We start from the raw sequence: 56,862 nt of genomic DNA on the forward strand, positions 1-56,862 counted from the left end.
CAGGATTCCAGACATGTCAAGGCCAGGTAAGGTTCTTCGCGTTGCATCGAATTAAACCACATGCTCCACCGCTTGTGCGGGCCCCCGTCAATTCATTTGAGTTTTAACCTTGCGGCCGTACTCCCCAGGCGGTCGATTTAACGCGTTAGCTCCGGAAGCCACGTCTCAAGGACACAGCCTCCAAATCGACATCGTTTACGGCGTGGACTACCAGGGTATCTAATCCTGTTTGCTCCCCACGCTTTCGCACCTGAGCGTCAGTCTTTGTCCAGGGGGCCGCCTTCGCCACCGGTATTCCTCCAGATCTCTACGCATTTCACCGCTACACCTGGAATTCTACCCCCCTCTACAAGACTCTAGCTGGACAGTTTTAAATGCAATTCCCAGGTTGAGCCCGGGGCTTTCACATCTAACTTATCCAACCGCCTGCGTGCGCTTTACGCCCAGTAATTCCGATTAACGCTTGCACCCTCCGTATTACCGCGGCTGCTGGCACGGAGTTAGCCGGTGCTTCTTCTGCGAGTAACGTCACAGCCAGCAGATATTAGCTACTGACCTTTCCTCCTCGCTGAAAGTGCTTTACAACCCGAAGGCCTTCTTCACACACGCGGCATGGCTGCATCAGGGTTTCCCCCATTGTGCAATATTCCCCACTGCTGCCTCCCGTAGGAGTCTGGACCGTGTCTCAGTTCCAGTGTGGCTGATCATCCTCTCAGACCAGCTAGGGATCGTCGCCTTGGTGAGCCATTACCTCACCAACTAGCTAATCCCACCTGGGCATATCCAATCGCGCAAGGCCCGAAGGTCCCCTGCTTTCCCCCGTAGGGCGTATGCGGTATTAGCAGTCGTTTCCAACTGTTATCCCCCTCGACTGGGCAATTTCCCAGGCATTACTCACCCGTCCGCCGCTCGCCGGCAAAAGTAGCAAGCTACTTTCCCGCTGCCGCTCGACTTGCATGTGTTAGGCCTGCCGCCAGCGTTCAATCTGAGCCATGATCAAACTCTTCAATTTAAGTTTGGTTGCCACTCTTTGTTACCAAGGAGTAGGCGGCTCAATGAATTGCTGAATTAACTGCTGCAACTTTCGTTGCTTTGGTCACTTCATCAGACATTGAAATCAAAAATTGTTTTTGATGCTCGATGCTGTGAGTGCCCACACAGATTGCTTGATTCAAATTGTTAAAGAGCGACGCAGCTTTTGGCTGCTGCGGGAGTGGCATTCTACTCAACCGCCTTCTCGAGTCAAGCCTTATTTTCAAAGGCTTTTCGAGGTTACCGATTCAGGCTTTGCGTTGCCGCTTGCCGTGTCGATGGAGGCGCATTATAGGGAGCGAATTCGTTCTGGCAAGGGGATAATTGCAAAAAGATGGCTTCCATCGTTCAATCGCTCACAAAGCCACCAAAAAGCATCTTAATCCAGCGAAATCAGCCTGCGACAGGTGCTGCAACGGCAAAATCATGCAGGTTGTCGTAGATGGCATCGGCCAGTTCAATCCCCGCATCAGTAATCGGCTTACCCGTTCTGACCATTATCTTGTGACCGACCTTGGCATTGATGGCCGCCTTCAAGTCTGAAGGTTTGTCACCCACCATATAAGAGCGGCTCATATCGATACCGAGCTCCCGCTGGGCAAGCAACAACATACCCGGTTCGGGTTTGCGGCAGTCGCAGGGGGCACCGTGGTTCGGGTGATGGGGGCAGAAGTAGATACCATCGAGATCCACATCGCGATCGGCCAATGACCAATCCATCCACTCGGTCAGGTTCATGAAGTCATCTTCAGTGAAGTAACCACGGGCAATGCCGGATTGGTTGGTCACCACGACCAGCAAATAGCCTTTTTTCTTCAGCAATTGCATGGCCTCAATCGCCCCGGGCAGAAAATGGAAGTCATCAACCTGGCTGACATAACCCGTGTCTTTGTTGATGACACCATCGCGATCCAGAAAAATGGCGGGTTTACTCACAGCAACTACCTCTATAGATGATTTCGCAAAAGTATCTCACAAGCCATTTAAAGCCCCAAAAGTAAAAGGGGTGGCCGAAGCCACCCCTTTTATGTGTGCATATAAAGTATCGATTAAGCGATAACTTTAGCTACAACACCAGCACCTACGGTACGGCCACCTTCACGGATGGCGAAACGCAGGCCGTCGTCCATCGCGATCGGGGCAATCAGGGTAACAACCATCTTGATGTTGTCGCCCGGCATGACCATCTCTACGCCTTCCGGCAGTTCGATGGTACCGGTCACGTCGGTAGTACGGAAGTAGAACTGCGGACGGTAGCCCTTGAAGAACGGAGTGTGACGACCACCTTCTTCCTTGGACAGCACGTACACTTCGGATTCGAACTTGGTGTGCGGCTTGATGGTGCCCGGCTTGGCCAGTACCTGACCACGCTCTACGTCTTCACGCTTCACGCCACGCAGCAGTGCGCCAACGTTCTCACCTGCACGACCTTCGTCCAGCAGTTTGCGGAACATTTCAACGCCGGTACAGGTGGTCTTGGTGGTATCTTTGATACCAACGATTTCCACTTCTTCACCAACCTTGACGATACCGCGCTCTACACGACCGGTAACTACGGTACCACGGCCTGCGATGGAGAAGACGTCTTCGATAGGCATCAGGAACGGCTGGTCAATGGCACGCTCCGGCTCCGGAATGTAGGTGTCCAGGTGGCCAGCCAGTTCCAGGATCTTCTCTTCCCACTGAGCTTCGCCTTCCAGCGCTTTCAGTGCGGAACCACGTACTACCGGCAGGTCATCACCCGGGAAGTCGTACTCGGACAGCAGTTCGCGAACTTCCATCTCGACCAGTTCCAGCAGCTCTTCGTCATCTACCATGTCGCACTTGTTCATGAACACGATGATGTACGGAACGCCTACCTGACGACCCAGCAGGATGTGCTCACGAGTCTGCGGCATCGGGCCGTCAGTCGCTGCTACTACCAGGATTGCGCCGTCCATCTGGGCAGCACCGGTGATCATGTTTTTAACGTAGTCGGCGTGACCCGGGCAATCTACGTGAGCGTAGTGGCGGGTAGCAGTGTCGTATTCTACGTGGGAGGTGTTGATGGTGATACCACGCTCACGCTCTTCCGGTGCCTTGTCGATCTGGTCGAAGGCGAAAGCTTTACCACCGAAGTGCTTGGCCAGCACGTTGGTGATGGCGGCGGTCAGGGTGGTTTTACCGTGGTCAACGTGGCCGATGGTGCCGACGTTTACGTGCGGTTTATTACGCTCAAATTTTTCTTTAGACACGACGTAGTCCTTCTAGGTTAAACCCGCCTACCGTCGTAGGCGGGGAATCTTAAATTACTTGGATTTGCGCTCTTCGATCACGGCCTGGGCGACGTTGGTCGGGGCATCGTGATACTTGGCGAATTCCATGGCGTAGGAAGCACGACCCTGAGTAGCAGAACGCAGGGAGGTGGCGTAACCGAACATTTCGGCCAGCGGCACCAGCGCACGTACGATCTTGCCGGACGGGCCATCTTCCATGCCTTCGATCAGGCCGCGACGACGGTTCAGGTCACCGATCACGTCGCCCATGTAGTCTTCCGGAGTCTCGACTTCGACCTTCATGATCGGCTCGAGCAGTACCGGGTTGGCCTTCATGAAGCCAGCCTTGAACGCCAGAGAAGCAGCGATCTTGAACGCCAGTTCGGAAGAGTCGACATCGTGGTAGGAACCGAAGTGCAGACGCACACCCAGATCCATTACCGGATAGCCTGCCAGCGGGCCGGACTTCAGCTGCTCGCGGATACCCTTGTCAACACCCGGGATGAATTCGCCCGGAATCACGCCACCCTTGATGTCGTTGACGAATTCATAGGCTTTGCCTTCTTCCAGCGGGTACATGTCGATAACGACGTGACCGTACTGACCACGACCACCGGACTGCTTGGCATGCTTGCCTTCGATGTCCTTGACGGTGTTGCGGATGGTTTCACGGTAGGCAACCTGCGGCTTACCTACGTTGGCTTCTACCTTGAACTCGCGACGCATACGGTCAACGATGATGTCCAGGTGCAGCTCACCCATACCGGCGATGATGGTTTGACCAGATTCTTCGTCGGTCCATACGCGGAAGGACGGATCTTCCTGAGCCAGACGGCCCAGAGCCAAGCCCATCTTCTCTTGGTCAGCCTTGGATTTCGGCTCAACGGCGATGGAGATTACCGGCTCCGGGAATTCCATACGCTCCAGGATGATCGGTGCGCTTTCGTCACACAGGGTATCACCGGTGGTGACGTCCTTCAGGCCGATGGCAGCAGCGATGTCGCCTGCGCGAACTTCTTTGATCTCTTCACGCTTGTTGGCATGCATCTGAACGATACGGCCGAAACGCTCGCGCTTCTCTTTAACGGAGTTCAGCACGGAGTCACCGGAGTTGACCACACCGGAGTAAACACGGAAGAAGGTCAGGTTGCCCACGAACGGGTCGGTAGCAATCTTGAATGCCAGAGCAGAGAACGGCTCGTCATCGGAAGCGTGACGCTCGTCCTTGGTCTCGCCATCCAGCTTCAGACCGTCGATAGCAGCAACGTCGGTCGGAGCCGGCAGGTACTCGACCACGGCATCCAGCATGGCCTGTACGCCCTTGTTCTTGAACGCAGAGCCACAGGTAACCAGGATGATTTCGTTGTTCAGAACACGCTGACGCAGAGCTTTCTTGATCTCTTCTTCAGTCAGTTCTTCACCGCCCAGGTATTTCTCCATCAGGTCTTCAGACGCTTCAGCAGCGGCTTCAACCAGGTTCATGCGCATTTCTTGCGCCTGTTCCAGCAGCTCAGCCGGGACGTCTTCGTAGTCGAAGGATACGCCCTGGTCAGCTTCGCTCCAGTTGATGGCTTTCATCTTGACCAGGTCGATAACGCCCTTAAAGTTCTCTTCGGAACCGATGTTCAGTTGCAGAGGAACCGGGTTACCTTTCAGACGGGTCTTGATGTGCTCAACGCAGCGCAGGAAGTTGGCACCGGTACGGTCCATCTTGTTGACGAACGCGATACGGGGAACCTTGTACTTGTTAGCCTGACGCCATACGGTTTCAGACTGTGGCTGTACGCCACCTACGGCACAGTACACCATCACGGCGCCATCCAGAACACGCATGGAACGCTCTACTTCGATAGTAAAGTCAACGTGGCCCGGGGTATCGATGATGTTGATACGGTGCGGTTGGAACTGTTTACCCATACCGGACCAGAAAGCGGTGGTCGCGGCGGAGGTGATGGTGATACCACGCTCTTGTTCCTGTTCCATCCAGTCCATGGTGGCGGCGCCATCGTGAACTTCACCGATCTTGTGACTTACACCGGTGTAAAACAGAACGCGCTCGGTAGTAGTAGTCTTACCGGCGTCGATGTGAGCGGAGATACCGATATTACGATAACGCTCAATGGGGGTTGTACGAGCCATTGTCATCCTCTTACTAGGGCGCTTGTCCCCAGATAATTAAAGGTGCGCAGAGTCAGAAGACCCTGCGCAAGCGGATTACCAGCGGAAGTGAGCGAAGGCCTTGTTCGCTTCAGCCATACGGTGAACGTCTTCACGTTTCTTGACAGACGAACCCTTATTGTCAGCGGCATCCAGCAGCTCGCCAGCCAAACGCTGAGCCATTGATTTTTCACCACGTTTACGAGCGGCATCAACCAACCAGCGCATTGCCAGAGCATTGCGACGTACCGGACGAACTTCTACCGGCACCTGATAGGTTGCACCACCGACGCGACGAGATTTAACCTCGACCGCCGGACGAATGTTGTCCAGAGCGACTTCGAACAGGGCCAGGTGCTCTTTGCCAGATTTGGTGGCAATGATGTCCAGGGCGCCATATACGATGGCTTCTGCAACAGATTTCTTACCGTCAACCATTACTACGTTGACAAATTTAGCCAGCAGCTCTGATCCGAACTTGGGATCCGGCAGGATTTTACGCTGACCAACAACACGACGTCTTGGCATTTCAAATTCTCCGTAACTTCAGGGGTTACCCAAAACTAGAAAGTTATCTAACTAGAAACGAATTAACGTTTGGCCTTACTTAACGGAGAACCATTAAGCTTTCGGACGCTTCACGCCGTACTTGGAGCGAGCCTGCTTACGGTCTTTAACACCGGCACAGTCCAACGCACCACGAACGGTGTGATAACGAACACCTGGCAAGTCTTTTACACGACCGCCACGGATCAGAACAACAGAGTGCTCTTGCAGGTTGTGACCTTCACCACCGATGTAGGAGGTGACTTCGAAGCCGTTGGTCAGACGTACACGGCATACTTTACGCAGTGCAGAGTTAGGCTTCTTCGGGGTGGTGGTGTATACACGGGTGCATACGCCACGCTTCTGAGGGCACGCTTCCAGCGCCGGCACGTTGCTTTTCACAACGAGCTTGATGCGTGGCTTGCGAACCAACTGGTTAATAGTTGCCATCAAAAGGCTCCTGATAATGACTTCATAAACGTGTGAAAAATCCTCCCCGCAGATACGGGGACGCGAAATTTTATGCCCTGTTGTCTGGGGAGTCAAGATTTATACAATTTGCACACCGAAATGGCAAATGACAGTCGAATGACATTATGCTAAGCAACTGAGATAAAAAGGAAAACCAAGTCTAACCGCCCCAGGTCTGCGGTGATCCGTGCTCGGCGATCAACCTGATCAAACCCGGCATATCGAGTTCCATCCCGATCCCGGGTGACAAGCCTCTCGCTTGCAGGTCTTCCTTCATGACGTAAAGGGGGACGTCTGCCAAGCGCTCGCACCACCCGGGGGCAGCCGCCGCCATCACGGCATCCTGCATCAACACCACCAGATCCCCTTCCATGCGGTAACGCAACGCCAACTCGAGATCCTGGCTCATGAAGGGAGAGTTCAATATCAGCTGTATCACGGGCACCTCAGAAGCAGATGTGGGTGGTGAAACCCGCCCAGCTACGGCGAATTTCCGCAGGAGAGAGCGGAATAACTGGGATTAGCAGATCCGCCGCCGTCAGTCCTCGCTCAGCCAGTGACACCGCACAGACATAGACCTCCTCGATGTCATACAGCTCCAGCATCTTGAAGGTCGGGGCGTAGTGACGCTGCAATATGGCGTGTGGCGATTGCTCCCTCACCAGTTGCATCACGCCATCGCCCACCAGAAAGAGGGCCAGGGACTCCGTCAATGCAGAGGTGGCCAGCAGGGCATCCAGCCCCTCCCGACCACTCGCCGAACCATGGGGACCACGCCGTGAGATAAACGCTATTCTGGTCATCTTGTCCCCCTAGAACTGTACGAAGCGATCAGCGGTCAGTGCGGCTTCCGCCAACTGACCGAGCCCGCTCAGGCAGAATGGGGCTTCCAGATTGAAATGCTCCCGTCCCATTCCCTTGGCCTCCTGCTCATCCAGCACGCCACGGCGCATGGCCGCAGCCACACACACATCGATGCGGATGCCCTGCTGGATGGCCAACTCGCGCCACAACGCCACCAGGTCGGTCTCATCGCTGGCTGGCGCATGGAGGCCATTGGCATTGCACACCCCCTCCTGATAGAAGAAGAGGTGGGACAAGCGGTGTCCCTGCTCGACCAGACTCAGGGCAAAACGATAGGCCGTGCTGGCCGTCTGGGTGCCATAGGCGGGCCCGGTGACCAGCAGAGCAAAATTCAGACTCATGATCGCACTCCTGCACAGCGGTGCATCCATTCTACCTCACAGACGCAAAAGCCCCTCCTGGGAGGGGCTTTTCCAATGAAACAGGCTCAGACGTAGGCGATGGCTTCGACTTCGACCAGCACATCCTTGGGCAGACGAGCGACCTCCACGCAGGAACGTGCCGGAGCGGATTCGCCAAAGTAGCGGGCATACACCTGGTTGAAGGCCACGAAGTTGTTCATGTCACTCAGGAAGCAAGTGGTCTTCAGTACCTTGCTGGTATCGGCTCCTGCAGCTTTCAAGACGGCAACCAGATTCTTCATCACCTGCTCTGCCTGAGCCTCGATGCCACCGGCAACGATGTCCATGGTGGCCGGATCGAGCGGGATCTGCCCGGAGGTAAAGACCAGCTCACCCAGCTTGGTAGCCTGGACATAAGGGCCAATTGCGGCAGGCGCCTTGTCGGTTGCAATCACTTCTTTAGCCATTGTTATCTATCCCCTATCTATGGCGCTTACTCGCTCTCTTCTTCACCCTGCTTGCGCTGTCGGATGTAGAGATACACGGTATGTTTGGAAATATTCAGCTTGTCGGCGACCAGGTTGATCGAATCCTTGATATCAAATATGCCCTTCTCGAACAACTGGGTCACGATAAAACGGTTCTTGGCATTGTTGGCCACGGAGGGATCACGATTGATCTCGTCGATGGTGTTGTCCACCGTCTGGGCAACCAGCTCTTCGACGCTGTTGGCGAAGGTCTCCGGTGATTGCCGCTCCACCTGCTGTGGCGTCGGGAAGAATTCGGCCACGAACTCGTGGAAAGGTGCATTGATGTGCAGGTTGATGCAGATAAGGCCGATCACCTGCTTGTCGCGGTTACGGATGGCGATGGTGCTCGACTTCATCAAGGCACCGGTCCGACTGCGGGCAAAATAACTCTGGGTGTGATCCTGACCCGTGCTCTCGATATCCTTGAGCATCCGCAGGGCGAGATCGGTGATCGGCGCCCCCAGAGTTCGACCCGTATTGAAACCATTCGCTATTTGGATCACGGACTCATGCAGATTTTCCAGGGAGTGGAGCACCACCTCGCAGTGCTTGCCGAACAGATCGGCCAGGCCTTCGATAAGGCCCCCATATGAACGCAACAGCTCCCTGTCTTCGTCTGTAAAAGCGCGACCGCTCAGTTGCTCTTCGGGAAGCAGTACTTCCTCGATACCGACAGCCATGTTCTACCCCTGTAATACCCATTCAACTTTCCCGAGTTTTCAGTTGCGACGGGGCAATGTCAACTTTTTTTGATTTTTTGCTCTATAACCTTGCACTGGATCATCCCCCTGCCCCAGCCCAGTGCACGCTGGGCGCCGGATGGGAAATAAAAAAAGGGCCCCTAGAAGGGGCCCTTTTCGATCACTGCAGCGGAAGATTACTCTTCGTCAAAACTGCCGGCTGCGTTGAGCAGATCCGCCAGGTTTTGCTGAGCTTCATCGGCAGTCACCTGCGGCACACCGACAGCACGGGCTGCGGCGGCACGCTGGTTGATGCGGCTGTGGTGGTAGGCAAAGCCGGTACCAGCCGGGATCAGACGACCCACGATCACGTTCTCTTTCAGGCCGCGCAGTTCATCACGCTTGCCACCAACGGCTGCTTCGGTCAGCACGCGGGTGGTCTCCTGGAAGGAAGCTGCCGAGATAAAGGACTCGGTGCTCAGAGATGCCTTGGTAATACCCATCAGGATATGACGGTAGGTAGCCGGGGTCTTGCCTTCGGCAACCAGTTTACGGTTGGCAATCTTCACACGGGCCACTTCAACCTGCTCACCTTCGATCAGGTCGGTGTCGCCAGCGCTCAGGATCTCGCACTTGCGAAGCATCTGACGCACGATGACTTCGATGTGCTTGTCGTTGATCTTAACGCCTTGCAGACGGTAAACGTCCTGCACTTCGTTGGCGATGTAGTTGGCGACCGGGCTGATACCGCGCAGACGCAGGATGTCATGAGCAGACTCGGGACCGTCCGCCAGCACTTCACCCTTCTCAACTTTTTCACCTTCGAACACGTTGAGGTGACGCCATTTCGGAATCATCTCTTCGTAGATCTCGCCACCATCGGTCGGGGTGATGACCAGACGGCGTTTGCCCTTGGTCTCTTTCCCGAAGGAGATGGTACCGGAGATCTCGGCCAGGATGGCCGGCTCTTTCGGCTGACGTGCTTCGAACAGATCCGCAACGCGCGGCAGACCACCGGTGATGTCCTTGGTACCGCTGGACTCTTGCGGGATACGCGCAACCGCATCACCCACGCCCACGTTGGCACCATCTTCCAGGTTCACGATCGCCTTGCCCGGCAGGAAGTACTGGGCGGGAACGTCGGTGCCCGGGATCATCACATCCTTGCCGTTCAGATCGACCAGTTTCACGGTCGGACGCATCTCTTTACCGGCGCTCGGACGCTCGTTGACATCCAGCACGACGATGGAAGAGAGACCGGTCAGCTCGTCGGTCTGACGAGTGATGGTCACACCGTCGATCATGTGTTCGAAGTGCAGGCGACCCGCCACTTCGGTGATGATCGGGTGGGTGTGCGGGTCCCAGTTCGCGACGGTATCACCGGCGTTCACCGCTTCGCCATCCTTCACTTCCAGCACGGAACCGTAAGGCAGCTTGTGGCTTTCCTTGGTACGGCCCATCTCGTCCATGATGGTCAGCTCGGTAGAACGGGAGGTGATAACCAGCTTGTCAGAGTTGTTCAGAACGAACTTGGCGTTCTGCAACTTGATGCTACCGGTGTTCTTCACCTGGATGCTGCTCTCGGCAGCCGCTCGGGATGCGGCACCACCGATGTGGAAGGTACGCATCGTCAGCTGGGTGCCCGGTTCACCGATGGACTGAGCGGCGATAACACCGACAGCCTCACCCTTGTTAACCAGGTGACCACGGGCCAAATCACGGCCGTAGCAGTGAGCACAGTTACCGAAGTCGGTCTCACAGGTGATGGCAGAACGTACCTTCACGCGGTCGACGGAGTTGCGCTCCAGCAGGTCACACAGCTGCTCGTCGAGCAGGGTGTTGCGCGCTACCAGCACTTCATCCTCGGTACCCGGCTTGATCACGTCTTCGGCCACCACACGACCCAGCACGCGCTCACGCAGCGGCTCGACCACGTCGCCACCCTCGATCAGCGGAGTCATCCACAGACCGTCGGTAGTGCCGCAGTCGTCCTCGGTGATCACCATGTCCTGGGCCACGTCAACCAGACGACGGGTCAGGTAACCGGAGTTCGCTGTCTTCAGTGCGGTATCCGCCAGACCTTTACGAGCACCGTGAGTGGAGATGAAGTACTGCAGTACGTTCAGACCTTCACGGAAGTTCGCCACGATCGGCGTTTCGATGATGGAGCCATCCGGCTTCGCCATCAGGCCACGCATACCGGCCAGCTGACGGATCTGGGCGGCGGAGCCCCGCGCACCAGAGTCGGCCATCATGAAGATGCTGTTGAAGGAAGCTTGCTCTTCCTCATCGCCCAGGGAGTTGACGTTACGCTCCTTGGAAAGGTTGTCCATCATGGCCTTGGAGACGCGATCGTTCGCGCTGGCCCAGATATCGATAACCTTGTTGTAACGTTCGCCCGCGGTCACCAGACCGGACAGGAACTGGTCCTGGATCTCGGCGACTTCGGCTTCTGCAGCAGCGATGATGTCTTTCTTGGCATCCGGGATGACCATGTCATCGATACCAACAGAGGCACCGGACAGGGCCGCGTAGTGGAAACCGGTATACATCAGCTGGTCAGCGAAGATGACGGTATCCTTCAGGCCCTGCTTGCGATAGCAGGTGTTCAGCAGACGGGAGATGAGCTTTTTGCCCAGCGCCTTGTTGGAGACGCACTTGATCCAGTTCTGCGGGTTGGCGTCCAGGTCAGCCTGCTCTGCAGCAGTCAGTACCTTGGGCTCGTCAATCAGCGCATACTCCATGCCTTTGGGCAGGATCAGGCTCAGGATCGCACGACCAACGGTGGTGTTCTTCATCTCGGTCTTGGCAACCAGCTCACCGGCTTCGTTCTTCACGTACTCGGTGATGCGGCACTTGACGCGAGCATGCAGGTCGGCCAGACCGGCACGGTAGACCTTCTCGGCCTCTTTCGGACCGGACAGCACCATACCTTCGCCCTTGGCGTTGATACGGGCACGGGTCATGTAGTACAGACCCAAGACCACGTCCTGGGAAGGAACGATGATCGGCTCACCGGAGGCAGGCGACAGGATGTTGTTGGTGGACATCATCAGGGCGCGCGCTTCCAGCTGGGCTTCCAGGGTCAGCGGTACGTGGACCGCCATCTGGTCACCGTCGAAGTCCGCGTTATACGCAGCACAAACCAGCGGGTGCAGCTGGATGGCCTTCCCTTCGATCAGGGTCGGTTCAAACGCCTGGATACCCAGACGGTGCAGGGTCGGTGCACGGTTCAGCAGAACCGGGTGTTCGCGGATCACTTCGTCCAGGATGTCCCAAACGACGGCTTCTTCGCGCTCCACCATCTTCTTGGCGGCCTTGATCGTGGTCGCCAGACCGCGGGATTCCAGCTTGCCGTAGATGAAGGGCTTGAACAGCTCAAGTGCCATCTTCTTCGGCAGACCGCACTGATGCAGACGCAGGGTCGGACCTACGGTGATAACGGAACGACCAGAGTAGTCGACACGCTTACCCAGCAGGTTCTGACGGAAACGACCTTGCTTACCCTTGATCATGTCGGCCAGGGATTTCAGCGGGCGCTTGTTGGAACCGGTGATGGCACGACCACGACGGCCGTTGTCCAGCAGGGCATCCACGGACTCTTGCAGCATGCGCTTTTCGTTGCGCACGATGATGTCCGGCGCAGCCAGATCCAGCAGACGCTTCAAGCGGTTGTTACGGTTGATCACGCGACGGTACAGATCGTTCAGATCGGAGGTCGCGAAACGACCGCCGTCCAGCGGTACCAGCGGACGCAGGTCCGGCGGCAGCACGGGCAGCACTGTCATGATCATCCACTCCGGCTTGTTGCCGGATTGCAGGAAGGCTTCCATCAGCTTCAGACGCTTGGTGGTCTTCTTGCGCTTGGTCTCGGAGTTGGTCTGATCCAGCTCCTCACGCATGGCTTTGACTTCGCCTTTCAGATCGATGGCGCGCAGCAGAGCCAGAATGGCCTCGGCACCCATCTTGGCGTCGAATTCGTCGCCCCACTCTTCCAATGCGTCCAGATAGTTCTCTTCGGAGAGCATCTGGCTGCGCTCGAGGTTGGTCATGCCGGGTTCGATCACTACATAGGATTCGAAATACAGCACGCGCTCGATGTCACGCAGGGTCATGTCCAGCAGCAGACCGATACGGGACGGCAGGGACTTCAGGAACCAGATGTGGGCAGTCGGGCTGGCCAGCTCGATGTGGCCCATGCGCTCACGACGGACCTTGGTCTGGGTCACTTCTACACCGCACTTCTCGCAGATCACACCACGGTGTTTCAGGCGCTTGTACTTGCCGCACAGACACTCGTAGTCCTTCACCGGTCCGAAGATACGGGCGCAGAACAGACCATCACGCTCCGGCTTGAAAGTCCGGTAGTTGATGGTCTCAGGCTTTTTGACCTCACCGAATGACCAGGAGCGGATCATGTCAGGAGAGGCCAGACCGATCTTGATACTGTCAAACTCTTCGGTCTTGGTCTGAGCCTTCAAAAACTTGAGTAAGTCTTTCACGTGTTTCCCCTGTCAGGAGTCTAACCTCGGCGCCCCGGCTGCCGAAACAGCGGGGCGCCCACGTCAATTCTCGAACAATAAGAGCGAGCTCTTACTCTTCGTCCAGCTCGATGTTGATACCCAGAGAGCGGATTTCCTTCAGCAATACGTTGAAGGATTCGGGCATGCCCGGCTCCATACGGTGGTCGCCATCCACGATGTTCTTGTACATCTTGGTACGGCCGTTCACATCGTCAGACTTGACGGTCAGCATTTCCTGCAGGGTATATGCCGCACCGTAAGCCTCCAGGGCCCACACTTCCATCTCACCGAACCGCTGACCACCGAACTGCGCCTTACCACCCAGCGGCTGCTGGGTAACCAGGCTGTAGGAACCGGTAGAACGCGCGTGCATCTTGTCGTCTACCAGGTGGTTGAGCTTCAGCATGTACATGTAACCCACGGTGACCTTGCGCTCGAAGGCGTTACCGGTACGACCGTCGAACAGGGAGATCTGACCGGATTCCGGCAGATCGGCCAGCTTCAGCAAGGCTTTGATTTCGCGCTCTTTGGCACCATCAAAGACAGGTGTAGCCACCGGCAGACCCTTACGCAGGTTACCCACCAGGGTACGCACGTCGTCGTCAGACAGCTCGGCAATGTTCACTTGCTGGGAGTCCTTCTCGCCCAGGTCATAGACCTGTTGCAGGAACTCGCGCATCTCGTGCAGCTCGCGCTGTTCTTTGATCATGCGGTCGATCTTCTCGCCGATGCCCTTGGCCGCGAGGCCCAGGTGCACTTCGAGGATCTGACCGATGTTCATACGAGACGGTACACCCAGCGGGTTCAGTACGATGTCGACCGGACGGCCGTACTCGTCATGGGGCATATCCTCGACCGGACAGATCTTGGAGATAACACCCTTGTTACCGTGACGGCCCGCCATCTTGTCACCCGGCTGGATGCGACGCTTGACGGCCAGATAGACCTTGACGATCTTCAGTACGCCCGGCGCCAGGTCATCGCCCTGGATGATCTTGCGACGCTTGTTCTCGAATTTCTTGTCGAACTCGGCCTTCAGCTCAACGTGCTGTTCAGCGATCTGCTCCAGCTCGATTTGCTTGGCTTCATCTTCGATGGCCAGCTCAAACCACTTGGAACGATCGAGCTTGTTCAGACGATCTTCGCTGTAACCGGCGGCCAGCAGCAGGTTGCGGGAACGGCCGAAAATGCCGTCTTCCAGGATCTTGAACTCTTCGGTCAAGTCCTTCTTCGCTTCCTTCAGCTGCATCTCTTCGATTTCTTTGGCGCGCTTGTCTTTTTCCACGCCATCGCGGGTAAAGACCTGCACGTCAACCACGGTACCGTACACACCGTTCGGCACTCGCAGGGAAGAGTCCTTCACGTCAGACGCCTTCTCACCGAAGATGGCGCGCAGCAGCTTCTCTTCCGGAGTCAGCTGGGTTTCACCTTTCGGAGTCACCTTGCCGACCAGAATGTCGCCGCCCTTCACTTCGGCACCCACGTAGACGATACCGGACTCGTCCAGCTTGGACAGAGCGGCTTCACCCACGTTCGGGATGTCAGCAGTGATCTCTTCCGGACCCAGCTTGGTGTCACGGGAGATACAGGCCAGTTCCTGGATGTGAATGGTGGTCAGGCGATCTTCCTGAACAACACGCTCGTTCACCAGGATCGAGTCTTCGAAGTTGTAACCGTTCCACGGCATGAACGCGACGCGCAGGTTCTGACCCAGCGCCAGTTCACCGAGATCGGTGGACGGGCCGTCAGCCAGCACGTCGCCAGCCATCACCGGCTCACCCAACATCACGCACGGACGCTGGTTGATACAGGTGTTCTGGTTGGAACGGGTGTATTTGGTCAGGCTGTAGATGTCGATGCCGGCTTCGCCAGGCAGCAGCTCATCTTCGTTGACCTTGATAACGATACGGGAGGCATCGACATAGTCGATCATGCCGCCACGCTTGGCCACTACGGTCACACCGGAGTCAACGGCCACTGCGCGTTCCATACCGGTACCAACCAGCGGCTTGTCGGCGCGCAGGGTCGGTACAGCCTGACGTTGCATGTTTGAACCCATCAATGCGCGGTTCGCGTCATCGTGTTCCAGGAACGGGATCAGGGCCGCTGCCACAGAGACGATCTGTTGCGGGCTCACGTCCATGTACTGGATCTGGTCGGCGTTCATAAAGGTGGATTCACCTTTGTGACGGCACGGGATCAATTCATCTTTCAGACGGCCATCTTCGGTGGTCGCGGCGTTGGCCTGTGCGATCACGTACTTGCCTTCTTCAATCGCAGACAGGTAATCCACTTCGTCGGTGATCACACCGTCGATCACCTTGCGGTACGGGGTCTCGAGGAAACCGTACTCATTGGTGCGGGAATACACGGACAGCGAGTTGATCAGACCGATGTTCGGACCTTCCGGCGTTTCGATGGGGCACAGACGACCGTAGTGGGTCGGGTGTACGTCTCGAACTTCGAAACCGGCACGCTCACGGGTCAGACCGCCCGGGCCCAGCGCGGAGATACGGCGCTTGTGGGTCACTTCGGACAGCGGGTTGTTCTGGTCCATGAACTGGGACAGTTGGCTGGAACCGAAGAACTCTTTGACCGCGGCGGAGATCGGCTTGGCGTTGATCAGATCCTGCGGCATCAGGGTGTCCAGATCGCCCAGAGACAGGCGCTCCTTCACCGCACGCTCGACACGGACCAGACCGACACGGAACTGGTTCTCGGCCATTTCACCGACGGAACGAATACGACGGTTACCAAGGTGGTCGATATCGTCCACTTCGTCGTTACCGTTACGGATGTCGATCAGGCGCTTCATGACCTCGACGATATCGTCCTTGGTCAGCACGCCAACGCCAGTCTCGTCTTCACGACCCAGACGGCGGTTGAACTTCATCCGACCTACGGTAGACAGGTCGTAACGCTCGGAAGAGAAGAACAGGTTCTCGAACAGCTGCTCGGCCGCTTCGCGAGTGGGCGGCTCGCCCGGACGCATCATGCGATAGATCTCGACCAGGGCTTCCAGGCGGCTGGAGCTGGAGTCGATACGCAGGGTCTCGGACATGTAGGCACCGTGATCCAGTTCGTTGGTGAACAGAACCTCGAAGTGCTTGAAGCCGGCTTGGGACAGGTTGGCAACCGCTTCCAGGCTCAGCGCCTGGTTGGCAGTGACAACCATCTCACCAGTCTGCGGGTGCGCGTAGTTCTTGGCTGCAACTTTGCCAACAACATACTCTACCGGCACCTCGATCTGGGTGATGCCGTCTTTTTCCAGCTGACGGATGTGACGGGCAGTGACACGACGACCGGTTTCAACCACCACGGCGCCATTGGCAATGATGTCGAAGGTCGCGGTCTCGCCACGCAGGCGCTCGGGCACCAGATCCATCATCAACTTGCCATCCTTAACTTCGAAACCGATGGTCTCGAAGAAGGTGGCCAGGATTTCTTCGGAACTGAAGTCCAGGGCGCGCAGAATAATGGAGGCCGGCAGTTTACGACGACGGTCGATACGGACAAACAGGTTGTCTTTCGCATCGAACTCGAAGTCCAGCCAGGAGCCACGGTAGGGGATAACGCGGGCGTTATACAGTACCTTACCGGATGAATGTGTTTTGCCTTTATCGTGGTCGAAGAAGACGCCCGGGCTGCGGTGCAGCTGGGAGACGATAACCCGCTCGGTACCATTGATGACAAAGGTGCCGTTCTCGGTCATGAGCGGAATCTCGCCCATGTATACTTCTTGTTCCTTGATATCTTTGACGGTGCCGGCAGCTGCTTCACGGTCGTACAGAACCATACGAAGCTTGACACGCAGCGGCGCGGAGTAGGTCACTCCACGGATCTGGCATTCTTTTACGTCAAATACCGGCTCACCCAGGCGATAGCTGACATACTGAAGCTCAGCACTACCGGAGTAACTGGTGATCGGGAAAACGCTACGGAAGGCGGCTTCTAGGCCGTACTCACCTTCCGGGTCAGCCTCGATGAACTGCTTGAAGGAGTCCAGCTGAATGGACAACAGATAAGGCGTGTCCAGTACCTGGTCTCGCTTACCGAAGTCCTTACGTATGCGTTTTTTTTCGGTATAAGAGTAAACCATAGGGTTCCTCAGCTCGCTGATAAGTGACCCACTCTGTCCCCACGGGACAGCTCTGTCTCAACACCGTTTTGTGTTGGCCCGGACGATGAGGCGGTCCGGATTGCTGGTGCACCGAGAGTCGTGAACGGTGTGAAATACTCTCAGTCTACAGCGCAAAAAGGCTGGTGAATAAAGATTCACCAGCCTTAGCCTGTTTTATCAGGCTAATCTACATAAATGCAGATTATTTGATCTCAACAGAAGCACCGGCAGCTTCCAGCTCTTTCTTCAGAGCTTCAGCTTCGTCCTTGGACACGGCTTCTTTCAGATTGGTCGGAGCAGCTTCTACCAGGTCCTTGGCTTCTTTCAGGCCCAGACCGGTAGCGCCACGAACGGCCTTGATGACGGCAACTTTGTTGGCGCCAGCAGCAGTCAGAACTACGTCGAACTCGGTCTTCTCTTCTACTGCTTCAGCAGCAGCCGGGCCGGCCATGACGGCAGCAGCGGCAGAAACACCGAACTTCTCTTCCATAGCTTCGATCAGCTCAACAACTTCCATTACGGACATGGAAGCAACGGCTTCGATGATTTGGTCTTTAGTGATAGACATGACAAAAATTCCTGATGTTGAATAAACTCAAACAGCCTAGATAGGCGAGAATCAAGCAGCAGCTTGTTTCTGGTCGCGAACAGCAGCGATAGTACGAACCAGCTTGCCAGCAGAGGCTTCCTTCATGGTAGCCATCAACTTCGCAATTGCTTCTTCGTAAGTCGGCAGCGTGGCCAGACGATCAATTTGTGCTGCGGCGATAAACTCACCGTTAAAAGCGCCAGCCTTGATTTCGAACTTTTGGTTCGCTTTGGCAAACTCTTTGAACAGACGAGCGGCAGCGCCCGGGTGTTCGTTAGAGAAAGCAATCAAGGTAGGACCGGTAAATGCGTCGTTCAGGCACTCGTATTCGGTACCTTCTACCGCGCGACGCAGCAGGGTGTTACGCACAACGCGCATGTACACACCAGCTTCACGAGCGGTCTTACGCAGGACGGTCATCTTGTCTACAGTGACGCCGCGAGAATCGGCTACAACTGCAGAAAGAGCGCCTTTGGCAGCTTCGTTGACTTCAGCAACAATTGCCTTTTTGTCTTCGAGTCCCAATGCCATTGGCTTAACTCCTGGATTGAATCCGGGTCTGTTGACCCAGTACTGACACATCCCCCCTACCTTTACAACAGAGAGGAACGATGCGGTAGCAGGATTCCAGAAGAGAAAGAATCTTTCTCGCTGGGTTTCCGGCACCGTCTACGCAGGAAGAATTAAGGCTTTGCGGCCTCCTGCGGTCTTGGACGGAGGTCGAAACCCCCAACCAATCAAGGCGCAAAATTATAGATTAAATTTTGCGCCTTGTAAAACCCATCAATTAGGCCTGAGCTTCCAGGGAAGCTTGGTCTACGGCAACACCGGCCCCCATGGTGGTGGAGATGCTGACTTTCTTGATGAATACACCCTTGGCGGAGGACGGCTTGGCCTTCTTCAAGGCAACCAGCAGCGCTTCCAGGTTTTCTTTCAGCTGAACTTCGTTGAAAGAGACCTTGCCCAGAGTGGTATGAATGATACCGTTCTTGTCGTTACGGTAACGAACCTGACCAGCCTTGGCGTTCTTGACGGCTTCGGCTACGTTCGGAGTGACGGTACCCACTTTCGGGTTCGGCATCAGACCGCGCGGGCCCAGGATTTGACCCAGTTGACCAACAACACGCATGGCATCCGGGGATGCGATGACGACGTCGAAGTTCATCTCGCCTTTCTTGACCAGCTCGGCCAGGTCGTCCATACCAACCAGTTCAGCACCGGCAGCCTTGGCGGCTTCGGCGTTGGCACCCTGGGTGAACACGGCGACACGGATGTCACGACCGGTACCGTGCGGCAGTACAGTTGCACCACGTACGTTCTGATCGGATTTACGAGCATCGATACCCAGGTTAACGGCAACGTCAACGCTTTCAACGAACTTGGCAGTAGCCAGTTCTTTCAGCAGGGCAATGGCTTCGTTGATGGAGTACTCTTTGGTACCGTCAACTTTTTCGCGAATAACGCGCATACGCTTGGACAGTTTAGCCATTGTCTTACTCCTCCACTACCAGGCCCATGGAACGAGCGGAACCGGCGATGCAACGTACTTTTGCATCCAGATCGGCACCAGTCATATCCGGCTCTTTGGTCTTGGCGATTTCTTGCAGCTGAGCCACAGTCACCTTACCAACCTTGTCTTTGTTCGGCTTGGCGGAACCAGACTGGATACCAGCGGCTTTCTTCAGCAGGAAGGAAGCGGGCGGAGTCTTGGTTTCGAAGGTGAAGGAACGGTCGCTGTAAACGGTGATCACGACCGGAGTCGGAGAACCTTTTTCCAGCTTTTCTGTACGGGCGTTGAATGCCTTACAGAATTCCATGATGTTCACACCGTGCTGACCCAGAGCAGGACCAACGGGAGGGCTGGGGTTAGCACTGCCAGCCTTAACTTGCAGCTTGATATAAGCTGTGACTTTCTTAGCCATTACAAAAATACCTCAAAAATGGGTTCTAACGCCTCGGAGACATGCTCCTGCAAACGGCTCCCCAACAAATAAAGGGGCAGCGAATTATAGAGATAATCGCTGCCCCTGACAACCGTTAAACGTACAGAGATTAATCAGCCTTTTTCGACCTGACCAAAATCCAGTTCTACCGGCGTTGAGCGGCCGAAGATCAGTACGGAGACCTTCACGCGGCTCTTTTCGTAGTCCACCTCTTCAACGGTACCGTTGAAGTCGGCGAACGGACCATCGGCAACCCGGACCATCTCACCCGGTTCAAACAGGGTTTTCGGACGCGGCTTGTCGTGGGCATCTTGCAGACGATTGAGGATGGCATCCGCTTCCTTATCGGAGATAGGAGCAGGGCGATCGGAGGTACCGCCGATGAAACCCATTACACGTGGTACATTGCGTACCAGGTGCCATGTGGTTTCATCCATCACCATCTGGACCAGGACGTATCCCGGGAAAAATTTGCGCTCACTCTTGCGCTTCTGGCCAGCACGCATCTCGACCACTTCTTCGGTCGGGACCAGCACTTCACCAAACAGCTCTTCCATGCCATGCATCTTGATATGTTCACGCAGGGATTTGGCAACACGGCCTTCGTAGCCGGAAAATGCCTGCACGACATACCATCTCATACGCTGTTCACGTTGTTCAGTCATGGCTTATCCTTACACACCGGTAATCAGGTTGACCAACCAGACCAAGGCGCCGTCCAACACGAACAGCAGCAGCCCCATCACGGCAGTCACCGCCAGCACAATCAGGGTTGTCTGAATGGCTTCCTGACGGGTCGGCCATACGACCTTGCGGACTTCCAGGCGAGACTCACGGGCAAACGCCAGTGTTGCCTTGCCCTTGGTGGTTTGCAGGGCCACTGCACCGGCAGCAGCGATGACAACGACCACACCCAGGGCGCGGACGGCAGCAATAACGTCGCTCAGCAGGTAATTGCCCACTACAGCGGCCGCAAGGATGATGAAAACCAGGCCCCAAAGCAGGGTATCCTTGCTTCCGCCCTGACCCTCAGAACTAACACTCATACAACCCACCTGTATCTGACGTAACCAAAGACACAAAAGCCCCGTACGAGACGAGGTATATGGCAGGGGCGGCAGGACTCGAACCCGCAACCATCGGTTTTGGAGACCGCTGTTCTACCAATTCGAACTACGCCCCTGCATAAGAAAGCCCCTATTATAGGGGCTTTGCTTTATTTATGTAAGCCAAGATTAAGCGATAACTTTGGCTACAACACCAGCACCTACGGTACGGCCACCTTCACGGATGGCGAAACGCAGGCCGTCGTCCATCGCGATCGGGGCAATCAGGGTAACAACCATCTTGATGTTGTCGCCCGGCATGACCATCTCTACGCCTTCCGGCAGTTCGATGGTACCGGTCACGTCGGTAGTACGGAAGTAGAACTGCGGACGGTAGCCCTTGAAGAACGGGGTATGACGACCACCTTCTTCTTTGGACAGCACGTACACTTCGGATTCGAACTTGGTGTGCGGCTTGATGGTGCCCGGCTTGGCCAGTACCTGACCACGCTCTACGTCTTCACGCTTCACGCCACGCAGCAGTGCGCCAACGTTCTCACCTGCACGACCTTCGTCCAGCAGTTTGCGGAACATTTCAACGCCGGTACAGGTGGTCTTGGTGGTATCTTTGATACCAACGATTTCCACTTCTTCACCAACCTTGACGATACCGCGCTCTACACGACCGGTAACTACGGTACCACGGCCTGCGATGGAGAAGACGTCTTCGATAGGCATCAGGAACGGCTGGTCAATGGCACGCTCCGGCTCCGGAATGTAGGTGTCCAGGTGGCCAGCCAGTTCCAGGATCTTCTCTTCCCACTGAGCTTCGCCTTCCAGCGCTTTCAGTGCGGAACCACGGACTACCGGCAGGTCATCACCCGGGAAGTCGTACTCGGACAGCAGTTCGCGAACTTCCATCTCGACCAGTTCCAGCAGCTCTTCGTCATCTACCATGTCACACTTGTTCATGAACACGATGATGTACGGAACGCCTACCTGACGACCCAGCAGGATGTGCTCACGAGTCTGCGGCATCGGGCCGTCAGTCGCTGCTACTACCAGGATCGCGCCGTCCATCTGGGCAGCACCGGTGATCATGTTTTTAACGTAGTCGGCGTGACCCGGGCAATCTACGTGGGCGTAGTGGCGGGTAGCAGTGTCGTATTCTACGTGGGAGGTGTTGATGGTGATACCACGCTCACGCTCTTCTGGCGCCTTGTCAATCTGGTCGAAGGCGAAAGCTTTACCACCGAAGTGCTTGGCCAGCACGTTGGTGATGGCGGCGGTCAGGGTGGTTTTACCGTGGTCAACGTGGCCGATGGTACCCACGTTAACGTGCGGTTTATTACGCTCAAATTTTTCTTTAGACATGATCGTCCCTCTAAACTAACGCTGAGTACGCGGTGGCAAGCTAACCACAGAACAGTTTATATGATGGATTTGAATCAAGGGGAGTAGAGAGGTTGGTGCTGACAGGCTGGTTCGATTGCCGAACTCACCCTAAGGTGTGGCTCTCAGAATTACCTGAGCCATATCAGCATCTTGGAGCGGGCAGCGGGAATCGAACCCGCATCATCAGCTTGGAAGGCTGAGGTAATAGCCATTATACGATGCCCGCATTTCTCTAACCCAAAGAACTCAAACCGCAGAGAAATATGGTGGAGGGAGAAGGATTCGAACCTTCGAAGGCAGAGCCGTCAGATTTACAGTCTGATCCCTTTGGCCGCTCGGGAACCCCTCCAGTTGCATAAATGCCACAACGGTAATTCTGCTTGCACCCGTTGTTTTTGTCGCTTTTGCTGGGCAAATAGACGACAGACATCCAAGCGTCGCGCATTTTATGGTAAGGATTTTGGGGATGCAACCATTGCACCTTGCAAAATGTGCATTTATGCCGGGATCCAGGCAAAAAAACGCTCCTTCTCCGTCCCGACCGGACGCGTCCCTTGTCGCTCCCGATCCCTTGGTGTATGGTCGCCCTGCCCAAGAAACAGTGATGACACCATGACGACAGAGCATAACCCCTATTTGCAATTCACCCGCGAACAATGGGCGTTATTGCGCGATGCGGTCCCCCTGACCCTGACCGAGCACGATCTGCAGACCCTGCGCGGGATCAACGAGAAGGTGTCATTGCGGGAAGTGGAAGAGATCTATCTGCCCCTCTCCCGTCTCCTCAATCTCTACGTCAAGGCCAAGCAGCGCCGCAGCCGGGTGCTGGAGCAGTTTCTCGGTCAGTCCCGCGGCAAGGGCACCTATATCATCAGTATCGCCGGCAGCGTGGCGGGAGGAAAGAGCACCACGGCCCGTATCCTTCAGGCACTGCTGGAGCGCTGGCCGGAGCACCCCAGGGTGGAGCTGGTCACCACCGACGGCTTCCTGTTTCCCAACAAGGAGCTGGAAGCCCGTGGCCTGATGCGCCGCAAGGGGTTCCCCGAGTCTTATGACATCCGCCATCTGGTGGAGTTTGTCGCCAATATCCGCGCCGGCCACGAGAAGGTCGAGGCCCCCGTCTACTCCCACCTCATCTATGACATCCTGCCCGACGAGAAGAAGGTGGTGGAGCAGCCGGACATCCTGATCCTGGAAGGGCTCAATGTGCTGCAAAGCGGCATGGACTATCCCCAGGACCCTCATCGCGTGTTCGTGTCGGACTTCGTCGACTTTTCCATCTATGTGGATGCCGATGCCGAGCTGCTGCGCACCTGGTACATCGATCGTTTTCTCAAATTCCGCAGCGGCGCCTTCTCGGATCCCGACTCCTATTTCCACCACTACGCCAAGCTGGCCGAGAGCGAGGCGACCGAGATCGCCAACAACATCTGGCAGGATATCAACTACCTGAATCTGCAAGAGAACATCTTGCCGACCCGGGAGCGGGCCAACCTCATCCTCACCAAGGGCAACGAGCACGCCATCGAGCAGATCAAGCTGCGCAAGTGACCACTGTCGCAGTGCATACATGAAAGAGGGGGCCCGCAGGCCCCCTCTTTCATTCAGTCGTCATGAGCGTATGGGCTCAGTCCCCCCGCCGCAAGGAGAGTTCCCCTCCCAGATAGAACTTGAGCCCCTCTTCCGTTTCCAGACGCAGGGCTCCGCGTTCGTCGATCCCCCGGGCTATCCCGCGGATCACCTGCTCTCCCATCAGCAGCTTCACCGGCTGGCCGGCGAAGTGGTCGAGCCGGTTCCAGCTCTCGACGAAACTCGCCAGTCCCGTCTGTTCGAAGGTCTGCATGGCCTGCTGCAGGTGCAGCAGCACGCAGGCGGCAAGCTCGTTGCGATCCACCAGCTCGGGCTGGATATGGCGCAGCTCGGACCAGGCCTGATCGATCTTCTCCCCCTCCCGACTCGGCATCGCCAGATTGAGGCCGACCCCGATCACCAGATGGCAGCTGGCACCCGCACTGCCGCTCATCTCCACCAGGATGCCCGCCAGCTTGCGGCCCTGGTAATAGAGGTCGTTCGGCCACTTGAGCTCCACCCCGGGATAACCGAGGGACTCCAGCGCCTCGACCACCGCCACGCCGACCGCGAGACTCAGTCCCATGGCGGCCGCCATGCCTTGCTCAAGCCGCCAGTACATGCTCAGGATCAGCTGGCAACCGAAGGGGGAAACCCAGGGTTTGCCACGACGTCCCCGCCCGGCGGTCTGGCACTCGGCCAGACAGCTTTCCCCGGAGCTCAGGGTATTGACCCGCTCCAGCAGGTACTGGTTGGTGGAGTCGATGACAGGGAAGCAGTGCACCGGCGCCATCGGTGCCTCTGCCTGCAGCCGCCCCTCGTCATAGAGGGCCATGGGCACCGCCAGCCGATAGCCCTTGCCGGTCAGGCTGAAGAGATCCAGCCCCAGATCCTTGAGCGCGGCCATGTGCTTGCTCACCGCAGCCCGGCTGATGCCAAGGCGCTCGCCCAGCTGCTCGCCGGAATGAAACTGACCATCGCTCAGCAGGGTGATCAGGGTCTGTCTGACGGGGGTCAGGGTCATGCCAGTACCTCATCGAGCCAAGTTTCACCGCTGCGCCCCATGAAGCGCACCTCGTGTTCCAGCACCACACCGAACTGGTGCTCCACGCTGTCGCGGACATGGGCCGCCAGCGCGATGAGCTCCATTGCGCTGGCGCCCCCCAGATTGACCAGCACCAGCGCCTGCTCCTGATGCACGGCGGCACGACCGATGGCAAACCCCTTGAGACCGCACTGATCGATGAGCCAGCCAGCCGCCAGCTTGGCCTGCCCTTCTGCCGCAGGGTAGCAGGGCATCTGCGGGTATTGCTGTTTCAGGGTCTCGGCCAGGGCGGCGGGCACCACAGGGTTTTTGAAGAAACTGCCCGCGTTGCCCAGCACCGCCGGATCCGGCAGCTTGGCCATGCGGGTGGCACAGACGGTGTCGAAAATGGCCTGTGGCGAAGGGGCATCCCCCAGCGCCGCCAGCGGGCCATAGCCGGCGACCGGGCGCCATGCCTTGGGCAGGCGCAGACCGACGGCGATGATGAAGTGGGAGTCCTGATAGTCGTGCTTGAAGATGCTGTCACGGTAACCGAACCGGCAGTCGGCCGCCGCGATGCGCTCAACCTCGCCACTCTGCCAGTTGAACGCCTCCACGTAGGCACAGACGCTGGCCAGCTCGACCCCGTAGGCACCGATGTTCTGTACCGGGGCCGCCCCGACCGTCCCGGGAATGAGTGCCAGGTTCTCCAGCCCGTGCCAGCCCTGTTGCAGGGCGTGGCATACCAGCTCGTGCCAGTTTTCACCTGCCGCCACGTGCAGCAGCCAGTGCTCGGACTCCTCGTGCAGCGTGATCCCTTTCAGGCCGTTGTGGATCACCAGACCGGCAAAGTCATCGCAGAACAGGATGTTGCTTCCTCCTCCCAGCACCAGGCGCGGCAAGGTGGCCAACTCCGGGTTGGTCCGCAGTTGCGCGAGATCATCCGGCCGGGTCACATCGGCCAGCCAGAGGCAGTGTGCATCCAGGCCCAGAGTATTGAGGGTCGACAGGGAGGCGTGGGGGGTGAGTTTCATCTGTGTGTTCCGACAAGGACAAGGGCGCAGTTTACCCCAGATCCCCCGGGACAAAAAACCCGGACACTTTTCGGACTCAGGGCTCTGGAGTAGAGTAACCCCTTCATCCCGCTGAGGAAGCATGTATGAACAATCAATTCGCCGTCATCGGCCTGGGCCTGTTTGGCAGCGCCTTGTGCGAAGAGTTGCAGCGCCAGAATGCCGAGGTACTGGCCATCGACATCGACGAGAGCAAGACCCGCCAGATAGCCACCCTCTGCAACCACGTCATCGTGGCCGATGCCACCGACGAGGCCACAGTCGCCGAACTGGGCCTGGCGAATTTCGACATCGTCTTTGTCGCCATCGGCGACAACCTGGAGACCAGCATCCTGACCACGCTGGTGCTGAAAGAGGCGGGCGTGAAGAAGGTCTGGGTCAAGGCCCGCGACAAGTTCCACGCCAAGATCCTGCAGAAGGTAGGCGCGGACAAGGTGATCAACCCGGAGTGGGACATGGGCCGCCGGGTGGCCCAGAGCATGCTGGACAACCGGCTGTTCGACTACCTGGAGCTGGGTCACGACATGGTGCTGACCGAGTTCGTGATCGGCTTGCAGCAAAACACCCGCACCCTGGCCGACTTACGCCTGCTGCAGCAAAGCGATTTCCAGCTGTTGGCCATCAAGCGGGGTGAGGTGCTGCACAACGTCCTGACCGGCAAGATGGAGCTGCAACTCGGTGACATCCTGATCCTGGCCGGCAACAAGCACGCCATCGATCACTGGCTCGACACCCTATGATCAACTGGCGCAGCAACTACGCCTTCACCCTGCATCGGGAAGACAACTCCCGCTGGAGCGAGGCCAAGCTCATCCTGGGCAGTTTCCTCATCATCCTGCTGGTTGGCACCCTGTTTCTGGTCCAGCCCTCCAGCCACAAGGGTGAGGTCACCGTCATCAACGCCCTGTTCACCGCCACCTCCGCCATCAGCGTGACCGGCCTCGGGGTGGTAGATACCGGCACCGCCTTCACCCTGCAGGGGCAGATCATCCTGTTGATATTGATGGAGATTGGTGGTCTCGGCCAGATGACCATGACACTGCTGCTCATCGCCATGTTCAGCAAGCGGGTCGGGCTGCGCCAGCAGGTGCTGGCCAAGGAGGCGCTGGGCCAGGAGGGATCCGTCAACATCGTCCAGCTGGTGAAGCGCATCGTCCTGTTCGCCCTGATTGCCCAGCTGATCGGCACCGCCATCATGGCCATTCGCTGGGTGCCCGACATGGGCTGGGGCCACGGCCTCTACGTCAGCTTCTTCCACGCGGTGTCAGCTTTCAACAACGCCGGCTTCTCGCTGTTTGCCAACAACCTCATGGACTACCGGGATGACCCCATCATCAGCCTGACCATACCGGCCCTGCTGATCCTGGGGGGGGTAGGCTTCACCGTCATCGTCGACCTGGTGCGCAACCGCCGCTGGCGCAAGCTGAAACTGCACAGCAAGCTGATGCTGCTGATGACCCCTGCCCTGCTGCTGCTGGGGACCCTGATGTTCTGGCTGCTGGAGCACAACAACCCGGGCACCCTGGGCAACGCCTCCTTCGGGAGCCAGTGGCTGGCAGCCTTCTTCCAGTCGGCCACCGCGCGCACGGCGGGCTTCAACACGGTGGATATCGGCCAGATGGTACCGGCCTCCCTGCTGTTCATGATGCTGCTGATGTTCATCGGTGCCGGGGCAACCTCCACCGGGGGCGGTATCAAGGTCACCACCTTTGCCGTCGTCCTGCTGGCGACCCGGGCGTTTCTGACCAAGCGCCCCCATGTCACCGCCTTCGGCCGCACCCTGTCACCCCAGATAGTGACCCGCTCCCTGGCCATCATCATCGTCAGTACCATGGTGCTGATGCTGGCGATGTTCCTGCTGATGCTCACGGAGTCGCAATCATTCGACAAGATCATGTTCGAGACCATCTCGGCCTTTGCCACCGTGGGACTGTCCACCGGCATCACCGCTTCTCTGAGCGAACCGGGCAAACTGATCCTGGTGCTGGTGATGATCTGCGGCCGTCTGGGGCCCCTCACCCTGGCGATCATGCTGGCCCGCCCGGTGGAGACCCGCATCCGTTATCCGGAAGAGAGCGTCTACACGGGGTAAGCCGCTCCATCCATGCAAAGAGGGGCCACTGGCCCCTCTTCTTATTTTTATGTGATCACGGCGCTCGCCAGCCTCAGGCAGCCTTGCCCCTGGTCGTCCCCTTACCAGTGCTCTTTCCAGGGCTCTTCCCCGCACGAGCACTCTTGCCCGTGCTCGTGCGGGGGCGTGCGGCGGTGGACCCAGTCCGCTTGCGGCGGGCAAAGCGTTGCTTGCTGTCACCGGGCGCCGCCTTGGGCAGCGCGCTGAAGCTGGCGCCGGAATCCTGCCGCGCCCCCTCGATCAGGCCGTTGAGCTGCTCGGTGAGCGGCCCCATGAACTGCTGGTAGCTGCCGTGACGTTCGGCGATCTGACCCAGACTCTGCTCCCACAGTGCCGTCATGTCCGGTGTCGTGGCGGTCGTGGGCAGCGCCTGGACCAGGGCTCGCCCGGTCGGGGTGGCCTTGATACTCTTGCCCTGGCGCACCAGGAAGCGGCGCTTGAACAGCAGATCGATGATCCCGGCCCGGGTCGCCTCGGTGCCCAGACCGTCGGTCTCCCGTAGGGTCTTGCGGATCTCGGGATCTTGCACATAACGGGCGATGCCGGTCATGGCGGCAAGCAGGGTGGCATCGGTAAACGGCTTGGGGGGCTGGGTCATCTTCTCCAGCAGCTCCCCCCGCTCGCACAGCAGTTCCTCCCCCTCTTTCAGGGCAGGCAGGGTTCCCGCCTCCTCCTCGTCATCCTCTTCCACTCCGAGCAGCGCCTTCCAGCCCGCCTTGAGGATGCGGCGCGCCTTGGCCTGGAACAGCCCTCCGGCGATGCGCAGCAACACCTTGCTGTCGTTGTACTCGAACGGCGGGTAGAACTGCAGCAGATACTGGCGGGCAATCAGGCCGTAAAGCTTCGCCTCGTCGGCCCCTAGGCTCCCCTCGTTCCCCCTCTTCTCGGTGGGAATGATGGCGTGGTGGGCATCCACCTTGCTGTCGTTCCACGCCTTGCTGCGGATCCTGCCATCCGCTTCGGCGACCGCCCTGGCCAGCGCAGGGGCCGTGCTGGCGATGGCCTCCCGCACCTGGCCGGCCCGGTTGAAGTGCTCGCTCGGCAGATGGCGGCTGTCGGATCTGGGATAGGTGATGAGCTTGTGCCGCTCGTAGAGGCTCTGGCAGATATCCAGCACCCGCTTGGCATCCATGCCAAAGCGCTTGGCCGCGTCGATCTGCAGGCTGGAGAGGTTGTAGGGCAGCGGCGCCGCCTGCTTGCGCGCCTGCTCCTCCACCGCCTCCACCCGGGCGGATTGCTCCTGGATCCGCTCCACCACCTTGGCGGCCAGCGCCCGGTTGAGCACCCGACCCTCCTCATCCTGCCAGGGCAGGCAGGCCTCCGATGGCAGCCACCTGGCGGTGAAGCGTTCGTTGCCCTGGGTCAACAGATGGGCCATCACCTCGTAGAACGGCTTGGGAACGAAGGCCTCGATCTCGAGATCCCGGCGCACCACCAGACCGAGCAAGGGGGTCTGTACCCGACCCACCGACAGCAGTTCGCTGCAGCCCCCCTTGCGGCCAAGCAGGGTATAGGCCCGGGTCATGTTGATGCCATAGAGCCAGTCGGCACGGCTACGGGCCAGCGCCGACACCGCCAGCGGCACGAACTCCTTGTTGTCTCTGAGCTTGTCGAGGGCGCGGCGCACGGCGGGGGGATTGAGATCGCTGATGAGGCAGCGCTGAACCGGTTTGGTCTTGGGATAGCCGAGAAAGTCGATCACCTCGTCCACCAGCAGTTGCCCTTCCCTGTCCGGGTCACCGGCGTTGACCACGCAGTCCGCCTGCTTGATGAGCCTCTTGATGACGGCCAGCTGGGCCTTGGTCTTGGGTTTGGCCACCAGCTGCCACTGGGTCGGGACAATGGGAAGGGATTCCATGCGCCACTGCTTGTAGGCGGCATCGTAGGCATCGGGCTCGGCCTGCTCCAGCAGGTGGCCGATGCACCAGGTCACCACGTCTCCCTGCGCCGTCTCGATGAAACCATCCCCCTTCTTGTGCGGTTTGGGGAGGACATCGGCGATGGCGCGGCCAAGGCTGGGTTTCTCGGCGATAAAGAGTCGCATGATGGATACACCTGAATACTGTATATGTGAACAGTATACAATCCTCCCGCCACAAACCCCAAGCCCCGGGGTGGCGTACTGCCTCCTCGCCCCGGCTTGGGCATCGCTCCCACCACAGCACATCCCGCTCCCGCTGTATGGGAAAAATGCGATTTAAATTCAATAAATCATGCAAAAACAAACAACAAAACCAAAAATCAATTATATGACGAAATAAAAACCATGACCGAGGTCAACCCTTTGAATCCTGGGACTACTACTATATTGGTAATACCCGAATTCGAAGGACACCGTCACCATGCTTGGAAAACTGTTGAGAAAGACCTGGTTCTGGCTTCTGCTGCTCGGGGCCCTGCTGGGGATCGCCGCACTGGGCGTCACCGTCACCGTGCTGCACAAGACCAGCTCCACCGAGTTCTGCGTCTCCTGCCACTCCATGCAGACCCCGCTCGCCGAATATCAGGGCAGCGTCCACTTCCAGAACGTGAAGGGGATCCGCGCCGAGTGCGCCGACTGCCACATCCCCAGTGAACCCGCCGCCTATCTCTGGACCAAGATCCGCGCCGTGAAGGACATCTATCACGAGGCGATCGGCACCCTCGACACCCCGGAGAAATACGAGGCCCACAAGCTGCGCATGGCCCAGACCGTGTGGGATCAGCTCAAGGCCAATGACTCCGCCACCTGTCGCAGTTGCCACAGCTACGCCTCCATGGACATCCTGGCCCAGCGCCCCAATGCCCGCGCCGAGCACCCGGTCGCCATCAAGGAGGGTCAGACCTGCATCGACTGTCACCGCGGCGTTGCCCACATCATGCCCGACATGAGCGGCCTGGCCGCCGCCGGTGCCAGCGAACTGGCCGCCGCCGCGGCCCAGACCCCGGCAACCGTCACCACCCGCTATGCCATCGCCACCACCCCGCTCTATCTGGATGCTGGCGCCAAGACTGACGAAGGCACCCTGATGCCCTCCACCCAGGTGGAAGTGCTGGCCAACGACAACGGCCGCACCCAGGTGCGCATCGACGGCTGGCAGCAGGACGGTGTGAGCGAGGTGTTCTACGCCGCCCCCGGCAAACGGATCCTGAGCGTGCTGGTCGGCGAAGCCGCCAGAAAAGCCCTCGTGACCGGCAAGAGCGAAACCGACAGCGCCACCAACCTCACCTGGCATCAGGTCAGCCTGACCGCCTGGGTCGACCAGAGCCAGCTCATCGGCGACCAGGGCAAGCTGTGGCAATACGCCTCCACCCTGATGTCCAACAACTGCACCGGCTGTCACGGCCTCACCGCGCTGGATCACTTCAACGCCAACCAGTGGATCGGCGTCATCAAGGGGATGGAGTCTCGTACCTCCCTCACCCCGGAGCAGGCGCGCATGCTCACCCAATACGTGCAGAAACATGCCAGCGACATGAGCGCGGCCCATTAAGGCAGGAACAGAGGACTCTCCCATGACTTTTTTCAATGACCAACAGACCAACCTCTCCCGCCGTACTCTGCTCAAGGGGCTGGGGGCCTGTGCCGCCCTGCCCCTGCTGGCTGGTCTCTTCCCGAAAAGCGCCCTGGCCAAGGCCGTCAGCACGGCCCTTGAGCAGTTCCCCACCCTGGTGCCCGCCCAGAAGGGCATCCTGACCGGCGCCCACTGGGGAGCCTTCGAGGCCATCGTCTCCGAGGGCCGCATGGTGCGGGTCCAGCCGGTGGCCGATGACCCAGCGCCGAATGACCTCATCGACATGGCGCCGTTCCAGGTCCACGCCAAGAACCGCATCAAGTACCCCATGGTGCGCAAAAGCTGGCTGGAGCACGGCCCGGGCGCCAGACCGGAGTTGCGCGGTGCCGACGAGTGGGTACGGGTGAGCTGGGAAAAGGCCATCGACCTGGTGGCCGGCGAGATCCAGCGCGTTCAGTCTGATTTCGGCCCGCAGGCGATCCACGCCGGTTCCTACGGCTGGAAGAGTGTCGGCATGTTCCACAACAGCCGCACCCTGCTGCACCGCCTGATGAACCTCTCGGGCGGCTTCACCGGTTATGCCGGTGACTACTCAACCGGCGCGGCTCAGGTGATCATGTCCCACGTGATGGGCTCCATCGAGGTGTATGAGCAGCAGACCGCCTGGCCCAACGTCATCGAGCATGCCGAACTGGTGGTGCTGTGGGGGGTCAACGCCCAGGTCACCCTGAAGAACAGCTGGAACATGCCGGATCACGAAGGTCAAGCGGGCTTCAAGGCGCTGAAAGAGAAAGGCACCCGGGTCATCAGCATCGATCCCGTCTACAACGAGACCGCCAAGCTGGTCGGCGCCGAGTGGATTGCCCCGAACGCCTACACAGACGTGGCCATGATGCTGGGGGTGGCCCACACCCTCTACAGCGAGAAGAAGCACGATCAGGCCTTCCTCGATCGCTACACCGTCGGCTTCGACACCTTCCTCACCTATTTGCTCGGCAAGGAGGACGGCCAGCCCAAGAGCGCCGAGTGGGCGAGCAGCGTCTGCGGCGTCGATGCCAAGGTGATCCGCCAACTGGCCCTCGACATGGCCGCCAAGCGCACCATGATCATGGCCGGTTGGGGCATGCAGCGTCAGCACCACGGGGAGCAGCCGAACTGGATGCTGGTCACTCTGGCCTCCATGCTGGGCCAGATCGGCCTGCCGGGGGGCGGCTACGGCTTCAGCTACCACTACTCCTCCGGTGGCAGCCCCAGCGCCAAGGGCGGCATTCTGGCGGGTATCTCCGCCGGCAATGCCCCGAAGAACAGCCCGGCCCCCATCCCGGTGGCCCGCATCGCCGACTGTCTCGCCAACCCGGGCAAGACCATCGACTTCAACGGCCGCAAGGTGACCTATCCGGACATCAAGCTGGTCTACGTGGCGGGCGGCAACCCCTTCCACCACCATCAGGACACCAACAACCTGCTGCAGGCGTGGCGCAAACCGCAGACCGTGATCGTTCACGAGCCTTACTGGACCGCTACCGCCAAGCACGCCGATATCGTGCTGCCGGTCACCACCAGCTACGAGCGCAATGATCTGGAGATGGGGGGCGACTACTCCCAGCGCTATGTGTTCCCGATGCACCAGTGCGTGCCGCCCCAGTTTGAAGCCCGCAACGACTTCGACATCTTCAGCGCCATCGCCGCCAAGCTGGGTGTGCAGGAGCAGTACACCGAAGGGAAGGACGAGATGCTGTGGCTCAAGCAGATGTACGACGGCATGGCGGCGCAGGCCCGTGGCGCCCGTGTGGCGCTGCCGCCGTTCAACATGTTCTGGGAGTCCAACAACTACATCCGCTTCCCGATCCCGGAGGCCAACCGCCAGTGGATCCGTCACGCCGATTTTCGCGAGAACCCGCTGCTCAACCCGCTCGGTACCCCGTCCGGCAAGATCGAGATCTTCTCCAACACGGTGGCGGGGATGGGTTATGCCGACTGCGCCGGTCATCCCAAGTGGTATGAGCCCAAGGAGTGGGTGAAGAGCGAGGTGGCGGCGCGCTATCCGCTGTCGCTCAACACCTCCCACCCGACCCAGCGGTTGCACTCCCAGCTCGACAACACCCCGCTGCGGGACAAGTTCGCCATCGCCGATCGGGAGGCGATCCTGATCCATCCGGACGACGCCAAGGCGCGCGGCATCCAGGATGGCGATCTGGTGCGGGCCTTCAACGAGCGCGGCCAGATCCTGGTGGGGGCCCTGATCTCCGCCGATATCCGGCCCGGGGTAGTGCGGGTGTGTGAAGGGGCCTGGTACGATCCGGCCAAGCCGGGGGAAGCGGGCAGCATCTGCAAGAACGGCAACGTCAACTGCCTCACCTTCGACGAGGGTTCGTCCAGTCTGGCCCAGGGCAACTGCGGCCACATGGCCCAATTGCAGATAGAGAAGTATATCGGGCCAGTGCTCGCCAACACGGCGCACGAGGTACCGGCCAACGGCTGAGTAGAGGACTGAGCAACAAAAACGGCGCCATCAAGGCGCCGTTTTCTTATCGCAGTTTGTGGTGTGGCTCAGAAGTCTCCTTCCACCATGTACTCTTCGGCGCACTCCGCCAGCTGGGGCCAGAGATCTTCCGGCACCCAGGCCTCGGGGTCATCCTCGTCACCGTCATACTGGCTCCAGAAGAAGGCACGCAGCCCGCTTGCGAAATCGTCGCTCAACTCCGCCAGTTCGGAGAGGGGCCCCAGCCAGGCAATACGGCGCAGGCCGGAGGCGAGATCGTTGATGGCATCCATCAGGGTGCGATCATCCAGGCTCTGCTCCACCAGCAGGGTGAAGCGCTCGCGGGCGCTCTCGGTCTGATCCTCGTCCAGCTCGCCCACATCGGCCAGCAGGTCGACAAAGTCCTCCAGCAGGAACTGGATCAGGGCATCCCTGTCCTCGAACCACTGGATCTGGGCCCCCTTGGTGCCCAGCACCGAGGCATCGAACGAATCATCGAGATGGCACAAAGCCCAAGGATCGTCAGTCATTGCTACCCTTCCTACACCTGAAACAAGAGACGTATCTTATGCCGGGTGCCGCACCCTTGCCAGCACGGCGGCACAAAAGGGGCCCCCGACGGGGAGCTCCGTCACTCAACCCTGGCCACCTTCGGCAGGGAGAGGGAAGCAGCGAGCCCCCCCAGCTCGGCCCGCCCCATGATGAGGCTGCCGCGATAGGCTTCCGCGAGATCCGAGACGATGTTGAGGCCAAGGCCCGAGCCCGGCACCTTCTCGTCGAGGCGCACCCCCCGCAGCACCGCCTTGGCGATCTGATCCTCGCTCATGCCGGGACCGTCGTCCTCGATGCGCAGGGTGATCCAGCCCCCCAGCTCGGCGCTGGAGATGCGCAGCTCGCTGGCAGACCACTTGAAGGCGTTCTCCAGCAGGTTGCCCACCATCTCGTCGAAGTCCTGCTCCTCCACCCCGACCGCCAGATTGACCGGCACCTGCAAGTCCACCGTCTTGCCGGGATAGAGGCGGGAGAAGGCGCGGCAGATGTACTCCACCCGGGCCCGCACCGGGGTCGACACCCCGAGGATCTTGGCGGCGCCGGTCACCCGCGCCTTGCCGAGGTGATAGTCGATGTGGCGCTGGATCTGGTCGAGCTGCTCGCCGAGGGCGGCTTGATCCTCCGGCGGCAACTGGGTCACCTGGTTGCGCATGATGCTGAGCGGCGTCTTGAGGGCGTGGGCCAGGTTGCCGGTGTGGGAGCGGGCTCGTTGCAGCAGCTCGCCATAGTGGTGCAGCAGGCGGTTGATGTCCTCCACCAGCGGCTGGATCTCCAGGGGGTAGCGCAGCCGGAACCCCTCCTGATGACCCTGATGGACGCGGCTCAGCTCGCGGCGCAGCAGGTGCAGCGGGCGCAGGCCGTAGAGGATCTGGAACATGAAGCCGAGCACCAGGCCGGTGGCGGCGAAGCCGAGGCCGAGGAACAGGCTGATACGGGTCTTCTTCAGGGTCTGGGTCAGGGCGCTGCTGTCCTTGGCCATCACCAGGGTGAAGACCCGATCAGACCCCGGCAGCAGCACGGTACGGGTCATGATGAGCAGGGGCTCCTTGTTGGGCCCCTTGCCGACGAAGAGGTCCGGATCGCCGAAGGCCGACTTCAGGCCGTGGGCGCTCAAATGGGCATCCCACAGGGAGCGGGAGCGACTGACCACCGTCTCCCCCAGCTCCAGTTGCCAGTAGTAGCCGGAGTAGGGCTGGCGATAACGGGGATCGGCCATAGGCTCGGTGACCACCGGCATGCCGTCCGGCTGGATCTCGAGGCGAGAGAGCAGATCGTAGAGCTGCAGGCGCAGGCCATCGGCCTCCGCCTCCAGCCAGTAGTTGCGCATCATGGTCTGCAGGCTGAAGCCGGTGGCGAACAGGAAGAGACCGCACCAGACCATGGCGATCACCACCAGCCGACCTCGCAGGGTGCGTACCAGCCTCATTCAACCCACCCCGCCATCGGTTGCGAGGGTGTCATTCGTTGATCCGGTAGCCGAGGCCGCGCACCGTCTCGATGAGATCGGCGTGGGTCTTCTTGCGGATGCGGCCGATGAACACCTCCACGGTGTTGGAGTCGCGATCGAAATCCTGGGCATAGATGTGGTCGATCAGCTCGCTGCGCGACACCACCTTGCCCCTGTGCTGCATCAGGTAGCCCAGCACCCGGAACTCGTGGGCGGTGAGCTTGATGGGGGTCCCTTCGTACCACACCTGGGACGCCGCCATGTCGAGACGCACGCCACCGATCTCGAGGATGGAGCTGGCGTTCCCCGCCGCCCGGCGCACCAGCGCCTGCACCCTCGCCACCAGCTCCGCCACCTGGAAGGGCTTGGTGAGGTAGTCGTCAGCCCCGGCGTTGAGCCCTTCAATCTTCTCGTGCAACTGGCCACGGGCGGTCAGCACCAGCACCGGGGTGTCCATCCCCTTGCTGCGCCACTCCTTCAGTACGCTCAGGCCGTCGCGACCGGGCAGGCCGAGATCCAGGATGATGGCGTCATAGGGTTCGGTCTCGCCGAGAAAGCCCGCCTCGTTGCCATCGTGGCAGAGATCGGTGACGAAACCGGACAGACGCAGCTGTTCCGCCAGCTGGCCCGCGAGGATCTTTTCATCTTCAACTATCAGAATGCGCATACATGGGTATCCAAAACAGGGTTGTGCCGGCACCGGCAACGGTTGGGGGGACGAATCGGATGGCGGTACGTTCGCGGACTCACGCCGTTACTCCTCTTCCGGGGGCGGGCGCGGAGCGAACAGGCGTTCCAGATGGTGGCCCTTGAGCCACACCATCTCCAGGTTGTCAGCCCGGTAGCCCACCTTGATGACGCTGTTCTCCTCGTCGATGAGCCTGAGCTCGTAGAGCCAGACGCCATCCTCCTCACCCAGATCGACCCGCAGCACCCGCACCGGCAGGCGGGAGGCCACCGCCATCAGCTCATGAAAAGGACGGACCCGCCCCTCGCTGACCGCCTGTTGCAGCAAGGCCTCGTTCGGCTGGGCCGCCTGAACCAGCATCGGCAGCAGCAATCCAAGCAGGGGCAGCGCGCTATTCATGGGTGATTCATCTCTCAAAACCTAACATAATGCCGTTTATAGTGTGCCAGCCATGAATCCGGAATGAATATGATCCCACGCAGTATCCTGCTGATCTTGTGCCTCTTTTCCACCTTTGGCTGGGCGGCGCAGACACGTCTCGACATGGCCGGACTGGTCAAGTTGTTGCTGGCACAAGGGTATCACGACATTCGGGAAGTGGAGCTGGAAGGGGACAAATTCGAGGTCGATACCCTGAATGCCGACGATCAGCGCGTCCAGTTGCAGGTCGATGCCAACACCGGCGAGATCACCAAAAAAGAGGCCGAATAGGCCTCTTTTGCTATGGGCGTGACGGCTGTTGCGCCGCCCCCTTCCCGGCTACTTGCGCTCGCCTACGCCAGGGGCGCAGCAGCTTCTCTCGCCGTGGCCACAGCAGGGCGCAGGCCAGCACCAGATAGATGAGGGGCTCCTGCCACCCGCTCTTGACCGACCACCAGTAGTGTACCGGCACCAGTAGAGCCACCCCGTAGATCCAGTTGTGCAGCTTCTGCCAGGCAGGCCCCATGCGCCGCAACAGGGCCGGGATCGAGGTGATGCCGAGCGCCAGCAACAGCAGCAGCGCCACCATGCCCACCACTATGTAGCTGCGCTTCACCAGCTCGCCGCCAATCAGCCCCCAGTCGAACTGCAGATCCAGCCCCAGCCAGACCATGAAGTGCAGGGACGCCCAGGCGGCGCACCAGAGCCCGAGGGGGCGGCGCAACTTGATGAGCTGCCCCTGGCGCCAGCGCTTGGCGAGCGGCGACACCAGCAGGGTCAGCAACAGCAGGTGGAGGGCCCCCTTGCCAAGGTAATGGGTCAGCCCCTGGACCGGATCCCCCCCCAGCAGCCCGGCTGGCACGGCATAGCCCAGCCAGAGCAAAAAGCCGATCGAACCAAAGTGCACCAGCGCCCGCAAGCCGTTGACATGGGCTGTTTTCAGTCTCGGCATCATATTGCAGCTCCCGTCATGTTTTTCCCACTTCTCATCCCCTCTCCCACCAGGGGAAAAGGAGGCAAGAGATCAGTCGGACAGCGCGTCAGTCTCAATACCATTTACGCAGATCCATCCCCTGATAGAGGGACGCCACCTCGTCGCCGTAGCCATTGAACATCAGGGTCGGCTGGCGCTTGGCCCCGAAGATGCCCCCCTCGCCGATGAAACGCTCGCTCGCCTGGCTCCAGCGCGGGTGATCCACGTTCGGGTTGACGTTGGCGTAGAAGCCATATTCGTTGGGGGCCAGCAGGTTCCAGGTGGTGGGGGGCATCTCCTCCACCAGGCGGATGGAGACGATGCTCTTGATGCTCTTGAAGCCGTACTTCCAGGGCACCACCAGCCGGATGGGAGCCCCGTTCTGGGCGGGCAGGGTCTTGCCATAGAGCCCCATGGCGAGGAAGGAGAGGGGGTGCATGGCCTCGTCGAGGCGCAAGCCCTCCACATAGGGATAATCGATGCCGCCCCCCAGGGCACGGGAGGCCTGCCCCGGCAACTGTTCCGGATCATAGAGCGTCTCGAAGGCCACGAACTTGGCGCGACTGGTGGGCTCGGCACGGCGGATCAGATCCGCCAGCGCAATGCCGCTCCAGGGCAATACCATGGACCAGGCCTCCACGCAGCGCAGCCGATAGATGCGCTCCTCCAGCGTGCTCTTGTTGATGAGATCCCACACATCCAGGGTGAAGGGTTTGGCCACCTCCCCTTCCACCTTCAGGGTCCAGGGCTCGGGCCTGAGGTAATGGCCGTTGCGGGCCGGGTCCCCCTTGTCGGTCCCCAGCTCGTAGAAATTGTTGTGGGTGGTGGCCTTCTCCTCCGGGGTGAGGATCAATCCCTCTGGTCGGGTCGCGGCACGGATGTCGAGGGGTCTGGTGGGGGCCACGGTGGCCGGCTTGTCCGATGCGAAGAGATCCAGCAGGCTGGCCTTCACCGGAAACGCCAGGGTGGCGGCACCGACGCCCAGGCCCAGCCCTTTCAGAATGCGGCGACGATCCTGATAGACGGTTTCCGGCGTGACATCCTGTTCGGTGGGGTGATGAGAAGTACGGCGCTTGATCAACATGAAAAAACTCCCGGGACGATGAGGTTGACAACCATAAGACCCGCCCCGGCCGAGTTTTATTTCACACAGAATTACATGAGTTGGTAAAGGGGCAGTGCCTTGGCCATGGTACCGGCCAGGAAGAGCACTACGAACACCAGCAGAGGAACGATCACGTTTGGCACCATCAGACTCACTCCATGAGCAGGACAGGGCCTCTAACTATGGAACAAGGTCTGCGGCGCCTCCAATGAATTTTTTTCGCGAGCGCAAGCGTATTCCAGAGTTGCAAAGAGTGACCGGAATCACACACAATCCGGCCCCCGCTTGCTGCCGCTCCACCGCGGAGTAGGCTGCCTCCTTTTCCGGATTCAACCACTGAGAGTCACGCCATGAGCCCACTGTTCGCCATCGCCATCACGACCGGGATCCTCTCCGCCGTCTGGGGTGGACTGGCCGCCGCACTCGGTCTCATCTCCTGGGTCGGCTTCCTCGGCTGCACCAGCTACTTCGCCTCGAGTGGCGGTTACAAGGCGCTGTTACAGACCTTGCTGTGCAACACCACCGGCATGCTGTGGGCACTCCTGCTGATCCACGGGGAGACCTGGTGGGGGGCCGGCATGGCGGGTTATCTGATGACAGGGGTGGTGGCCACCCTGATGTGCGTGCAGGCCAGGCAGCAGTGGCTCGCCTACATTCCCGGCACCTTCGCCGGTTGCTGTGCCACCTTCGGCGCCGCAGGCGAGTGGCGGCTCATTCTGCCCTCCCTCATCATCGGCGCCCTGTTTGGCTATCTGATGAAGGCGAGCGGCCTCTGGCTCTCCCAGAAGACTCTCTCTACCGACGGCGTCAGCGACCCGGCCTGAGCCTGAGCCTGAGCCTGAGCCTGACAAGGTAACCGATTCGGTCGGAAACCAGAGGGGCGGCCCGTCATCGACGGGCCGCCCCTCTGTCATGTATCCCTTCTATCCCTTCGACTTGAAGTTGGCCGCCTCGATGCCGTGCCGATTCAGCAGCTTGTAGAAGTCGGTGCGGTTTCTCCCCGCCATGTTGGCCGCCAGGGTCACATTGCCTTCCGTGGTGCGCAGCAGCCGGATCAGGTACTCCTTTTCAAACTCGGCCCGCGCCTCGTTGAACGAGGGAATGCCGCCACCGCCGCCACTCAGGGCCGACTCCACCATGGCCGCGCCTATCACCGGGCTGCAGCAGAGGCTCGCGAGCTGCTCCACCACCCCGCAGAGCTGGCGCACGTTGCCCGGCCAGGCCGCGGCGGCCAGCAGGGCCAGCGCCTCCGGCGAGAAGCCGAGGGCGGCGCAATCGGGGTGACGGTTGCGGTAATCGTCCAGCGCCTGACGGGCCAGCAGGGGGATGTCCTCGCTGCGGGCGCTCAGAGGCGGCAGAGTGATGTTGGCCACGTTGAGGCGGTAGAAGAGATCCTCGCGAAAACGCCCCTCTTCCATGGCGGTCACCAGATCCTGATGGCTGGAGCTGATGACCCGCACCTCGGGGGTACCCTGACCATACTCCGCCAGCACCTGGAGCAACTTGGCCTGGAGTGACTCCGACAGATCCCCTATCTCGTCGAGGAAGAGGGTGCCGCCTTTGGCCTCGGCAAACAGGCCGGACTGGCCATCCTCGCCAAACAGCTGCAAGTCCAGCGCGGGCCAGGGCAGAGCCGCACAGTTGATGGTATGCAGCGGCTTGTCGCGGCGGTGGCTGGCCTGGTGCAGCGCCTGGGTCATCACCCCCTTGCCGGCGCCGGAGGGGCCCAGGATCAGCACGGGCACGTCCATGGTGGCGATGCTGCTCGCCTGGATCAGCAACTGCTCCATCTGCGGGTTGCGGGTCTGGATGAGGGACTGCCACTCCTGCTGCTGCTTCGGACGGGTCAGGCTGAGAGCATGTTCTATGGTGACCAGCAGCTCGTCCTTGTCGATGGGCTTGGTGAGGAAGCTGAACACCCCGGAGCGGGTCGCCTGGATGGCGTCGGGAATGGTGCCGTGGGCGGTCATGATGATCACCGGCATGCCGAGCCACTGGGACTGGATCCGCTCGAACAGCGCCAGCCCGTCCATGCCCCCCATGCGCAGATCGCTCAGCACCAGGTCGGCCCGTTGCTGGCGCAGCCTGTCCAGCGCTCCTTCGGCGCTGTCGGCGGTATCCACCTCGTAACCCTGGCTGCGCAGGCGCATGCTCATCAGCTTGAGCAGGCTGGCATCATCGTCCACCAGCAGAATACGGCTCATGCTCTCACCCCCTCTTGGCGAAAAACGCGGTCATTGCGGCGCGGTCCGGAGCTGTCATGGCTGACCTCCCCCATTGAGCTTACGCTGGTTGAGCTGCTCGTCGATGGCGGAGAGCTGCTCTATCTGCTGGCGTAGACGCTTCACCTCCTGACTCTGATCGTCGCGGCGGCTGTCTCGCACCAGCAGCTCCTCCCCGAGGGCGATCCAGCTGCGCAGGAAGGCCTGGGCATCGAGACCAAGCTCCGGCAACAGAGCCTTCAGCTGATCCAGCCCGGCCCGGCGGCTGGCCACCGATTCGGACGGGTGGGTGTTGACCATGGCCAGGCTGACCCGGCTCTCGAGGTCGGTGGCGCCGGCCAGTCGCTGGCGCTCCTGCATCCGCTGCTGGGGATGACTGGCCAGCAGCCAGTCCGAGTATTGCAGGCGCACCTGCATCTCCTTGTTGGCAAACTCCATCCGCCTGGCGATCGCCTCCTGGGAAGGCTCGGTGAGGCTGGTAGAAGGCAGCAGGGAACAGCCAGCGAGCAGGCCTATCATCAATACGGGAATCACAAATCGTTTCATCTTGAATGTCACTTCAGATCCTGGTGGGGAGCAGGCACCTGCCCGCTCCTCTCAATATTCGGTGTCAAGGCGCCACCCGCACCTGCGGGGTCGCCGCCACGCCCGTCAGCTCGGGCGCACGTTCAAATCCAGCCGGAAACAGACATCCGCCTGGGCATCCTCGATCAGCCTGAGCTCGCCGCCCAGACTCATGGCAGACTCCCGGGCAATGGAGAGGCCCATGCCGGAGCCTTTCAGCAATCCCTGACGCACTATGCTGCCCTGTTCAAAGGGCTCGAAGATGCGCTCCCGCTCGTCTGGCGGGATGACAGGCCCTTCGTTGGCCACCTCCAGCCAGCCGCCGCCCGCTCCCGCCCCGGCGCGGATCCAGATCTGTCCGCCCCTGGCGCCATAGCTAACTGCGTTGGAAAAGAGATTGTCGAGGATGAGTCGCAGGCGGTAGGGCTCTGCCCGCAGGCTGATGGGCTCGGGCGGCAAGTGTACACTGATTTGCTTGGATTCCAGCGCGAGCCGGTACTCTTCGGACAAGTCTGACAACAAGGGCGCCAGGGGCACCTCGGACAGGGTGAACACCTCCTGCTGGCTGAGGCGATTGAAGTCGAGCAGCCGCTCGATCAGGGTCTGCAGACGGCGGCTGTTCTCCTCCAGCATCTGGCAGATCTCCTGCTGATCCCCGTTGAGGGGCCCCACCAGCTGCTCCGAGAGCAGATCAGCCCCCTCCCGCAGCACGGCAAGGGGGGTTTTCAGCTCGTGGGATACGTGGCGCAGGAACTGGTATTTCTGCTGTTCCAGCTCCTTGAGCTTGTCGTGCAGCCAGCTGATCCGCTCCCCCAGCAGCACCAGTTCGGCCGGGCCATCCACCGGGCGCTGATCCGGCTCGACGCCTGCGCCCAGACTCAGGATCCGCGACTCAATCTGACGTACCGGGTGGATGATGAGGTAGGTAAAGAGCAACACCAGCAGCAGGCTGAGCCCGACCACGAAGCCGCTGACCCACCAGATCTGCTGTTTCAGCTCCACGATGGCGCCCCGCATGCGGGTCACGTGATCATCCACCTGGCTGCGGGTGACCACTTCCAGTTGCTGGTTCAGTTCGTTGAAGTCGGTGAAACGGGGGCTGGTCGCCTCCTGCCTGGCCTTGCGCAGATCCTGCAGGCCATCGAGCCAGACCAGCGTCGCCTCGAGATCTCCGTAGACCTCGGCATCCGGAATGGAGTCCTGATGGGTCGCGAGCAGTTCCCGGTAGCGCACCAGCTGCTGCCGATAGCTGGCCAGGATGCGGTCATCACCCAGGACCGCATAGCGGCGCAGGGTGCGCTCCAGATCGATGGCCTGAGTGGAGAGCAGCGTCGCCCGGCGAGTGTCCCGCACCGCACGTTCCATCTCGTCGCTGGTGAGCTGGCCCAGGTGGGAGAGAGCCTGACTGTCGTGCCAGATCATGCCCCCCAGGGGCATCAGCACCAGCACGAAGCCCATCAGTACTACCTGGAGCAGGGAGCGGGGCCGAACCTTGGTCATCTTCTGCGGTCTCGATTCGTCATGGGGGAGCCAGCATATCCGCACTGCCCCAAAAAGCAAAACCGGCCATAAAGCCGGTTTGATTGCTCACCGAGGCCGGATTCACGCCAGGCCGACGGACGCCACACAGATGACAATGATCATGGCAAGGGCCCCTGACGCGGCCAACAGTGCCCATTTCATTTCTACGCTCATGCAAACCTCCTTTCTGCCAATCAGCGTTGGATCACAACAGATAACGACATGTTAATTCATAGTGAATCCCATAACCGTGAGCTGCGTATATATTTCAGACGAGCCCAACCCAAGGAATGGAAAGCATGTTTTACCTCTGTAGCATTGGATCCAATCTCGACCCCGCCCTGCACGTCAGTCAGGTCGTCGCCGAATTGCTGGCCCGCTTTGGTCGCCTTCACCTGAGTTCCGTCATCCAGACCAAACCCGTGGGCATGCATTCGCGCCACGACTTCCTCAACTGCCTGTTCGCCGTCCAGAGCGACCTCTCCCCCGTCCAGCTCAAGGCCGAGTTTGTCACCATGGAGCTGGCCCATGGCCGGGATCGCAGCAACCCCCTGTGCAAGGTGGCGGACAGGCCACTGGACATCGACATACTGGCCTGCGGCGAACGGGATGACTTCGCCGAGGCCGGGGTGGATGCCTACCTGGGGGATCTGCTGGCGGAGATGTATCAGGGCGGCAGTGTGGACTCCGGCAAGGTGACCCTCGGCCTGCCGGGCAGCAAGGTGTTTGCGAAGCAGCGCATCGGCCAGGCCCCCATCCATCTCTGCCAGCAAGACGAGGCCCTGCTTCCCGGCAACGGCCACCCCGGCCCCCCTTCCCGGCACGCCGCCATCCGGCACCCTTGAGTCGTTCACACACATGAGGCGCCCAAAGGCGCCTCATGTCATGGCGGCCCGCCTTGCCCTAGATGACGGCGAGGGCGCGCCCCCCGTCCACCCGGATGCTGGCCCCGGTCATGTAGTCGTTCTTCATCAGCATCTGTACCGCCTGCCAGATGGGCTCCAGACCCCCTTCCCGCGCCAGCGGCGTCTTCGCCAGCACCTGCTGGCGCCAGTCATCCCCGTGCTCGTCGAGAAACAGGATGGGGCCAGGCTCTATGGTGTTGACCCGCACGGCAGGCGCCAGTTCGCGGGCAAAGCTCATGGCCAGGGAATGGGCTCCCGCCTTGGTGGCCACGTAGGCGGCAAACTGGGGCGCCGGAGCATGGATGTAGATATCGGTGATGTGGATGATGCCCCCGTTGGGCTGGCGGGCAAGGGCAGGGGCCAGCGCCCGGTTGAGCTGGAAGGGAGCCGCCATGTGTACCCGGTAGAACTGATCAAACTGGGCCAGCTGCACCGCAGGATCCGCCGCCTGGGGCTCGAAGGCGGAGGCATTGTGGATGATCAGGGCAAGATCCTCATGGGCCGCCAGCGCCGTCACCACGGCGCCCACCTCCTCTTCCCGGGTGAAGTCCGCCTGTACCAGCTCGACGCCCACGTCTCGCAGACGATCCAGCTCGGGCCGTTCGCTGCGATAGCTGCCCGTCACCTGCCAGCCAGCGGCCACCAGCTGCTCGCACAGATAGAATCCCAGGCGACGGCCACAGCCCGTTACCAATGCACGCATACACTCTCCTTGTGGTTGTCGCCCTCCCCGATCCATGCAGGATCGCACGGAGGGCCCATTCATCGGCCATGACCTATCGATGTCCGAGGCAAAACCCATTGGCCCCCTGTCACGGCCACCGGGCATAGTGGCCCCATCGACCCCCATGGAGCCACCATCATGCTACAAATTCGCGATCATATGCAGCCATTGACCCACTCACTGCACCCCAGCCTCGGTCTGGCCGAGGCGCTGGACAGACTCCATCGGGCAAACCTGGGGGGCCTGCCGGTACTGGATGACCATCAGCACCTCGTCGGATTTCTCTCCGAGCAGGATTGCATTCCCGCCCTGCTCACGGGCAGCTATCACTGCGACACCCGTACTCTGGTCGAAGATCTGATGAGCCGGACCCCGCTGTTCGTCTCTCCTGATGACAACATCGTGGATCTCGCCCGCCAGATGGCCGGGGCCAGACCCAAGGTCTATCCAGTGATGGAGGGAGGCAAGGTGACAGGCATCATCAGCCGTCGTCAGGTGATGCAGGCCCTCAACACCCAGATGAAACAGTGTCAGGCAACCTGAGGCAGGCAACCTCGCACACGTTTCATGCCGGCCACCCTCCCGTCCACAGCCGGCGAGTGGCTGGTCCACCCCGCCCGACTCTGCCACGGGGCGGCCTGTCGAGGCAGCGCCGCCCTCCTCCCACCGGCACCGTTCGTTTGTCCCCTCCCCATTTCAGGGTTTGCCATCCGTGGTCGTCTCTAGTTAGATAGGTATCGGTCACAGTCCCTGCCGGATGCGACCCCGTCCCCAATGCTCAGGAAATGTAACATGCGACGCTTGCTCGTATTCTGCTTTCTGCTGCCCTGCTGGCTGTCAGCTAGGGAGTTGGTCATTGGTGGCATCCAGGAGCCCCCTCTCAAGTGGCTGGATGCACAAGGACACCCTCGCGGGCTGGATGTGGATCTCGTCACCGCCATCTTCGGCACGCTCCATACCCCCATCAGGATTGAGCTCATCGATTCGGGAGCCAGGCTCACCCGCAATGCCGAAAGCGGCTTCTATGATCTGCTGCTGGCCCACTCCTACAAACCGGAGCGGGAGGCCTATCTGCTCTACCCCAAACAGGCCCATATGCTCCATAGCTGGCACTTCTTCATACGCAAGGAGTCCGCAGGCCTGATCCACTATGACCATCTGACGGATCTCAAACCCTGGCGTATCGGTGTCACCCGGGATTTCTCCTATACCCCCGAGCTCGCGGCAGCCATGACAGACCCGAGCTATCACTTCCAGGAGATCCCCATCAACCAGCTGCAACTGCGAAAACTCATTGCCGGTCGTATCGACGTGGTGCCCATGTCCCTGGTCACCGCCTTCACCCAGATAAGAGAGGAGGGACTGGAAGGCAAGCTCGACTACCTGCCAAAACCCCTCAAGACCAGCCCCTACTTCAATGCCTGGACCCGTTCCCGGGCCGATGCCGACACCCCGGCCCTGATGGCCGCCTATGATGCCGAATTGCTGCACATGAAGCGGGACGGCCGGCTCAAGGCCCTCTACGACAAATACGGCATCCCCTATATCGAACCCTGACCCACCAGTCAGGGTGTCATCTCCCACAGGGTCGAATTCTGCAGCGCGGACAGGGTCTATCACGGGAGAGGGGTCTCTACGCCCCCCTCAGACCACCCGACTCAAGGCTTCACATCCCGCAGGATCGGGTTTTGCAGCGAAATCAGCGTCTCGGTGGACTGGATCTCGTCGATGGTCTGGATCTTGTGGATCAGCACCGTCTGCAACTCGTCGATGGAGCGGGTCATCACCTTCATGAAGATGCTGTAGTGGCCGGTGGTGTAGTAGGCCTCCACCACCTCGTCCAGCGCCTGCAGTTTGGCCAGGGCCGACGGGTAATCCTTGGCGCTCTTGAGGTTGATCCCGATGAAGCAGCAGACGTCGTAGCCCAGCTTCTTGGGGTTCACCTGCACCCGCGTTCCCTCGATGATGCCCGCCTGCTTCATCTTCTCTACCCGCACGTGGATGGTGCCCGGGCTCACCAGCAGTTGTTTGGCCAGTTCGGCGTAAGGCAGGCGCGCATTCTCCATCAGGGCGGAGAGGATGGCCTGATCGAGATTATCGATCCGATAATTTTCTGACACTTTTTTGCGCTCCTTTTAATGATTCATCATTAATTGATGGCTTATTTTGAAGAAAAAAACACACAAATCCTATTTCAATTATCGAATATTGAATTTAGTTGGCATTCTGTTGAAGAATCACCGCATTCAACGGATTCACGACAGGTAATTCAGCATGAAACAGCACTATATCCGCAGCCAACAGCAGATCAGCTTCGTCAAAGAGATGTTCTCCCGCCAACTCGCACTGCAACTCGGCCTGATGGAGGTACAAGCCCCCATTCTGAGCCGGGTCGGTGACGGCACCCAGGACAACCTCTCCGGCTGCGAGCATGCAGTGCAGGTCAAGGTGAAAACCCTGCCGGAGCACAGCTATGAAGTGGTCCACTCCCTGGCCAAGTGGAAGCGCCAGACTCTGGGTCGCTTCGGTTTCGGCCCGGGTGAAGGCATCTACACCCACATGAAGGCACTGCGTCCGGACGAGGATCGTCTCAGCCCCATTCACTCCGTCTACGTCGACCAGTGGGACTGGGAGAAGGTGATGCCGGGCGAGCGCCGGGATCTGGCCTATCTGCAGGAGACGGTGCGCGGCATCTGGACCGCCATCAAGGCCACCGAGCGCGCGGTCTGTGCCGAACACGACCTGACCCCCTTCCTGCCGGCGGATATCCAGTTCCTGCACAGTGAAGAGCTGCTGACCCGCTACCCGGACCTCGATGCCAAGGGACGCGAGCGCGCCATCGCCAAAGAGCTGGGAGCGGTCTTCCTCATCGGTATCGGTGGCGCCCTCTCCCACGGCGAACGCCACGACGTCCGTGCCCCGGACTACGACGACTGGAGCAGCGAGAGCGAGCTGGGGCTGGCGGGTCTGAACGGTGACATCCTGGTGTGGAACCCGGTGCTGGAAGACAGCTTCGAGATCTCCTCCATGGGGATCCGGGTGGACGCAGAGGCCCTGCGCCGCCAGCTCGCCATCACCGGGGACGAGGATCGCCTGCAGTACGACTGGCATCAGGATCTGCTGGCAGCACGGATGCCGCAAACCATCGGCGGCGGCATCGGCCAATCCCGTCTGGCCATGCTGCTGCTGCAAAAAGAGCACATCGGTCAGGTCCAGGTCGGCGTCTGGCCATCTGAAATGAAGGCTGCCATCCCAGGCATGCTGTAACGAATTGATTTGATTGCATCTGTCCTCCTATCGCGGCAACACGGCGCGGGACAGACGCGATAGCGAAGCTGGTCAGCCGGGGTGGAGAGCGTATCCCGACTGACTGTAAGGCGGGCATGGTCGCTGACTGTGCCTGCCGACCCTGGGGCTTGCCCCTGCGATCCGCTCAACCCACGTCAGATCGCATCGAATACATTCCTCCCGGCAATCTTCGGATTGCCGTTTTTTTACGCCGAAAAACTGTGCTCAAAACCCGCCCCGATCTGGTGCTGGCGCGGCAACCCCGCCTTTCTGCTGCCGGTGCAGTGGCAGGCAAACAACCGCTCCACCGCCTCTTCCTGCAGATAGGCTCCGAGCGCCACCGCCCGCTCTGGGCCGGAAAACTTCAGGTGCAGGCCGCCGATGACGGCGTGGATCCGCTCGTCGCCACACACCTCCTTGGCCCACTCGATGATGTTCTCGACCCCGGCGTGACCGCAGCCGATAAAGACGATGAGCCCCTGCTCGCTCTTGTAGGCCAGCGCCGAGTCGTCGCTGATGAGGTCTTTCTCCACCCGCCCACCCCGCACTATGTAGCCGAGCAGCGAAGGCGCAGCCCGGTCGCGCCGCACAATGCTGCCGAGGAACACCAGACGATCCGAGAGCCACACCGGCTCGGACGAGCAGTGGGGAAGCAAGCCTCTGGCCGGCAGCGACTCCCGAGCCAGCGCCCCCGACAGGCGATAGAGGTTGCGCCGCCAGAAGGGCAGCGACAGGAAGTAGCCCCGCTCGCAGAACACGTCCGGACAGGCGATGAGCGGGATGGGTCTTGGATAGGCGGGCAGCGAGCCGACCCCGCCCACATGGTCATAATGACCGTGAGAGAGCACCACATGGGTGAGAGAGGCGAGATCGATCCCCATCACGGCGGCGTTGTGGCACAACGCCCGGCCACGGCCGCTGTCGAACAGCACCCTGAGGCCGTCACACTCCAGCAGCAGCGCCAACCCTCGCTCGGGCAGACAGCCAGGCAGATGAACGTCGTCATCCACCAGCACGGAAAACTTCAGCATCTCAATCCCTCAGAAAACAAAACGCAGGCACGAGGCCTGCGTTTTTCATCGACAATCCCATTACTGGGTCATGGTGAGGCCGTTGCTGTCGGCCCCCAGCCGCAGTGTCTTGCCCGGGATGACCCGACCGCTGAGCAGGGCCTGGGCCAGCGGGTTCTCCACCTTCTGCTGGATCGCCCGCTTGAGGGGGCGCGCCCCGTAGACGGGATCGAACCCGGCGTGGACCAGCTTGGTCAGCAGCTCCTCGCTCACCTCCACCTCGAAGCCCTGGGACTCCAGACGGCTCATCAGGCTCTTGAGCTGGATGCGGGCGATGGACTTGATGTGCTCCTCTCCGAGCGGGTGGAACACCACGGTCTCGTCGATCCGGTTGATGAACTCCGGCCGGAAGCTGCGGGTCAGCACCTCCATCAGCATGGTCTTCATCTCGTCGTAATCCTTCTCGGAGTGGTGCTCCTGGATGAGATCAGACCCGAGGTTGGAGGTCATGATGACGACCGTGTTGCGAAAATCGACGGTACGCCCCTGACCGTCGGTCAGGCGGCCATCGTCCAGCACCTGCAACAGGATGTTGAAGACATCGGGATGCGCCTTCTCCACCTCGTCCAGCAGGATCACCGAGTAGGGGCGACGGCGCACCGCCTCGGTGAGATACCCCCCTTCCTCGTAACCCACGTATCCCGGAGGCGCCCCCACCAAACGGGCCACGCTGTGTTTCTCCATGAACTCGGACATGTCGATCCGCACCATGGCGTCCTGGGTATCGAACAGGAACTCCGCCAGCGCCTTACACAGCTCGGTCTTGCCCACCCCGGTGGGGCCGAGGAAGAGGAAGGAGCCGATGGGGCGGTTCGGGTCGGACAGCCCGGCACGAGAGCGGCGAATGGCGTTGGAGACGGCGTCCACCGCCTCTTCCTGGCCGATCACCCGGCTGTGCAGCTGATCCTCCATCCGCAGCAACTTCTCCCGTTCCCCTTCCAGCATGCGGGCCACCGGAATGCCGGTCCAGCGGGCCAGGACGTCGGCGATCTCCACGTCGGTGACCCGGTTGCGCAGCAGGCTGGTCTCCTGCATCTCGGCCTGGGTGGCGAGATCCAGCTGTTTCTCCAGCTCGGGGATGCGGCCGTACTGCAACTCGGACATGCGGCCCAAGTCCCCTGCGCGGCGCGCCACCTCGAGATCCTGACGGGCCTGCTCCAGCGCCGCCTTGATGTGCTGAGTCCCGGCGAGGGCAGCCTTCTCGGCCTTCCACACCTCTTCCAGCTCGTTGTATTCCCGCTCTTTTTCCGTCAGCTCCTGATTGAGCAGATCGAGGCGCTTGCGGCTGGCGTCATCGTCCTCCTTCATCAGCGCCTGCTGCTCCAGCTTGAGCTGGATGATGCGCCGCTCGAGCCGGTCCAGGGATTCCGGCTTGGAGTCGATCTGGAGCCGGATGCTGGCCGCCGCCTCGTCGATGAGGTCGATGGCCTTGTCAGGCAGCTGGCGATCCGCGATGTAGCGGTGGGAGAGCTGGGCCGCCGCGACGATGGCGGGGTCGGTGATCTGCACATGGTGGTGCAGCTCGTAGCGCTCCTTCAGGCCACGCAGGATGGCGATGGTGTCCTCCACCGAGGGCTCCTCCACCAGCACCTTCTGGAAACGGCGCTCCAGCGCGGCATCCTTCTCCACGTACTGCCTGTACTCATCGAGGGTGGTGGCCCCGACGCAGTGCAGCTCGCCGCGGGCCAGGGCGGGCTTGAGCATGTTGCCCGCATCCATGGCACCCTCGCCCTTGCCGGCGCCGACCATGGTGTGCAGTTCGTCCACGAAGAGGATGACGCTGCCCTCCTCCTTGGCCAGATCGTTCAGAACCGCTTTGAGCCGCTCCTCGAACTCGCCGCGATACTTGGCACCGGCCACCAGGGCCCCCATGTCGAGCGACAGCACCCGCTTGTTCTTGAGCCCTTCCGGCACTTCGCCATTGATGATGCGCTGGGCCAGCCCCTCGACGATGGCGGTCTTGCCGACGCCGGGGGCACCGATCAGCACCGGGTTGTTCTTGGTGCGGCGTTGCAGCACCTGGATGGTGCGGCGAATTTCGTCATCCCGGCCGATCACCGGGTCGAGCTTGCCGAGTTCTGCCCGCTCGGTGAGATCGATGGTGTACTTCTCCAGCGCCTGGCGATTCTCCTCGGCGTTGGCATCCTCCACCTTCTTGCCGCCACGGACCTTGTCGATGGCTGCCTCGAGTTTTTCCTTGGTCAGCCCCTGGGCACGCAGCAGCTCGCCCAGCGTCCCCTTCTCGTCCAGGGCCGCCAGCACGAACAGCTCGGACGAGATGAACTGATCCTTGCGCTGCTGGGCCAGCTTGTCGCAGACGTTGAGCAGGCGGCCGAGGCCGTTGGAGAGCTGTACGTCCCCTTCCACCCCGCTGACGCGGGGCAGGCGATCCAGCTCCTCGCCGAGGCGCGAGCGCAGGGTATTGATGTCGAGCCCGGTCAGGGTGAGCAGCGGGCGAATGGATCCGCCGTCCTGATTGAGCAAGGCGCTCATCAGATGGACGGGTTCGATGAATTGGTGGTCACGACCCAGTGCAAGAGACTGGGCATCGGAAATGGCAATCTGGAATTTGCTGGTCAGGCGATCGAGGCGCATTGCACTCCCCCTTCAAGACAGACGCCGCATGCGCGGCAACAACATCGCTTTCTGACAAGGAAGATGTGGTCTTGAAGGGCAATTTCAAGGGGTGGCTGTTTATTTTTTCCTCAATAGCGGTGACCGAGGGAAAACGACCTCGCAATGGCAGCCTGCACCCTGAGCCTGCTCGGCAGCAAGACATGGCCGCCAAAGGGCCATCACCAGGGAGTGAAGAGGCGCTTGCGGCCACTCGCGAGCGCCTCTTCGGCTATTTTTCCAGCCACACAAGGGAGGCCATGCGACCCGTCTGCCCGTCGCGGCGATAGGAGTAGAAGCGCTCGCTGTCGCTGAAGGTGCAGTATTCGCCGCCATAGATGGCGGTGACGCCGGCGCGGGCGAGGCGCAGTCGGGCCAGCTGGTAGATATCCGCCAGCCATTTCCCTTCGTTGAGGGATGGCACGAACGCAGCCGCCGCTTCCGCCTGCTCCGCCATGAAGGCCTCACGCACCTCGCCACCCACTTCGAACGCAGCGGGACCGATGGCCGGGCCCAGCCAGGCCAGGATCTCGCCAGGCGCGCAGCCCATGGCGGCGATGCTTGCCTCCAATACGCCCCCCTGCAGTCCGCGCCAGCCGGCATGGGCCGCCGCCACTACGGTGCCTGCCCGATCGCAGAACAGCACCGGCAGGCAGTCGGCAGTCATCACGATGCAGGCCTGCCCCGCCTCACGGGCACAGGCGGCATCGGCATCCGGTACGCGCTCATAACGGTCGCTCACCGGATGGACGGCGATGCCATGTACCTGGTTGAGCCAGTTGAGAGTGCCGGGGATCCCCGCCACCTGCTGCAGTCGGGCGCGGTTGGCCTCGACCCTGGCCGGTGCATCGCCCACATGGGCCCCGAGGTTCAGACCAGCAAAGACCCCTTCGCTGATGCCGCCGTCCCGGGTGGTCGAGAGAGCCCTGACATTGCCCGGTGCGGGCCAGTCGGGTGCGATCCAGTTCATCTGTGGCTCCTTTCGTTCATATGAAAACGGGGCCCCTTGGCTGCAACCAGTCAAGGGGCCCCGCATCAGATCATGGAGGGCAGGTTACGGCAGGAATCGTCGCAAGGCCGCCCCCGGGATCAGTTCCAGACCAGATCGTCCGGATTGGCCAGGGTATCCGCCCGCAGCACTTCCATCAGCGCCACCATGTCCTGCGGCGTGGGGGAGTGCCACTCCATCACTTCACCCGTGATGGGGTGCGCCAGCTTCAGCATGGTGGCGTGCAGCGCCTGACGGTGGAAACCTCGCAGGGCCTCGGTCAGTTCGGGGGTGGCGTTGCGCAGCAGACGCAGACGACCGCCGTAGGCGGGATCCCCCACCAGCGGATGCTTGATGTGGGCCATGTGGACACGGATCTGGTGCGTACGGCCGGTCTCCAGCCGCAACCGCAGACGGGTGTGACCACGGAACTTCTCGTGCACCCGGTAGTGGGTGACGGACTCGCGCCCGTTGGGCACTACGGCCATGTGGGTACGCTGGGTCGGGTGACGACCGATGGGGGCATCGACGGTGCCGCCGGCGGTCATGTGACCGATGGCAATCGCCTCGTACTCACGGGTGATCTGGCGTGCCTGCAGGGCTTCCACCAGGTGGGTCTGGGCGGGAATGGTCTTGGCCACCACCATCAGCCCCGTGGTGTCTTTGTCCAGACGGTGCACGATACCGGCGCGGGGGACCTCGGCGATGCCGGGGTAGCGGTGCAGCAGGGCGTTGAGCACGGTGCCGTCCGGCGTACCGGCGCCCGGATGAACCACCAGGCCGGCCGGCTTGTCGATCACCAGGATGTGTTCATCTTCATAGACGATGTTCAGCTCGATGTTCTGGGCATCCCAGCGGGTGTCGTCTGCCAGTTCCACATTCACATGTACCTGCTGCCCGGCCACCACTTTCTCGCGCGGGGTATTGGCAACCTGACCGTCCAGGGTCACTCTGTCCTGTAAAATCCACTCCTTGATGCGGGTCCGGGAGTAGTCGGGAAACAATTCGGCCAGGGCCTGGTCGAGTCGTTGCCCGAATTGGTGATCCTGAAATTCGCCTGTCAGTTCAATATGCTGGCTCATGTATGGTCTCTTGAGCGGGGGTATCAATTCGAAATAATCCGGGTATTCTAGCTTTTCTTTTAGCCAAGCATAACGGATACTTTGCCAATTTCGTGGAAATGGACCGGATGTTGTTGATGGGAAAGAAGTCTCACCTGCTGATGTCGCTCGCCTTGGTCGCTACCCTGATCACTGGCTGTTCCAGCACCAAACCCAAGGTTCCCGACGAACCGCCGGAAGTTCTGTACCAGAAAGCCCGCATCAAACTGGATACCGGCAACTACCTCAATGCCATCGAACTGCTGGAAGCGCTGGACTCTCGTTACCCGTTCGGTGCCTACTCCAACCAGGTTCAGCTCGATCTCATCTATGCCTACTACAAGCAGGATGATACCGCCCAGGCGATCGCCAACATCGACCGTTTCATCCGCCTGAACCCGGCGCACAAGAACATCGATTACGTCTTCTATATGCGCGGCCTGACCAACATGGCGGCGGATTACAACTTCTTCCAGGATTTCCTCGGCATCAATCGGGATGACAAGGACCCCTCCTACGCCCGTCAGGCCTTCCAGGACTTCAAGACCCTGCTGCAGAACTACCCCAACAGCAGCTATGCAGCCGATGCCCGTGCCCGCATGATCGGCCTGAAGAACCGTCTTGCCCGCTATGACCTGGGGGTAGCCGAGTACTACGTCAAGCGTGACGCCCTGATCGCCGCAGCCAACCGCGCCAAGCTGATCGTCGAGACCTATCCCGACACGATGGAAACCGAGAAGGCACTGGAAATCATGGTCAACGCCTATGACACCCTGAAGATGCCGACCCTGGCCCAGCATGCCCGCGAAGTGCTGGCCAAGAACTACCCGGACAACCGTCTCGGTCGCGGCTGAGTAGCGAACGGACAATGAAAAACCGGAGCCACTGGCTCCGGTTTTTTTATGGCCGACGGCGGCACTCCGGGGTCACTGGTGCTTACCCTGCTGCTTGGCCCGCATGATGTTGATGATCTCGATGTCGGTATCCAGCATCCCCTCCCTGGAGAGGCGACCCAGGTTGGCGATGGTCTGGTCCACATCGTCCGAGACGATCCCCTCGCTCTGGGGCACGCGCAGGTTGTTGATGGCCATCAGCGAGGATTTCACCGCCGCCGAGGTGGAGGTGGAGACCTTCATGGAGCAGGCGCTGCCGGCGCCGTCGCAGATGATGCCGGAAACATCCCCAATCATGTTGTTGATGCAGTGGCTGATCTGCTCGAACTGGCCTCCCAGCAGCCAGGTGATGGCGGCCCCCGATCCCATGGCGGCGGTACTGGCGGCACACAGGGCGGAGAGCTTGTTCTGGTAGGCCTTGATGTAGATGGCCACCAGGTGGCTCATCACCAGGGCACGGGCCAGCTGCTCGTCATCGGCCTTGAGGAAGCGGGCCGCGGCGACCACCGGCATGGTGGCGGCAATGCCCTGGTTGCCGGAACCGGAGTTGGACATGGCGGGCAGCATGGCGCCATCCATCCGCGCATCGGAGGCGGCAGACGACAAACGCATGGCCAGGGTCATCAGGTCGTCGGAGAGCAGCTTGCGCTCCACCTGATCGGTGAGGATCTTGCCGATGCGCAGGCCATAGCCCTGCAGCCCTTCGTCCGCCAGCGCCTGGTTCATGGTGGCCGCCTCGCGGATGAAGTCGATCTCGGCCAGCGGCACCTCCAGGGCGAAGGCCACGATCTCCTTCAGGGTCATGGCGGGCTTGTCGGCCTTGGCTGGCTGGATCTGCACCCCGGGGGCGCTGTCCTGCACCATCAGCACCTCGCCATCCTTCTCCATCAGCACGATGCGGGTGTGGTCGGTACAGATCACCACCCGGGCGCTGTGCCCCTCCACTTCGGCCAGCACCTCGGCGTAGAGCACGTCGGGCACATCCTTCACATCCACCTCTATGGTGGGCAGCAGCCCCTTGGCCGCCTCGACCTGATCCGGCGTGAGGCTCTTGAGCACCTCCAGCCCGGCATCCGGGTTGCCACCGGTGATGCCGACGGCGGCGGCCACCGGCAGGCCGATCATGCCGGTGCCGGGCACCCCGACCCCCATGCCGTTCTTGAACAGATTGCCGCTGACCCAGACGCGGGTGCGGGTCGGTACCTGGCCCAGCAGCTTGCGGCAGTTGGCCGCCGCCAGGGCGACCGACATGGGCTCGGTGCAGCCGAGGGCCGGCACCACTTCACGCTTGAGCAGGGTAATAAAGTCGGTCCATTGTGCGTTCATTGCGATGTGTCTCATGTTCATGGCGCCCGCGTGCGGGCTCGTCATTGTTGTTCGGCCAGTTCCGCCTTGTGATTGCGGATATGCAGGTAAACGGTATGGCGGGAGATACCGAGCAGTTCGGCCACCAGTTGGGCGGCATCCTTGATCTCGAAGATGCCCATGTCGTAGAGCCGGTGCACGATCGCCTTGTTGCGAACG

The 56,862-nt window shown here is 60.3% G+C and carries 53 protein-coding genes, 3 tRNA genes and 1 rRNA gene (1 of these 57 only partly in view); 12 read left to right on the forward strand and 45 right to left on the reverse strand.

Annotated features, from left to right (window positions below; all coding sequences use genetic code 11):
* The 24 genes from HKD46_RS00005 to HKD46_RS00120 form a co-directional block, all read right to left on the reverse strand.
* Nucleotides 1-1,012 (reverse strand): 16S ribosomal RNA (locus tag HKD46_RS00005); the annotation flags it as partial.
* 40 nt (nt 1,013-1,052) lie between these two features.
* A complete protein-coding gene (locus HKD46_RS00010) occupies nt 1,053-1,220 on the reverse strand; it encodes a hypothetical protein (protein WP_158656094.1) in 168 nt (55 codons plus the stop codon).
* 205 nt (nt 1,221-1,425) lie between these two features.
* Entirely contained in the window at nt 1,426-1,968 is a 543-nt protein-coding gene (gene gmhB, locus HKD46_RS00015) for a D-glycero-beta-D-manno-heptose 1,7-bisphosphate 7-phosphatase (RefSeq protein WP_043153901.1), read from the reverse strand.
* 113 nt (nt 1,969-2,081) lie between these two features.
* Complete coding sequence (gene tuf, locus HKD46_RS00020) at nt 2,082-3,266, reverse strand: elongation factor Tu (RefSeq protein ID WP_005306325.1); 1,185 nt, start codon at nt 3,264-3,266, stop codon at nt 2,082-2,084.
* 54 nt (nt 3,267-3,320) lie between these two features.
* Complete coding sequence (gene fusA / locus HKD46_RS00025) at nt 3,321-5,426, reverse strand: elongation factor G (RefSeq protein ID WP_010675948.1); 2,106 nt, start codon at nt 5,424-5,426, stop codon at nt 3,321-3,323.
* 75 nt (nt 5,427-5,501) lie between these two features.
* Nucleotides 5,502-5,972, reverse strand: coding sequence for a 30S ribosomal protein S7 (rpsG, locus tag HKD46_RS00030; protein ID WP_010675949.1), 471 nt, complete (start codon nt 5,970-5,972; stop codon nt 5,502-5,504).
* Nucleotides 5,973-6,065: 93 nt separating this feature from the next.
* Entirely contained in the window at nt 6,066-6,440 is a 375-nt protein-coding gene (gene rpsL / locus HKD46_RS00035) for a 30S ribosomal protein S12 (protein ID WP_005306278.1), read from the reverse strand.
* A gap of 181 nt (nt 6,441-6,621) precedes the next feature.
* Nucleotides 6,622-6,900, reverse strand: a complete 279-nt coding sequence (gene tusB / locus HKD46_RS00040) for a sulfurtransferase complex subunit TusB (RefSeq protein ID WP_113978517.1) — start codon at nt 6,898-6,900, stop codon at nt 6,622-6,624.
* 7 nt (nt 6,901-6,907) lie between these two features.
* The gene (gene tusC / locus HKD46_RS00045; RefSeq protein ID WP_041214281.1) at nt 6,908-7,264 is read right to left on the reverse strand and encodes a sulfurtransferase complex subunit TusC; all 357 of its coding nucleotides are present in this window, start codon (nt 7,262-7,264) and stop codon (nt 6,908-6,910) included.
* A 9-nt stretch (nt 7,265-7,273) separates the two neighbouring features.
* Entirely contained in the window at nt 7,274-7,666 is a 393-nt protein-coding gene (gene tusD, locus HKD46_RS00050) for a sulfurtransferase complex subunit TusD (RefSeq protein ID WP_010675952.1), read from the reverse strand.
* Nucleotides 7,667-7,752: 86 nt separating this feature from the next.
* Nucleotides 7,753-8,133 (reverse strand): RidA family protein, encoded by a 381-nt coding sequence (locus tag HKD46_RS00055; protein WP_010675953.1) that lies wholly within the window; start codon nt 8,131-8,133, stop codon nt 7,753-7,755.
* A gap of 26 nt (nt 8,134-8,159) precedes the next feature.
* Nucleotides 8,160-8,876 carry a transcriptional regulator gene (locus HKD46_RS00060; RefSeq protein WP_010675954.1) on the reverse strand — a complete coding sequence of 239 codons (717 nt, stop codon included), beginning with the start codon at nt 8,874-8,876 and terminating at the stop codon, nt 8,160-8,162.
* Nucleotides 8,877-9,073: 197 nt separating this feature from the next.
* Nucleotides 9,074-13,378 (reverse strand): DNA-directed RNA polymerase subunit beta', encoded by a 4,305-nt coding sequence (rpoC, locus tag HKD46_RS00065; RefSeq protein WP_171864723.1) that lies wholly within the window; start codon nt 13,376-13,378, stop codon nt 9,074-9,076.
* A gap of 91 nt (nt 13,379-13,469) precedes the next feature.
* Nucleotides 13,470-17,498, reverse strand: coding sequence for a DNA-directed RNA polymerase subunit beta (gene rpoB, locus HKD46_RS00070; protein ID WP_010675956.1), 4,029 nt, complete (start codon nt 17,496-17,498; stop codon nt 13,470-13,472).
* A gap of 223 nt (nt 17,499-17,721) precedes the next feature.
* Nucleotides 17,722-18,087 carry a 50S ribosomal protein L7/L12 gene (gene rplL / locus HKD46_RS00075; protein ID WP_010675957.1) on the reverse strand — a complete coding sequence of 122 codons (366 nt, stop codon included), beginning with the start codon at nt 18,085-18,087 and terminating at the stop codon, nt 17,722-17,724.
* Between the two features lie 51 nt (nt 18,088-18,138).
* A complete protein-coding gene (gene rplJ / locus HKD46_RS00080) occupies nt 18,139-18,639 on the reverse strand; it encodes a 50S ribosomal protein L10 (protein WP_005339895.1) in 501 nt (166 codons plus the stop codon).
* A 256-nt stretch (nt 18,640-18,895) separates the two neighbouring features.
* The gene (gene rplA / locus HKD46_RS00085) at nt 18,896-19,597 is read right to left on the reverse strand and encodes a 50S ribosomal protein L1 (protein WP_010675958.1); all 702 of its coding nucleotides are present in this window, start codon (nt 19,595-19,597) and stop codon (nt 18,896-18,898) included.
* A gap of 4 nt (nt 19,598-19,601) precedes the next feature.
* Nucleotides 19,602-20,030 carry a 50S ribosomal protein L11 gene (rplK, locus tag HKD46_RS00090; protein WP_005306313.1) on the reverse strand — a complete coding sequence of 143 codons (429 nt, stop codon included), beginning with the start codon at nt 20,028-20,030 and terminating at the stop codon, nt 19,602-19,604.
* 134 nt (nt 20,031-20,164) lie between these two features.
* Nucleotides 20,165-20,692 carry a transcription termination/antitermination protein NusG gene (gene nusG, locus HKD46_RS00095; RefSeq protein WP_197055467.1) on the reverse strand — a complete coding sequence of 176 codons (528 nt, stop codon included), beginning with the start codon at nt 20,690-20,692 and terminating at the stop codon, nt 20,165-20,167.
* A 33-nt stretch (nt 20,693-20,725) separates the two neighbouring features.
* The gene (gene secE / locus HKD46_RS00100) at nt 20,726-21,097 is read right to left on the reverse strand and encodes a preprotein translocase subunit SecE (RefSeq protein WP_010675960.1); all 372 of its coding nucleotides are present in this window, start codon (nt 21,095-21,097) and stop codon (nt 20,726-20,728) included.
* A gap of 60 nt (nt 21,098-21,157) precedes the next feature.
* Nucleotides 21,158-21,234: transfer RNA gene (locus HKD46_RS00105), tRNA-Trp, on the reverse strand.
* A 52-nt stretch (nt 21,235-21,286) separates the two neighbouring features.
* Complete coding sequence (tuf, locus tag HKD46_RS00110; protein WP_005306325.1) at nt 21,287-22,471, reverse strand: elongation factor Tu; 1,185 nt, start codon at nt 22,469-22,471, stop codon at nt 21,287-21,289.
* A 172-nt stretch (nt 22,472-22,643) separates the two neighbouring features.
* Nucleotides 22,644-22,718 (reverse strand) — tRNA-Gly (locus tag HKD46_RS00115).
* 38 nt (nt 22,719-22,756) lie between these two features.
* A tRNA-Tyr gene (locus HKD46_RS00120) sits at nt 22,757-22,841 on the reverse strand.
* A gap of 263 nt (nt 22,842-23,104) precedes the next feature.
* Here HKD46_RS00120 and coaA point away from each other — a divergent pair.
* On the forward strand, nt 23,105-24,043 hold the full coding sequence (gene coaA / locus HKD46_RS00125; protein ID WP_029314861.1) for a type I pantothenate kinase: 939 nt from the start codon (nt 23,105-23,107) through the stop codon (nt 24,041-24,043).
* Nucleotides 24,044-24,119: 76 nt separating this feature from the next.
* Here the strand turns inward: coaA and birA are convergent, their stop codons facing one another.
* Nucleotides 24,120-25,085, reverse strand: coding sequence for a bifunctional biotin--[acetyl-CoA-carboxylase] ligase/biotin operon repressor BirA (gene birA, locus HKD46_RS00130; RefSeq protein ID WP_010675963.1), 966 nt, complete (start codon nt 25,083-25,085; stop codon nt 24,120-24,122).
* Nucleotides 25,082-26,119, reverse strand: a complete 1,038-nt coding sequence (gene murB, locus HKD46_RS00135) for a UDP-N-acetylmuramate dehydrogenase (protein WP_103243871.1) — start codon at nt 26,117-26,119, stop codon at nt 25,082-25,084. The genes birA and murB overlap by 4 nt, the downstream gene beginning before the upstream one ends.
* A gap of 125 nt (nt 26,120-26,244) precedes the next feature.
* Between murB and HKD46_RS00140 the strand changes: the two genes are divergently transcribed.
* The gene (locus HKD46_RS00140; protein WP_010675965.1) at nt 26,245-26,898 is read left to right on the forward strand and encodes a TrkA family potassium uptake protein; all 654 of its coding nucleotides are present in this window, start codon (nt 26,245-26,247) and stop codon (nt 26,896-26,898) included.
* A complete protein-coding gene (locus tag HKD46_RS00145) occupies nt 26,895-28,250 on the forward strand; it encodes a TrkH family potassium uptake protein (RefSeq protein WP_053288043.1) in 1,356 nt (451 codons plus the stop codon). The genes HKD46_RS00140 and HKD46_RS00145 overlap by 4 nt, the downstream gene beginning before the upstream one ends.
* Before the next feature lie 73 nt (nt 28,251-28,323).
* On the opposite strand, the gene HKD46_RS00150 is transcribed toward HKD46_RS00145, so the two are convergent.
* On the reverse strand, nt 28,324-30,333 hold the full coding sequence (locus HKD46_RS00150) for a DNA topoisomerase III (RefSeq protein ID WP_171864724.1): 2,010 nt from the start codon (nt 30,331-30,333) through the stop codon (nt 28,324-28,326).
* Between the two features lie 298 nt (nt 30,334-30,631).
* Between HKD46_RS00150 and HKD46_RS00155 the strand changes: the two genes are divergently transcribed.
* Both HKD46_RS00155 and torA read left to right on the forward strand, forming a co-directional pair.
* Nucleotides 30,632-31,762: a NapC/NirT family cytochrome c gene (locus HKD46_RS00155; RefSeq protein ID WP_043153917.1), complete on the forward strand. Its 1,131-nt coding sequence runs from the start codon at nt 30,632-30,634 to the stop codon at nt 31,760-31,762.
* Nucleotides 31,763-31,784: 22 nt separating this feature from the next.
* Nucleotides 31,785-34,265, forward strand: a complete 2,481-nt coding sequence (gene torA, locus HKD46_RS00160) for a trimethylamine-N-oxide reductase TorA (protein WP_171864725.1) — start codon at nt 31,785-31,787, stop codon at nt 34,263-34,265.
* 68 nt (nt 34,266-34,333) lie between these two features.
* Here the strand turns inward: torA and HKD46_RS00165 are convergent, their stop codons facing one another.
* The 4 genes from HKD46_RS00165 to HKD46_RS00180 all read right to left on the reverse strand — a co-directional run bounded on the left by HKD46_RS00165 (nt 34,334) and on the right by HKD46_RS00180 (nt 37,351).
* Nucleotides 34,334-34,795 carry a hypothetical protein gene (locus HKD46_RS00165; protein ID WP_171864726.1) on the reverse strand — a complete coding sequence of 154 codons (462 nt, stop codon included), beginning with the start codon at nt 34,793-34,795 and terminating at the stop codon, nt 34,334-34,336.
* 101 nt (nt 34,796-34,896) lie between these two features.
* On the reverse strand, nt 34,897-36,243 hold the full coding sequence (locus tag HKD46_RS00170) for a sensor histidine kinase (RefSeq protein WP_171864727.1): 1,347 nt from the start codon (nt 36,241-36,243) through the stop codon (nt 34,897-34,899).
* A gap of 31 nt (nt 36,244-36,274) precedes the next feature.
* Nucleotides 36,275-36,931, reverse strand: coding sequence for a response regulator transcription factor (locus tag HKD46_RS00175; RefSeq protein ID WP_005332666.1), 657 nt, complete (start codon nt 36,929-36,931; stop codon nt 36,275-36,277).
* A gap of 87 nt (nt 36,932-37,018) precedes the next feature.
* Nucleotides 37,019-37,351: a PepSY domain-containing protein gene (locus tag HKD46_RS00180; RefSeq protein WP_041211926.1), complete on the reverse strand. Its 333-nt coding sequence runs from the start codon at nt 37,349-37,351 to the stop codon at nt 37,019-37,021.
* Between the two features lie 63 nt (nt 37,352-37,414).
* Between HKD46_RS00180 and HKD46_RS00185 the strand changes: the two genes are divergently transcribed.
* Nucleotides 37,415-37,663, forward strand: coding sequence for a PepSY domain-containing protein (locus tag HKD46_RS00185; RefSeq protein WP_010675973.1), 249 nt, complete (start codon nt 37,415-37,417; stop codon nt 37,661-37,663).
* Between the two features lie 10 nt (nt 37,664-37,673).
* On the opposite strand, the gene msrQ is transcribed toward HKD46_RS00185, so the two are convergent.
* Both msrQ and msrP read right to left on the reverse strand, forming a co-directional pair.
* Complete coding sequence (msrQ, locus tag HKD46_RS00190; protein ID WP_171864728.1) at nt 37,674-38,327, reverse strand: protein-methionine-sulfoxide reductase heme-binding subunit MsrQ; 654 nt, start codon at nt 38,325-38,327, stop codon at nt 37,674-37,676.
* A gap of 91 nt (nt 38,328-38,418) precedes the next feature.
* Nucleotides 38,419-39,429: a protein-methionine-sulfoxide reductase catalytic subunit MsrP gene (msrP, locus tag HKD46_RS00195; protein WP_104452138.1), complete on the reverse strand. Its 1,011-nt coding sequence runs from the start codon at nt 39,427-39,429 to the stop codon at nt 38,419-38,421.
* Nucleotides 39,430-39,800: 371 nt separating this feature from the next.
* On the opposite strand from msrP, the gene HKD46_RS00200 reads away from it, so the two are divergent.
* Nucleotides 39,801-40,274, forward strand: a complete 474-nt coding sequence (locus HKD46_RS00200; RefSeq protein WP_039039614.1) for a DUF1097 domain-containing protein — start codon at nt 39,801-39,803, stop codon at nt 40,272-40,274.
* A gap of 99 nt (nt 40,275-40,373) precedes the next feature.
* Here HKD46_RS00200 and HKD46_RS00205 read toward each other — a convergent pair whose 3' ends face one another.
* The 4 genes from HKD46_RS00205 to HKD46_RS00220 form a co-directional block, all read right to left on the reverse strand.
* Nucleotides 40,374-41,654: a sigma 54-interacting transcriptional regulator gene (locus HKD46_RS00205; RefSeq protein ID WP_010675978.1), complete on the reverse strand. Its 1,281-nt coding sequence runs from the start codon at nt 41,652-41,654 to the stop codon at nt 40,374-40,376.
* A 54-nt stretch (nt 41,655-41,708) separates the two neighbouring features.
* The gene (locus HKD46_RS00210) at nt 41,709-42,218 is read right to left on the reverse strand and encodes a hypothetical protein (RefSeq protein ID WP_039039694.1); all 510 of its coding nucleotides are present in this window, start codon (nt 42,216-42,218) and stop codon (nt 41,709-41,711) included.
* Between the two features lie 105 nt (nt 42,219-42,323).
* Nucleotides 42,324-43,736, reverse strand: a complete 1,413-nt coding sequence (locus HKD46_RS00215; protein ID WP_045522797.1) for a sensor histidine kinase KdpD — start codon at nt 43,734-43,736, stop codon at nt 42,324-42,326.
* A 102-nt stretch (nt 43,737-43,838) separates the two neighbouring features.
* Nucleotides 43,839-43,931 (reverse strand): YnhF family membrane protein, encoded by a 93-nt coding sequence (locus tag HKD46_RS00220; RefSeq protein WP_010675981.1) that lies wholly within the window; start codon nt 43,929-43,931, stop codon nt 43,839-43,841.
* Between the two features lie 125 nt (nt 43,932-44,056).
* Here HKD46_RS00220 and folK point away from each other — a divergent pair, with 125 nt between their 5' ends.
* Nucleotides 44,057-44,602: a 2-amino-4-hydroxy-6-hydroxymethyldihydropteridine diphosphokinase gene (gene folK / locus HKD46_RS00225; protein WP_053288038.1), complete on the forward strand. Its 546-nt coding sequence runs from the start codon at nt 44,057-44,059 to the stop codon at nt 44,600-44,602.
* A gap of 58 nt (nt 44,603-44,660) precedes the next feature.
* Here folK and HKD46_RS00230 read toward each other — a convergent pair whose 3' ends face one another.
* A complete protein-coding gene (locus tag HKD46_RS00230) occupies nt 44,661-45,365 on the reverse strand; it encodes an SDR family oxidoreductase (protein WP_039039618.1) in 705 nt (234 codons plus the stop codon).
* A gap of 159 nt (nt 45,366-45,524) precedes the next feature.
* Between HKD46_RS00230 and HKD46_RS00235 the strand changes: the two genes are divergently transcribed.
* Nucleotides 45,525-45,929: a CBS domain-containing protein gene (locus HKD46_RS00235; protein ID WP_043153930.1), complete on the forward strand. Its 405-nt coding sequence runs from the start codon at nt 45,525-45,527 to the stop codon at nt 45,927-45,929.
* Nucleotides 45,930-46,178: 249 nt separating this feature from the next.
* Nucleotides 46,179-46,943 (forward strand): ABC transporter substrate-binding protein, encoded by a 765-nt coding sequence (locus HKD46_RS00240; protein WP_043153932.1) that lies wholly within the window; start codon nt 46,179-46,181, stop codon nt 46,941-46,943.
* A 101-nt stretch (nt 46,944-47,044) separates the two neighbouring features.
* On the opposite strand, the gene asnC is transcribed toward HKD46_RS00240, so the two are convergent.
* The gene (asnC, locus tag HKD46_RS00245; RefSeq protein WP_041214272.1) at nt 47,045-47,506 is read right to left on the reverse strand and encodes a transcriptional regulator AsnC; all 462 of its coding nucleotides are present in this window, start codon (nt 47,504-47,506) and stop codon (nt 47,045-47,047) included.
* Nucleotides 47,507-47,660: 154 nt separating this feature from the next.
* Between asnC and asnA the strand changes: the two genes are divergently transcribed.
* The gene (gene asnA / locus HKD46_RS00250) at nt 47,661-48,653 is read left to right on the forward strand and encodes an aspartate--ammonia ligase (RefSeq protein ID WP_043153933.1); all 993 of its coding nucleotides are present in this window, start codon (nt 47,661-47,663) and stop codon (nt 48,651-48,653) included.
* Between the two features lie 227 nt (nt 48,654-48,880).
* Here asnA and HKD46_RS00255 read toward each other — a convergent pair whose 3' ends face one another.
* The 4 genes from HKD46_RS00255 to rluD form a co-directional block, all read right to left on the reverse strand.
* The gene (locus tag HKD46_RS00255) at nt 48,881-49,705 is read right to left on the reverse strand and encodes an MBL fold metallo-hydrolase (RefSeq protein ID WP_043153935.1); all 825 of its coding nucleotides are present in this window, start codon (nt 49,703-49,705) and stop codon (nt 48,881-48,883) included.
* A 60-nt stretch (nt 49,706-49,765) separates the two neighbouring features.
* On the reverse strand, nt 49,766-52,339 hold the full coding sequence (gene clpB, locus HKD46_RS00260) for an ATP-dependent chaperone ClpB (RefSeq protein ID WP_041211934.1): 2,574 nt from the start codon (nt 52,337-52,339) through the stop codon (nt 49,766-49,768).
* Between the two features lie 250 nt (nt 52,340-52,589).
* On the reverse strand, nt 52,590-53,327 hold the full coding sequence (gene pgeF / locus HKD46_RS00265; RefSeq protein ID WP_171864729.1) for a peptidoglycan editing factor PgeF: 738 nt from the start codon (nt 53,325-53,327) through the stop codon (nt 52,590-52,592).
* Between the two features lie 119 nt (nt 53,328-53,446).
* Complete coding sequence (gene rluD / locus HKD46_RS00270; protein ID WP_010675991.1) at nt 53,447-54,427, reverse strand: 23S rRNA pseudouridine(1911/1915/1917) synthase RluD; 981 nt, start codon at nt 54,425-54,427, stop codon at nt 53,447-53,449.
* 116 nt (nt 54,428-54,543) lie between these two features.
* On the opposite strand from rluD, the gene HKD46_RS00275 reads away from it, so the two are divergent.
* A complete protein-coding gene (locus HKD46_RS00275; RefSeq protein ID WP_029314864.1) occupies nt 54,544-55,299 on the forward strand; it encodes an outer membrane protein assembly factor BamD in 756 nt (251 codons plus the stop codon).
* 72 nt (nt 55,300-55,371) lie between these two features.
* On the opposite strand, the gene HKD46_RS00280 is transcribed toward HKD46_RS00275, so the two are convergent.
* Nucleotides 55,372-56,679 carry a serine dehydratase subunit alpha family protein gene (locus HKD46_RS00280; RefSeq protein WP_041215805.1) on the reverse strand — a complete coding sequence of 436 codons (1,308 nt, stop codon included), beginning with the start codon at nt 56,677-56,679 and terminating at the stop codon, nt 55,372-55,374.
* A 26-nt stretch (nt 56,680-56,705) separates the two neighbouring features.
* Nucleotides 56,706-56,862 carry the 3' end of a transcriptional regulator gene (locus HKD46_RS00285; protein ID WP_043153940.1) on the reverse strand. It continues 515 nt past the right edge of the window, so the window shows 157 of its 672 coding nt (coding positions 516-672); the start codon falls outside the window, past its right edge; the stop codon is at nt 56,706-56,708.

The organism is Aeromonas sp. TW 6, from assembly GCF_013168745.1.
GTDB lineage: Bacteria > Pseudomonadota > Gammaproteobacteria > Enterobacterales > Aeromonadaceae > Aeromonas > Aeromonas caviae.

What these genes read in the sequence shown, in the direction of transcription:
- tusC (WP_041214281.1), bottom strand. Translation starts at nt 7,264, where the DNA reads ATGACCAGAATAGCGTTTATCTCACGGCGTGGTCCCCATGGTTCGGCG.
- HKD46_RS00165 (WP_171864726.1), bottom strand. Translation starts at nt 34,795, where the DNA reads ATGACTGACGATCCTTGGGCTTTGTGCCATCTCGATGATTCGTTCGAT.
- clpB (WP_041211934.1), bottom strand. Translation starts at nt 52,339, where the DNA reads ATGCGCCTCGATCGCCTGACCAGCAAATTCCAGATTGCCATTTCCGAT.
- rplJ (WP_005339895.1), bottom strand. Translation starts at nt 18,639, where the DNA reads ATGGCATTGGGACTCGAAGACAAAAAGGCAATTGTTGCTGAAGTCAAC.
- HKD46_RS00140 (WP_010675965.1), top strand. Translation starts at nt 26,245, where the DNA reads ATGAACAATCAATTCGCCGTCATCGGCCTGGGCCTGTTTGGCAGCGCC.
- HKD46_RS00240 (WP_043153932.1), top strand. Translation starts at nt 46,179, where the DNA reads ATGCGACGCTTGCTCGTATTCTGCTTTCTGCTGCCCTGCTGGCTGTCA.
- tusD (WP_010675952.1), bottom strand. Translation starts at nt 7,666, where the DNA reads ATGAGTCTGAATTTTGCTCTGCTGGTCACCGGGCCCGCCTATGGCACC.
- HKD46_RS00200 (WP_039039614.1), top strand. Translation starts at nt 39,801, where the DNA reads ATGAGCCCACTGTTCGCCATCGCCATCACGACCGGGATCCTCTCCGCC.
- msrP (WP_104452138.1), bottom strand. Translation starts at nt 39,429, where the DNA reads ATGTTGATCAAGCGCCGTACTTCTCATCACCCCACCGAACAGGATGTC.
- HKD46_RS00150 (WP_171864724.1), bottom strand. Translation starts at nt 30,333, where the DNA reads ATGCGACTCTTTATCGCCGAGAAACCCAGCCTTGGCCGCGCCATCGCC.
- coaA (WP_029314861.1), top strand. Translation starts at nt 23,105, where the DNA reads ATGACGACAGAGCATAACCCCTATTTGCAATTCACCCGCGAACAATGG.
- HKD46_RS00220 (WP_010675981.1), bottom strand. Translation starts at nt 43,931, where the DNA reads ATGAGCGTAGAAATGAAATGGGCACTGTTGGCCGCGTCAGGGGCCCTT.
- HKD46_RS00055 (WP_010675953.1), bottom strand. Translation starts at nt 8,133, where the DNA reads ATGGCTAAAGAAGTGATTGCAACCGACAAGGCGCCTGCCGCAATTGGC.
- asnA (WP_043153933.1), top strand. Translation starts at nt 47,661, where the DNA reads ATGAAACAGCACTATATCCGCAGCCAACAGCAGATCAGCTTCGTCAAA.
- HKD46_RS00230 (WP_039039618.1), bottom strand. Translation starts at nt 45,365, where the DNA reads ATGCGTGCATTGGTAACGGGCTGTGGCCGTCGCCTGGGATTCTATCTG.
- fusA (WP_010675948.1), bottom strand. Translation starts at nt 5,426, where the DNA reads ATGGCTCGTACAACCCCCATTGAGCGTTATCGTAATATCGGTATCTCC.
- murB (WP_103243871.1), bottom strand. Translation starts at nt 26,119, where the DNA reads ATGAAACTCACCCCCCACGCCTCCCTGTCGACCCTCAATACTCTGGGC.
- rpsL (WP_005306278.1), bottom strand. Translation starts at nt 6,440, where the DNA reads ATGGCAACTATTAACCAGTTGGTTCGCAAGCCACGCATCAAGCTCGTT.
- HKD46_RS00235 (WP_043153930.1), top strand. Translation starts at nt 45,525, where the DNA reads ATGCTACAAATTCGCGATCATATGCAGCCATTGACCCACTCACTGCAC.
- birA (WP_010675963.1), bottom strand. Translation starts at nt 25,085, where the DNA reads ATGACCCTGACCCCCGTCAGACAGACCCTGATCACCCTGCTGAGCGAT.
- HKD46_RS00060 (WP_010675954.1), bottom strand. Translation starts at nt 8,876, where the DNA reads ATGGCTGTCGGTATCGAGGAAGTACTGCTTCCCGAAGAGCAACTGAGC.
- HKD46_RS00215 (WP_045522797.1), bottom strand. Translation starts at nt 43,736, where the DNA reads ATGACCAAGGTTCGGCCCCGCTCCCTGCTCCAGGTAGTACTGATGGGC.
- rplA (WP_010675958.1), bottom strand. Translation starts at nt 19,597, where the DNA reads ATGGCTAAACTGTCCAAGCGTATGCGCGTTATTCGCGAAAAAGTTGAC.
- rpoB (WP_010675956.1), bottom strand. Translation starts at nt 17,498, where the DNA reads ATGGTTTACTCTTATACCGAAAAAAAACGCATACGTAAGGACTTCGGT.
- HKD46_RS00210 (WP_039039694.1), bottom strand. Translation starts at nt 42,218, where the DNA reads ATGAAACGATTTGTGATTCCCGTATTGATGATAGGCCTGCTCGCTGGC.
- rplL (WP_010675957.1), bottom strand. Translation starts at nt 18,087, where the DNA reads ATGTCTATCACTAAAGACCAAATCATCGAAGCCGTTGCTTCCATGTCC.
- HKD46_RS00180 (WP_041211926.1), bottom strand. Translation starts at nt 37,351, where the DNA reads ATGAATAGCGCGCTGCCCCTGCTTGGATTGCTGCTGCCGATGCTGGTT.
- HKD46_RS00275 (WP_029314864.1), top strand. Translation starts at nt 54,544, where the DNA reads ATGGGAAAGAAGTCTCACCTGCTGATGTCGCTCGCCTTGGTCGCTACC.
- rplK (WP_005306313.1), bottom strand. Translation starts at nt 20,030, where the DNA reads ATGGCTAAGAAAGTCACAGCTTATATCAAGCTGCAAGTTAAGGCTGGC.
- HKD46_RS00155 (WP_043153917.1), top strand. Translation starts at nt 30,632, where the DNA reads ATGCTTGGAAAACTGTTGAGAAAGACCTGGTTCTGGCTTCTGCTGCTC.
- HKD46_RS00010 (WP_158656094.1), bottom strand. Translation starts at nt 1,220, where the DNA reads ATGCCACTCCCGCAGCAGCCAAAAGCTGCGTCGCTCTTTAACAATTTG.
- torA (WP_171864725.1), top strand. Translation starts at nt 31,785, where the DNA reads ATGACTTTTTTCAATGACCAACAGACCAACCTCTCCCGCCGTACTCTG.
- nusG (WP_197055467.1), bottom strand. Translation starts at nt 20,692, where the DNA reads ATGAGATGGTATGTCGTGCAGGCATTTTCCGGCTACGAAGGCCGTGTT.
- HKD46_RS00175 (WP_005332666.1), bottom strand. Translation starts at nt 36,931, where the DNA reads ATGCGCATTCTGATAGTTGAAGATGAAAAGATCCTCGCGGGCCAGCTG.
- rpsG (WP_010675949.1), bottom strand. Translation starts at nt 5,972, where the DNA reads ATGCCAAGACGTCGTGTTGTTGGTCAGCGTAAAATCCTGCCGGATCCC.
- HKD46_RS00205 (WP_010675978.1), bottom strand. Translation starts at nt 41,654, where the DNA reads ATGAGCCGTATTCTGCTGGTGGACGATGATGCCAGCCTGCTCAAGCTG.
- HKD46_RS00280 (WP_041215805.1), bottom strand. Translation starts at nt 56,679, where the DNA reads ATGAGACACATCGCAATGAACGCACAATGGACCGACTTTATTACCCTG.
- folK (WP_053288038.1), top strand. Translation starts at nt 44,057, where the DNA reads ATGTTTTACCTCTGTAGCATTGGATCCAATCTCGACCCCGCCCTGCAC.
- pgeF (WP_171864729.1), bottom strand. Translation starts at nt 53,327, where the DNA reads ATGAACTGGATCGCACCCGACTGGCCCGCACCGGGCAATGTCAGGGCT.
- msrQ (WP_171864728.1), bottom strand. Translation starts at nt 38,327, where the DNA reads ATGATGCCGAGACTGAAAACAGCCCATGTCAACGGCTTGCGGGCGCTG.
- HKD46_RS00255 (WP_043153935.1), bottom strand. Translation starts at nt 49,705, where the DNA reads ATGCTGAAGTTTTCCGTGCTGGTGGATGACGACGTTCATCTGCCTGGC.
- secE (WP_010675960.1), bottom strand. Translation starts at nt 21,097, where the DNA reads ATGAGTGTTAGTTCTGAGGGTCAGGGCGGAAGCAAGGATACCCTGCTT.
- HKD46_RS00145 (WP_053288043.1), top strand. Translation starts at nt 26,895, where the DNA reads ATGATCAACTGGCGCAGCAACTACGCCTTCACCCTGCATCGGGAAGAC.
- tuf (WP_005306325.1), bottom strand. Translation starts at nt 22,471, where the DNA reads ATGTCTAAAGAAAAATTTGAGCGTAATAAACCGCACGTTAACGTGGGT.
- rluD (WP_010675991.1), bottom strand. Translation starts at nt 54,427, where the DNA reads ATGAGCCAGCATATTGAACTGACAGGCGAATTTCAGGATCACCAATTC.
- HKD46_RS00170 (WP_171864727.1), bottom strand. Translation starts at nt 36,243, where the DNA reads ATGAGGCTGGTACGCACCCTGCGAGGTCGGCTGGTGGTGATCGCCATG.
- HKD46_RS00185 (WP_010675973.1), top strand. Translation starts at nt 37,415, where the DNA reads ATGAATATGATCCCACGCAGTATCCTGCTGATCTTGTGCCTCTTTTCC.